This window comes from Methylobacterium tardum (genome assembly GCF_023546765.1).
Classification (GTDB): domain Bacteria; phylum Pseudomonadota; class Alphaproteobacteria; order Rhizobiales; family Beijerinckiaceae; genus Methylobacterium; species Methylobacterium tardum.
Genome location: NZ_CP097484.1, coordinates 2,219,411 through 2,275,174, shown reverse-complemented (window position 1 = coordinate 2,275,174; position 55,764 = coordinate 2,219,411). Strand labels below are relative to the sequence as shown.

Below are 55,764 nucleotides of genomic sequence, written 5' to 3'. Positions count from 1 at the left end.
GCATGAGCGACGAGGAGGCCATGAAGGGCATGGGCGACATGCGCATGAAGTTCGCCGACACCCAGCCCGGCAAGCCCGTCGAGGCGACGCTGATGATCCGTCACCCGAACTTTTCCGGGATGCAGATGAACCAGGTCACCCGCGACTACACGCCGGCGCGCTACATCGACAAGCTCACCGTCTCGGCCGGCGACCAGAAGGTCTTCACCATGACGGGCGACATCTCGATCGCCTCAAACCCGGTGATCAACTTCGCGTTCAAGCCGGACGGCAAGCCGATCCAGGTGGCGGCTTCCGACAACCAGGGCGGCCACTGGCAGCACAGCTTCAACCCGCCCGGCGCGACGAACTGAGCATGCGTCTCCTCGTCCTGACAGGCCGGATCGCGGCGGCCTGCACCGCGCTCCTCTGCCTCGCCGCCGCACCGGCCGATTCACCGGTGAACGTGCCCGAGCCGGACGGGCTCTACGCGGGCCCGCCGAAGGGCTACACGCCGCCGACCCTCAAGGGCGCGCAGGTGGTCGACGCCGACGCGCTGGCCGCCCTGATGGCGGAGCCGGTCAAGCCGGTGCTGATCGACGTCGCGGCGCCGGATCGCAAACCGTCGAACTTCCCCGAAGGCCGCCTCTGGCTGCCGGTGCACCCCTCGATCCCCGGCGCCGTCTGGATGCCGGAGGCCGGGGCCGAGCCCCTGGCACCGGCACGCGAGGCGCAGTTCTACGCCCGGGTCGCGGAGCTGACCGGCGGCGACAGGACCGTGCCCGTGGTGGTGTTCTGCCACGTGGAGTGCTGGGGCAGCTGGAACGCCGCCAAGCGCCTCGTGCTGACGGGCTATACCGGGGTGCGCTGGTTCCCGGAGGGCGTCGAGGGCTGGCAGGAGAAGCACGAGACCACCAATCTGCGCGTCGATCCGGCCTGGAAGGCGGGAAGCGAGCCGCAGGCGGGGCGCTGACCTGGGGCGCCGGGCGGTGTAAGAGGGGCGGGCCCTCTCGCGTGCAGGGCTCGAAGATATGCAGTAACCGGACCGGGATCTCTCCTGCCCCTTGTGAGAGGAGTTGGAGGTGGGGGTGGTGCAGGAGGCGCCGGAACGCTTGATCCTGCACCACCTCCACCCCTAGCCCCTCCCCGCAAGGAGGAGGGGAAACGCCCGGGCCAGAAGAGGTCTGAACCATGTCGCAGGTCGTGCAGTCTCGCCGGCTCCGGGCGATCGATATCGGCAAGCGCAAGGCCGAGGGGCGCAAGATCACCGCGCTCACCGCCTACCACGCGCACACGGCCGGCATCGCCGACGCCTATTGCGACTTCATCCTGGTGGGCGATTCTCTCGGCATGGTCATGCACGGGATGGAATCGGCGATTCCCGTGACCCTGGAGATGATGATCCTCCAGGCGCAGGCGGTGATCCGCGGCACGTCGAAGGCGCTGGTCGTGGTCGACATGCCGTTCGGCTCCTACGAGGCGAGCCGCGAGCAGGCCTTCCTCAACGCCTCCCGGGTGCTGAAGGAGACCGGGGCCGGCGCGATCAAGATGGAGGGCGGCGCCCATTTCGCTGAGACGGTGGCGTTCCTGGTCCAGCGCGGCGTGCCGGTGATGGGCCATATCGGCCTCACCCCGCAGGCGGTGAACACGATGGGCGGCTTCAAGGTGCAGGGCCGGGCACCCGACGACGAGCGGCGCCTCATGGAGGATGCCAGGGCGATCTCCGAGGCCGGCGCCTTCGCGATCGTGCTGGAGGGGATCGTCGAGCCGGTGGCGCGGGCGATCGCCACCTCGCCCCGGGTCACGGCCGCCACGATCGGCATCGGCGCCTCTGCGGTCTGCGACGGGCAGATCCTCGTTCTGGAGGACATGCTCGGCCTGTCCGAGCGCACGCCGAAATTCGTCCGCCAGTTCGGGAGCCTGCGGAGCCACATCGAGGAGGCCGTAAGGGCCTACGCCGAGGAGGTCCGGGCCGGGCGGTTCCCGGCCGACGACCACACCTACGGATAGGGCAGGGGCCGGGAGGCCGACGGGGCCGAGCGGCCCTCGGCCCGGCCGCCAGGCGCCCGCGGATTCTTGAACGGGCCGCGCCGGCCCAGTTCAGCCAGAGCGGCATACGTCTGCCGGTCGTGCCATCGGGAGTGTGCGCCGTGAGGCTTGTCATCGCGTTCGCGCTCTGTGCCGCCCTCGCCGGACCGGGCCGGGCCTTCGCGCTCGGGAACCCGGCCTCGGCCTTCTGCGCGACCCTGGACGGTCAATCGATCCTAGCGAAGCTGCCCGATGGCGGCACGATCGGGCTGTGCTCCCTTCCGGGCCGGAAGATCGCCGAGGAATGGACGCTGTACCGGATGCTCCACGGCGTGAAGCCGACACCCGACGCCAACCCGTTCCGATAGCCCGGCCCGTGCAGTTCCTGGACAGTCTTCGTACGCCGCCCGTCGGGCCGGCGCGGACATTCGAGGCGCGGCCCAGGCCGGCGTAATTGATTTCGCCGCCCCGACGATGCCACTCTCGTCATCCGAGCTCTCTCAGGCGGAATCGACGACTCATGCAGCGGGCTCGATCGCGCCGGCACCTCGTCCGCGCGTGCCTCGCCCTCGGCCTGATCGCGGCCGGGCCCGGAGCCGGATCCGCGGGGACGGTCACGCGGGCGCAGGTCGAGGCGCAGCTGCCGGCGCTCGAGGCGATGGCGCAGCGGGCCATCGACGCGGGCGCGGTGCCGGGCCTCGCGGTCGCGGTCGTCCTCGGCGACGAGACGCTCCTCCTGAAGGGGTTCGGCCTCAGGCAGGCCGGGAAGCCCGAGCCGGTCGACCCCGACACGGTCTTCCAGATCGCCTCCCTGTCCAAGCCTGTGACCGCGACGATCGTGGCGGCCCTGGTGGGCGACGGGGCGGTCGACTGGGATTCGCGCGTCGCGGATCTCGATCCCGCCTTCCAGCTGCACGAGCCCTATCCGACCGCGCAGGTCACGGTGCGCGACTTCCTCGCCCATCGCAGCGGGCTGCCGGGGACCGCCGGCGACGATCTGGAGGCAATCGGGTTCGGCCAAGACGCGATCCTGCACCGGCTCCGCCTCGTGCCGCCCGCCTCCAGCTTCCGCGCCGGCTACGCCTACAGCAATTTCGGCTTCACCGAGGGCGCGGTCGCCGCCGCGAGGCCGACCGGCCAGCCCTGGGAGGCCGTCGCCCGGGACCAGCTGTTCCGGCCCCTCGGGATGACCGCGACCAGCACGACCCACGCGGAGTTCCTGACCCAGACCAACCGCGCGGCGCTCCATATCCGAACCGACGGGGTCTGGACCGCCAAGGTCGAGCGGAACCCCGATGCCCAGGCCCCGGCCGGCGGCGTCAGCGGCCCTGTCCGCGACCTCGCGCGGTGGCTGCGGCTCGTGCTCGGCAACGGCCGCTTCGAGGGCGCGCAACGCGTCGCGGCTTCTGCCCTGGCGCAGACGCACGTCCCGCTCATGGCCCGCGGCCGCAATCCCGTGACCGGCGCCGCATCCTTCTACGGCCTCGGCTGGAACGTTGAGTATGGCCGCCACGGCCTCGTCTGGGGCCATGCGGGCGCCTTCAGCGTCGGGGCGCAGACGCTTGTCGCGATCCATCCCGAGGCCGGTCTCGGGATCCTCGTCCTGACCAACGCCTTCCCGTCCGGCGTGCCGGAAGGGCTGGCCGACAGCTTCGCCGATCTCGTCTTCGACGGCCGCGTCGGCCGGGACTGGGTGCAGGCCTGGGGCGCGGCCTACGAGGGCCTGTTCGCGCCGGGCATCGCCGCCGACAAGGCGGCCTACGGGACGCCGCCAGCGCAGACCTCCGCGCCCCTGACGCTCTCGGCTTACGCGGGGCGTTACGCCAACGCCTATGTCGGCGAGGCCGTGGTGGCGGAGGCGAATGGCGCCCTGACGTTGACGGTCGGACCCGGGGGCGTGCGCCGCTACCCCCTCCGGCACTTCGACCGCGATCTCTTCCTGAGCTTCCCGGACGCGGAGGCGCCCGACCGGCCCTCCGCCATCCGCTTCGCCATCGGGAGCGACGGCCGGGCCGCCGCCCTGACGGTGGACTCGCTCAACGCGAACGGGCTCGGCACCCTCGCGCGGCGGGACTGAGCCCGGCCGTCACCCCACCCGCCGCGACGGCAGCCGCAGGCCCGGGGCGGGGCGCTCCAGCAGCACCTCCCGGCGGAAACGCACCAGCCGCGCCGGCCGGCCGGCAGCGCCGCTGGTGACGCTCTCGGTCTCCTCGACCAGCCCCTGCTGCGCCACGAGCCGACGGAAATTCTGCTTGTGCAGCTGCGTTCCCGAGAGCGCCTCGACGGTGCGCTGGAGCTGGAGCAGGGTGAATTCCGGCGGCATCAGCTCGAACACCACCGGGCGATACTTGATCTTGCCGCGCAGGCGCCCGATCGCAGTGGCCAGCACCCGGCGGTGGTCGAAGGCCATGGGCACGCCGGTCGGATCGTTCGGCAGGGCCGGGCCGGGATTGCCCCGCGCCTCCGGGATCAGCCCGGCCTCGAACAGCAGTTCGTAGCGCTCCAGCACCCGCTCCTCGTTCCAGGTGCCGCCGTTCATGCCGAAGGTCAGGCCGAGCCGGTCGAGGCGGCGGGTCCGGGTGGCGCAATCCTCGGGCTCGGCCGCCCAGGCGGCGAGCCGCGCCTCGATGGCGTCGAGCTGGCGCGGGCGGCCCTGCCGGAAATCCTCGTAGGGCAGGTACCGGTACCAGTTCTGCCACGCCGCCTCGGCGAGGCCGGCCGGCCGCTCCTCGCGGACGAGGGCCAGATAGGCCACCGACAGGGAATGCACCTCCGACATGTCGGCGGTCCCGGAGCGGTCGCGGTCGCCGAAGGTGTAGAGCTGCTCGACGTAGCCGAGGCGCTGGTGCGTCTGCCGCTCCACCCAGGCGCGCAGGCCGCGCTCCAGGGTGGCGTGCTCGGGGACGAGGGGGCCGGCCGGCAGGCCGTCGCCGCGGCCCGACGCCTGATCGGGCACCCGGATCGTCAGGGCGCGCGGTTCCCCCTTGGTCGCGGCGACGATCACCGCGACGAGGCCTACGGAGGAGCGCTCCGGCGGGGCCTGCGCCCCGCGCGCACCCGTCTGCGCCGCCGCAACATCCATCGTCCCTCGACCGCCTCTCCCCCGGATGCGCCGCGCTCGGCGGCGGATCACACCTATAGGGGTACAGGATCGCGCCACGTCAACGCCACCGTATGACGGTGCCGCGCCGGGGCGCTGACCAAGTCCGCTTGCCAAGGCGGCGGGGCCTGCCCAAACAGGGGCGCCCGAGAGGGCCGGCACGGGGCCGGCGCAGGGCCGGTCCGGCGGGGGCGAGCGACGACGATGCCAGCGAGCACGAATGCGCCAGCGGGCGGGAGCCGTCCGGTCGACCTGCGCCTGTACGGGCTGCTCGACGTCGGGGTGTGCGGCACGGACGGCGCGCGGCTGGCGCAGCTCGGCGCCGAAGCCGTGGCGGGGGGCTGCACCCTGCTGCAGTACCGCGAGAAGGACATCCCGGATGCCCGCGCCGCCCTGGCGCGGATCCGGGCGATCCAGGAAGCGGTGGGCGGCCGGGTGCCGGTGCTCGTCAACGACCGGATCGACCTCGCCCTGGCGGCCGGCGCGGATGGCGTGCATCTCGGCCAGAGCGATCTTCACCCGGCCGATGCGCGCCGCCTCCTCGGGGAGGGCGCGATCATCGGCCTCACCGTGAAGAAGGCAGCGCAGGCCGACGAGCTGTACCGGCTGCCCGTCGACTACGCCTGCATCGGCGGCGTGTTCGCCACCACCAGCAAGGACAATCCCGACCCGCCGGTCGGCCTGGAGGGCTTTTCCAGCATCGCCTTCCGGGCCCGGCTCGCCCGGGGCGCGGGCCTGCCGCTCGGTGCCATCGCGGGGATCGGCCTGGAGAACGCCGCCGACGTGATCGCCGCGGGCGCGGACGGCGTTGCGGTGATCACCGCGCTGTTCGGTGCGGAGCCGGTCCGGCAGCACGCCCGGGCGTTGCGCGCCCGGATCGACGCCGCCCTGGCTAACCGGGCGCAGGCACGATGAGCGGACCTGTCCCGATCGCCGTCACCGTCGCGGGCTCGGATTCCGGCGGTGGCGCCGGAATCCAGGCGGATCTCAAGACCTTCTCGGCGCTCGGGGTCTACGGCGCCAGCGTCGTCACGGCGCTGACCGCGCAGAACACCCTCGGCGTCCAGGGCATCCACGACGTGCCGGCGGAGTTCGTGACCCGGCAGATCGACAGCGTGTTCTCCGATCTCGCCGTGAAGGCCGTGAAGATCGGCATGCTGTCCAGGATTGCGGTGATCGCCGCGGTCGCCGATGGCCTCGCCCGTCACGCCGGGACGATCCCGGTGGTGCTCGACCCTGTGATGGTGGCCACCAGCGGCGACCGGCTGATCGCCGACGAGGCCGTGGCGGTTCTCCGCGACCGGCTGCTGACGCGGGCCGACCTGATCACCCCCAACCTGCCGGAGGCGGCGGTGCTGCTCGGCGAGTCGGTGGCCGAGGATGCGGCGACCGCGGTGGCTCAAGGCAGGCGCCTCGTGGCCCTCGGCGCCCGGGCGGTTCTGATCAAGGGCGGCCACGGGCACGGCCGCGAGAGCATCGACCACCTGGTCACGGCCGACGGGACCCTGCGCACCCTGGCGGCGCCGCGGATCGCGACGGCGAACACCCACGGTACCGGCTGCACCCTCTCGGCCGCGATCGCGGCCGGGCTCGCCCAGGGCCTGACGCTGCCGGCGGCGGTGGCGGCGGCCAAGGACTACCTCACGGCCGCCCTCGCCGCGGCGGACCGGCTGGCGATCGGAGCGGGACACGGGCCGGTCCACCACTTCCACAATCTCTGGCCGTAGGTCGACCGAGACCACGGCTTTCCGCCTGTCGCGGCCATATCCGCCTTGCAACCGCGCGATGATTGCGTTTGAAGAAGCGTACGATCGTTCGGATAACGGAACGGTGCAGACGGACCGGTGACGATGCAGGACCAAGCGGAACGGCCCGAACGGGGGCGCGGGCGCGACCTGCTGACCGGGGCGCAAGCGCTCTCAGGGCAGCTCGGCAAGACCATCCAGCGGCTGCGGAAGGCCTACAATCTCTCGCTCTCGGAACTGGCCGAGCAGTCGGGCGTGGCCAAGTCGATCATCAGCCAGATCGAGCGCAACGAGACCAACCCGACGCTGGCGACGATCTGGCGCCTGTCCCAGGCCCTCGACGTGTCCATCGAGCGGGTTCTGGCAGCCGGCGACGAGGAGCCGTTCATCGAGAAGACCTCGCGGGCGGACACGCCGATCCTGGTCTCCGAGGACGGCAAGGTGCGGCTGGCGATCATCGGCTGGCTCAAGACGATCGAGTGGCTGCAATGGTACGAGGTCACGGCCGATCCCGGCGGCGTCCTCGACTCGGACCCGCACCAGCGCGGCTCGGTGGAATCGCTGTCGGTTTCGGAGGGGGCGTTCGAGGTCGAGATCGGCGGCGTCGTGCAGCGCGCGCGGACCGGCGAGACCCTGCGCTACCGCTGCGACCGGCCCCACCTCGTGCGCTGCACCGAGGGGCCGGCCCGCGCCACCATGGTGGTGATCATGAAGGCTGCCGTGATGGAGTGAGGCGCCCTCAGCGCCCCGTATTTACCCAGCGCACCACATCGGCCAGCACGGTCACCAGCGCCTGATCGAGGGCGCGGGCGCCGTTGCCGGCATCGATCTTGGCCACCGGCACCCGGGCCGTGAAGATCCGCGCGGCCGTCACCTTGCCGGTGCCGTCGGCCACGAGCTTGAACGACAGGTCGACCACCGCCTCGCCGGTCCCGGCCTGGACGTCGAAGGCGCGGATCTCGCTGATCAGCTGATAATCGGCCACGACCTTGTCGCCCGGCCGGCTCACCGAGCGCAGCCGCCCGGAATTCTCCAGGCTCTGGATGATCCGCGTCTGGATCAGGCGCGGCAGCCGGTCGGCCCACTGGCCGCCACCCAGGAAGGAGAGCGCGCCGCCGTTCTCGCGCACGATGATCCGGTCGGCCTCGAAGGGCTGGATCCCCACGGGTTCAGAGACCGCGATCGAGCGGCCCGCCATGACGGGCCGCCCTGTCGGCGGCAGCGCCTCCAGGTCGAAGGTGAGGGGCACCGCGCCGCCGCCGCAGCCGCCCAGAAGGGCGGCGAGCAGCGCAGCGGCGGCAATGTGGGACGAGCGGACCATACACATAACCTGAGAAGCCCCACCGGCGTGCGGCGGAGCTGTATAAGCTGTGCGGTTAAAACTAATCCGCTTTGGCATCTGTGCCGTGCGCCCGGACACATCCGTCCGGATCCGCACGTTTTCAGCGGCTGCCGTTGTATTCCGGCAACGATGGCTTGCCGCCGAAGATCACTTGGCTCGGGTCGCGCTCCAGGCTGCGCACCGTGCGGTTGAGGGTGCTCAGCGTCCGCTGGCCGTCGCCCGAGAGGGCCTCGACCTCCCGACGGCCGGTGCCGCTCAGGCGGCCGAAATTCGTCGAGATGCTGGCGGTGCGCTTGTCCAGGTTCTCCGACATGGTCCGGAACGCCTTGCCGGCGTCGCGCACCGAGATCGCGGCGGCGCGGATCTCCGCGAAGGTGCTGGAGCCCTCCTGGCCGGAGGCGGAACCCAGGAAGCCCTGCGCGCCGTTGAGCACCGCGTCGATCTTGTCGGCCGAGGCGTTGAGCTTGGCGGCGAGCGAGCGGGCATCGTGCAGGCCCGCCTCGATGTCGGGGCTGGCCTTGGACAGGGCCGCCGAGAAGCGGTCGGCGTTGTCGATCACGTGGCCGAGCTTCACCCCGTCCACCGCCTTGACCAGGGCCGAGATGTTCGGGCCGGCATCGGCCAGCGTCTTCGAGAAGGTCTCGACGTTGGTGAGCGAGCGGTTGATCGCGCCCTCGTTGGCGGAGACGAGCCGGTCGAGGCGGGCCAGCATGTCGTCGGCCCGCTGCGCGACACGGCGGGCCAGCGCCATCATGTCCTGCATGTCGGAGGAATCGGCGAAGATCGTCGGCGGCTCGCCGTTGGCCATCGGCGTCAGCACCGGCGCGTCGGCGTTGCCGCCGGAGAGCGAGATCACCGAGACGCCGGTCAGCATCGCCGAGTCCAGGCGGGCGCGCGTGTCGGCCCGGAGCGGGGTCGCGGGCTCGACCTTGATCTGGGCGAGTACCCGGCGCGGGTCCTGCGGCGCGAGGCGGATGTCGGTCACCTCGCCGACCTTGATGCCGTTGAAGTTCACGCTTGAGCCGCGGGACAGGCCGCCGACCGAGCCCGAGAAGACGATGCGGACGGTCTGGCTGACCTGCCGCGACGAGCCGCCGGAGAGCCACAGCACGGTGCCGAAGCCCGCCAGGATGACGGCGATGGTGAAGGCCCCGATCAGGGCGTAGTTCGCGCGGGTTTCCATGCGGTCAGCCTGCGGTTCTGCCCGGCGGAGGGAGTCCGGCCGGGCCTCTGGCCCCGGCTCCCGGACGGGAGCGGGGCGGGATTGGGGTGGGGCGGCGCTCAGGCATGCAAGGCCGTGCCGCCCGTGGCGATGGTCCGGGCGCGCTTGCCGTGGAAGTACGAGCGCAGCCAGGGATGGTCGCTCGCCAGCATCTCGTCGATCGTGCCGGCCGCGATGATCTGGCCGTCGCCGAGCGCCGCGATGCGGTCGCAGGCGGTGTAGAGGCTGTCGAGGTCGTGAGTGACCATGAAGACGGTCAGTCCCAGCGTCTCCTTGAGGGTTGAGACGAGGTCGTCGAACTCGCCGGCACCGATCGGATCGAGGCCCGAAGTCGGCTCGTCGAGGAACAGGATCTCGGGATCGAGGGCCAGGGAGCGGGCGAGCGCCGCGCGCTTGATCATGCCGCCGGAGAGCTCCGAGGGCAGCTTGTCGGCGGCGTCGGGCTTCAGGCCGACCATCTCGATCTTGAGCCGGGCGAACTCGTCGAGCAGGCGCTCGGACAGGTTGAGGTGCTCGCGCATCGGCACCTGGATGTTCTGCTTGACGGTCAGCGCCGAGAACAGCGCCCCCTGCTGGAACAGCACGCCCCAGCGCTGCTCCATCCGCCGCCGCTCGGCGTAGGTCAGCTCATCGACGTTGCGGCCGAACACCTCGATCGTGCCCGCCCGCTTCGGGTTGAGGCCCAGGATCGTCCGGGTGAGGACCGACTTGCCCTGCCCCGAAGGCCCGACGAAGCCCAGGATCTCGCCGGCCCGGATGTCGAGGCTCAGACCCTTCAGGATGTTGCGGTCGCGGAAGCCGACCACGAGGTCGCGCACGCGGATGATCGGGCGAGGGGCGTCCATCGGGGCGGTCTCAAAATCGATCGCGGCGAAGAAGACCGCGAACAGGCCATCGAGGACGATGACCATGAAGATGGACTTCACGACCGAGGCGGTGACGTGGCGGCCGAGGGATTCCGCCGAGCCCTCCACGGCGAATCCCTCGATCGTGGCGATCACCCCGATGGTCAGCGCCATGAACGGCGCCTTGATCAGGCCGACCATCACGTGGTGGACGCCGACCGCCGCCTGGAGCCGGGCGAGGAACTGGTCGAGCGTCAGCCCGCCGTAGAGCATCGCGGTGAGGCCGCCGCCCGCGAGCGCCGACAGGTCGCCGATCAGCGTCAGCATCGGCAGGCCGATCATCAGGGCGAGGACCCGCGGCACGATCAGGATCTCGACCGGGTCGAGGCCCATGACCCGGAGCGCATCGACCTCCTCGCGCATGCGCATGGAGCCGATCTCGGCGGTGATCGCCGAGCCGGAGCGGCCCGCGACCATGATCGAGGTCAGGAGCACGCCCATCTCGCGCAGGATTAGCAGGCCGATCAGGTTGACCACGAAGGTCTGGGCGCCGAAGCGCTGGAGCTGGAAGATGCCCTGCTGGGCGACGATGCCGCCGACCAGGAACGAGATCAGCACGATGATCGGCGTCCCGTTGAGCGCCACCTGCTGGATCTGATTGATCAGGGCGTTGCCGCGGAACGTGCCGGGCCGCAGGGCGACGCGCCCGCAGGCGGCGATCAGCTCGCCCAGGAAGGCGAGGGCGGTGACGAATTCCTGCCCGCCGCGCACGGTCTGGCGCCCTGTGGCGTCGAGCAGGCCGACGACCGGGCCGTGCCGCCGCGGCGGCAGAGCGTCGGGCTCGCGAAGCCGGACCTCGCCGAGCAGGGTGCGGTGCTCCGGCCGGGCGCCGAGATAGGTCAGGGTGCTGCCCGCCTGCTCGATCTCGACGCGGGTCCGCTCCAGCACCCAGGCACCGAGCGTGTCGAGCCGTTCGATCGCCGACAGGTCGACCGCCACCGGACCGGCGCGGCCGGCCGCCGCGATGCGCGCGGCCGTTGCCTCGACGGTCGGTGCCTGGTCGGCGGTCCAGCGGCCATCGAGCGCCAGCCGGCCGTCGGCCGGCCGGTCCCGCAGCCCGGCGCCGGCAACAGTGCCCTCGCTCAGCAAGACCCTCACTCCTCGATCGAGGCACCACCCTGCCGTGTGGTTATGTCGACATTACGGTTGATGAAGCGTGTCCAACGTCACCCCGCGCGACGGGCCGCCCGTCCGGATGCGACGGCGAGCCCGAGGCCGGTCGCGGCCAGCGGCGCCATCAGCAGGAAGGCGAGGGGGCCGCCGGCCCGGTAGGCGAGGCCGCTGACCAGGGTCGCGCCCACGGAGATGCCGGCATTGACCGCGCTGAGCGTGCCCTGTGCCCGCCCGCGGGCGCCGTCCGGGGCGTAGGCCGAGACCGCCGCCATGGCCCCGAGCTGGGTCGCCCCGAAGGTCAGGCCGTGCAGGCACTGGAGCGGCACCAGGGTGGCGAGGTGGTCGCCGAAGAGGAACATGCCGACCGCCCGCAGGATCGCGGCGGTCCCGCCGAGGGCGAGGAGCCGCACCGGGCTGCGCCAGGGCGCAGGCAGGGTCGGCATGGCGGCGAACAGCACGATCTCGGCGAGCACGCCGGTCGCCCAGAGCGATCCGACCCAGGCCGCCGGGATGCCCTGGCTCGTCCAGTAGATGCTGCCGAACCCGTAGATCGCGCCGTGGCTCGCCTGGATGGCGGCGGCGGCGCCAATGCACAGCCACAGCGCGCGCGGCAGACGCGGCCGTCCGTCCCCCTCCGGCGCCTGCGGCAGGCCCGCCACCGAGCGGCTGCGCCAGGCCACCAGGGAGGCCGACAGGGCCAGGCCGGTCAGCAGCAGCGGCACCGCGAGCCGGCCGCCCAGCGCCGTCAGCAGGAGGCCGCCCGCGAGGTTCGCCAGCAGGAAGGCGACCGAGCCCGCCATCCGGATCCGCGAATAGGCGAGGCGGGCATCGCGGCGCACGGCTGCCAGCGTCAGGTAGTCGATGCAGGGCACGAGCGGCGCGCCGGCCACGGCGTTGAGCACCACCAGCCCGGCGAGGCAGGGCCAGCCGATCCCGGCGGCGGTGGGCATCAGCGCGTAGGTCAGGCCGACCGCGAGGCTGCCCCGCATGATCAGCCGGCGCGGCCCGAGGCCGCGGTCGAGCAGGCTCATGAGCGGGGCCGTGGCGACGATCCGCGTGCCGATCGGCAGGGCGAGCAGCACACCGATCACCGCGGCGTCGAGGCCGAGCGCGTCGAGCCAGACCGGCATGAACGGCATCGCGATGCCGATCTCGGTGAAGACGACGGCGTAGAGCAGCGACAGGCGCGCCGGGCCGGACGGGCGGAGCAAGGCGGGTCTCGGGAGAGGGCTGGGACGGGCGGTGCGTCGGGGCGCCCGACCGGTAAGCGCCCGTTATCGTGGAGCCCGTCAAGGGGCTGAAAGCATCGGCATCCGTTTTCGCAGCCGGAGGCACGGCGTATGCCGGCGAGCGCACAGCGCGCGCAAGCGGACAGACCCGCCGCCGGTCCCGCCGCAGCGCTGCGCCCGGACCAGCCTGTCAGCGGCTTCCGCGGGATCTCCGAAGCGATCGGCGACCGTCAGCGGCCGACCCGCGCATCCCACCCCAACATCGTGAGCTGGGCGACGGCCTCAAGCTCCGCGCGGCTCGCACCATCGCGGGCCTGGAGCGACATGCCGTTCTGCACCGTGAGCACGAAGCGGGCGAGCGCGGGAACGTCGACTGCGGCGCCGAACTCGTTCTCCGCGACCGCGCGATGAAGCCGCGCCTCGACCCTCTTGAGGCCTTCGGCACGGGCCGTCCGCACCAATTCGCCGAGTTCCGCGTGTCCTTCGCTGCCGGCCGCCGACAGCGTCACCATGCATCCGAGCGGCTCCTCGCGCCCGCAGAAACCTGTGAGCGCAGCCGCCGAATCCATCAGGAGCGCCTCGACGGCCGCGCGGGCGGTCGGTGCCGCAGCGAAGTTGGCCCAGGCCATCGCCTCGTATTGCTCACCGTAGTGGCGCAACGCCTCGGCGTAGAGTGCCTCCTTCGATCCGAACGCCGCGTAGAGGCTCGGCGAGCCGATCCCCATCGCCGCCGTGAGATCCGAGATGGATGTCGCGGCAAAGCCCCGGTACCAGAACAACCGCATCGCCTGCCCCAGAGCAGCCTCACGGTCGAAAGCCCGGGGCCGGCCGCGCCCACGAGCGGGCGCGGCCTCGGCTGACGGCGACGACGATTTCTGCATCGATCGCTATATAAAGCGCTTGACCCAGCTCGGCAACGCATCTAGCCGTTTATGTGTCGTTCACTACAGAAAGATTGAGGCATGAGCGAACTGGCTGGCAAGCGCGCCCTGGTGACGGGCGCATCACGCGGCATCGGTGCCGCCATTGCTCTGGCGCTTGCCGACCAAGGCGCGGATGTCGCCATCACCTACGAGCGCTCCGCCGACCGGGCGGCCGACATCGTGCGCGCCATTGAGGCGAAGGGCCGCCGCGCCATCGCCATCCAGGCCGACAGCGCCGACGCATCGGCGGTGAAGCGATCGGTCGATGACGCGGCCGAGCGCCTCGGGGGGCTCGATATTCTCGTCAACAATGCCGGCATCGCCCGGGGCGGACCGGTTGCGGAGATGAGCCTCGCCGACATCGACGCCATCCTCGACGTCAACGTCCGCTCCGTCGTGCTGGCATCGCAGGCGGCCATCCCGCGCCTCTCGGAAGGCGGCCGGATCATCTCCATCGGCTCATGCCTCGGGGAGCGGGTCCCGTTCCCTGGCGTGACGGTCTACTCCATGTCGAAATCGGCCTTGCTCTCGTTCACGCGCGGGCTGGCGCGTGAACTGGGTCCGCGCGGCGTCACCGTGAACCTGGTGCAGCCGGGATCGACCGACACCGACATGAACCCGGCGGATGGCGAGCAATCCGAGATGCAGCGGGCGATGACCGCGCTCGGCCATTACGGGAAGCCCGAAGATATCGCGGCCGCGGTGGCGTTCCTGGCGAGCCCGGCCGCGCGCCAGATCACCGGCACCACCATTACGGTCGACGGTGGGGCGAACGCGTGAGCCTCTTCAGCGGATGCGGCCCCTCTCGGGCTCCCTCGGGTAGGTTCGGACTCTGCCGCTCCGCGTCCACATGGAGCGGCCCGCTCGGTCGCGTCGTGAGCCGGCGCGTTCAGACCACCGGGTCGAGAGCGGCCAGACCGAGCGTCGCCCCGTCGCGCGGCGGCGCCGCCCGCGCGTGGCTGCTCGGAAGGGACCGATCGCGAAATCCGATTTCGGCAACGGGTCCCGTGGAATGACCTCGGATCAGCGTCGCGGCGGACGAAGGCCGCGCGCTGCGGACAATCCGGAACGGCCCTCCCGGGACCGCGCGCGAAGAGACGAACGGTAAACACATCAAGAATTTAGTGTTAGGCGCCCGTTAAAGGCGCCCTGGCAGAGTGCGGGCTTCCGGACCGTGCCCTGCGCGGGCCGTGCCTGCATTGCGCGTTCAGGGAAGCTCATGTCCGGTTCCACCAGCCTGAGCGCGAGCCCCTCGGCCGAGTACGAGACCATCGAGGCGGCGATCTCCGCCACCGAGCGCGGGCGGTGGTTCCTGGCCGAGCACGCCCGCCGCAACCGGGGCGCCGAGACCGAGGTGCTGCTCGGGGCAATCGCCCGCCTCGAGCGGACCGTCACCGAGGATCGCGGCCACGAGGCCTTCGGGAACCTGCGCGGCAACCTCGTCGACATGGCCGACGCGATCAGCCGCACCAAGGCCGAGATCGCGGCGATCAGCGCCACAAACACTGAACAGACCCGCCTGACGCAGGCGTCCCTGGCCCTCGACGCGATCGTGCGCGAGACCGAGCAGGCGACCTCGGACATCCTCGGCTCGGCCGAGGCGATCCAGGAGGCGGCCTGGACCTTCCGCGAGCGCGGCGCCGACGCGTCGGCCTGCGACGCCCTCGACCGGCACGCCACCGCGATCTACACCGCCTGCTCGTTCCAGGACCTCACCGCTCAGCGGACCGCCCGCATCGTCTACACGCTGCGCTACCTTGAGGACCGGCTCTCGGCGATGATCGCCATCTGGGGCAACGACGCGGAACGCATCCCGCCCCTGCCCGGCGTCAAGCCGACCGGCGCGGAGGCCGAGCCGTCCGATCTCAACCAGAGCGACATCGACCGCTACATCAGCATGGATGTCCCGGCCGTCACGGCCGCCGCCCTCGTGGCCCGGCCCGGGAGCCCGGCGCTCCACGAGGATCTGGTGTTCCTGCCGGTGGCCAGCGCGGCGGACGCCGAGCCGGTCGCCGGGGCCGAGCCCGCGACTGAGGACGCGGTCGGCGAGCCCGGACCGGTCCCGGTCACCGAGGCGGTCGCGCCGGCCGAGGACGACGCCGTCCTCGACTGGGCCGCCCTCGTCGCGGCGGCCCCGGAGCCGGGCCCGGCATCGGACGAGCCGGCGCTGAGCCTCGCCGAGATCGAGGCCCTGTCGCCGGAGCAGCGGCTCGCCCTGTTCGCCTGACAGGCGCGCCGGGGCGCGGACCCTGCTATCAGGGCCGCCCTGCCGAGAGACCTGAGAACGCGCGTCCGTGGCCCTGCACCTGATCAAGCTCTGCGTCGGACCTGCCTCCATCGCCGACCTCGAGGCGCGGCAGGCCCGGTTCCTGGCGGAGGCCCTCCGGGACGGCCGGACGGCCGCGCCGTTCCACGTCACCCGGACCCTGCCCAAGCGCCACCGCGAGATCACCGGACAGGGCTCGATCTACTGGGTGATCCGCGGGACCCTGTCGTGCCGGCAGGCGATCACCGCGATCGAGCCGCTGACCGGCGAGGACGGGATCCCGCGCTGCCGGCTGGTCTTCGATCCGCGCCTCGTCCCGGTGGCGCCCCGGCCCTACCGGCCGTTCCAGGGCTGGCGCTACCTGACGGCGGGCGACGCGCCGGCCGATCTCGGGGCGGAGGCGTCGGGCGATCTCGCCGAGATGCCGGAAGCCCTCCGGCGCGAGCTGGTCGGCCTCGGCCTGCTGTGACCAAGATACGCCCGTCCGCCCCTCAGGATGGGTGGAGGGTGGGATAAGTCTCTCCCGTTGGCGTGCCTCCCGCCGGCGCCGCGAACGGCCCCGGCGGGATCGGTCCTACGCCCCGTCGAAGCGCCCGCTGGCATGGGCCAGCATGGTGTAGACCTTGCCAGTCTCCGAGGTGAGATAGGCGTCGGTCCGCTTGGCGTCGCTGTCGTTCTTGACCACGTCGCCGAGCAGGCGCTCGAACTCGCTGACGTAGCGGTCGACGCTGCGGCGGAACTCCGCATCCGAACGGTAGCGGCGCTGGATCTCCGCGAAGGTCGCCCGGCCCTGCGGCGTGTAGATCCGCGGGTCGAACAGGTTCGGCTCGCCGCGCCGGTAGCGTTCCCACAGATCGACCGCGGTCCGATGCTCGATCATCTTGGCGATGTCGGTGGAGATCGTGTCGAGGGCGATCCGTCCGGTCTCCGCGGCGGCCGGGGGCGAGGCCCGACGACCCGCCTGCGCGGTCACCGGCGCCTCGGCGGCGGGGGCTGCCTCCTCGTCGTCGTCCAGCGAGGCGCGGGTTAGCAGGTCGGACAGCCAGCCGCGCTTGTCCCCGGCCTGGGCCGGGCCGGCGGTGCGGGCCGGGGCGGCCGGGCGCGCCGCCTCGTTCCGGGCCGGGGCCGCCGCGGACGCGCGCGGTGCGGCCGCGGGGGCGGGCAGAGCCGGCGCGGCGGAGGCCGCAGGCGCGAGGGGCGCCGCGGCGACCGGGCCGGCCGGCGCGGCCACCGCGGCGCGGCTGCCGCCCTCGGCGGCCCGGCGCTGGGCCTGCGGCTGGGCGACGTCCACGCTGCGGCCGGAGCGCGAGACCAGGGACGAGAGCTCGTTGAGCGCCTTGATCTGGTCGGCTACGACCCGGCGCATCTCGCCGGTCGCGTCCTGCGTCTCGCGCGGCAGTTCGAGCACGCCCTTGGCCAGCTCGGCGCGGGTCGCGTCGAGCTCGCCGCGGATCGAGCCCGCCATCTCGCGCAGGGCCGAGAAGGAGTCGCCGAAGCTGGCCTGGGCCTCCTGGAAGCCGCTGCGCATCTCGCGGGACGCCTCCTCGATCGCCTGCCGGACGCCCTGAGCGGCCTTCTCGCCCTCGGCGCTGGCGCTGTCCTTGAGGTCGGCGAAGGCGCTCGTCACCGAGGCGCCGGCGCCCTGGGCCGACTGGGCCAGGGACTCGCCCACGCTGCGGGCGCGCTCCTCGGCCGCGCGCAGCGTCTGCTCGATCGTCTGCGCGAGAGCGCTGCCGTTCTGCTCCAGGGCGGCGGCACGCGCCTCGAGGGCGCTCATGGCCTGGGTCAGCGCGGATTCGCGGCTCGACAGGGCCGTTCCCAGACGCTCCTCGATCGCGGCCAGCGAGGCCGCGGCCCGGTCGAGCGCCGCCACATGGGCGGCGGTCTGCTCGCCGAGCGAGCGGCCGCGACCGTCGAGGGTCTCGGCCAAGCGGGCGGCCTCGCGCAGCGCGCCGTCGGCGGCACCGCGCAGGGACTCGACCTGAGACGAGACGCCCGCGCTCGCCCGGCCGGTCTCGGCGGCGATGCGCTCCAGAGCGCCCTGGATCTGCTCGATCCGGCCCGCAAGGCCCTGCTCGATCGCGCCGAGATTGGTGTCGGCGCCGGCCACGAGCTCGGTGAGGGCGGTGTTGGCGGCCTCGATCCGCTGGAGCAGGGCGCCCAGCTCCCGGCCCATCCGGTCGTTGGTCTCGAACAGCTCCGAGAGGGTGCGGCCCGCCCCGTCCTCGACGGCGGCGCGCAGCAGCTCGGCCGAAGCCCTGGACTGCACGGCCAGCTCCTCGGTCCGCTCCCGCAGGCTCTCGGCCAGGGGCATGCCGGTCTCGGCGAGCGTCCGCTCGATCGCCTCGGCCCGGTCCGCGAGGGCGCGGGACAGGTCCATCATCGGCCCGTCGATCGCGGTGCGCAGGCGCTCGACATGGCCGTCCAGGCTGTCGCCGACCGCGCGGCCGCTGCCCTCGACACTGGCGAGCAGCGCCCCGCCGCGCTCCTCGATGGCGCGGACCAGGGTCTCGGCACTCTCCGCAAGGCGGCGCGACAGGGCCTCGCCGCGGGAATCCACCAGGGCGCCCAGGGCCGTGGCACGGCGCTCGAACCCGGCCCCGAGGGCCTCGGTGCGGGCATCGATCAGGCCCGCCAGGGCAGCCTCGCGGCGGCTGAGCGTCTCGGCCAGCGCCGCGTTGTGGGCGTCGACCTGTTCGGCATGGGCGCGCGCCCGCTCGTCGAGGGCGGCGACCAGGGCTGCCGTGCGCTCGTCCATGAGGCCCGCGAAGGCGTCGTGGCGATCGTCGAAGGCAGTGGCCAGCGTGTCGGCACGCTGCGCCACCAGGGTCGCGAACAGCCGCATGCGGCTGTCGATGCGCTGGGTGAAGGCGTCGGCGCGGGCATCGACGCCGCGGGCCAGGGCCTCGCTCTGCGCCTCCACGGCCTGCGCCAGGGCCGCCGTGCGACCCTCCACGACGCCGTCGAGGTCGCGCAGCCGGGCGTCGAAGGCCTCGACCAGCGCGCCGGTCCGGCCCTCGACGATGCCGTCGAGATCGCGCAGCCGGGTATCGAAGACCTCGACCAGCGCGCCGGTGCGGCCCTCGGCAGCCGCCACCAGGGCCTGGCTGCGGTCCTCCAGAAGCCCCTCAATCGCCGTGCGCGCCTGCTCGAACGTCGACCGCAGGGCCTCGATGCGCGCGTCGACCCGCTCGGACACGTCGCGGCCGGTGCCCTCGACGATCGTGCCGAGGCGGTTCTGCACCCGCTCGAACAGGGCCTGCAGTTCGCCCGAACGCTCCTTGAGCGTCTCGGCGAGGCGGGTCTCGCGCTCCTCGAGCAGGCCCGCAATAGCCGGGTTCACCTTCTCGATCGTCGCCTGGAGGGCCTGGGTCCGGTGCTCGATCGTCCCGGCGATCTGACGGCCGCGGCCGTCCACGAGCCGGTCGATCTCGCCCTGCGCCCGCTCGAACAGGCCCTGCAGGTCCGCCAGACGGGTGTCCAGCATGTCGGCCATCTGGGCAGGCGCTGCGTCGAGGGTCGTGCGCAGGCCCTCGGTCCGGGCCGCGATGGCGTCGGCGACCTCCTGGCCGCGCCCGTCCACGAGTTCGCGCAGGCCGGTCTGGGCCTCCTCGAACAGGGTCTGGAGGCGCTGGGTCCGGGCGTCGAGGGTCGCGGCGAGCTGGCGCTCACGGGTCTCGACCAGTGCGGAGACAGCGGCAGGCGCCTCCTCCAGCACCGCGCGCAGGGACTGGATGCGGGCATCGACCGTGGCGGCGAAGCGGCCGCCGCCGCCCTCCACCACCGCGTCGAGGGCGGATTGCGCCTCCTCGAACAGGGTGCGCAGGGATTGGGCCCGGGCGCTGAGCGTCTCGGCGAGGCGGTTGCCACGCCCCTCGACCAGGCCTTCCAGGGTGCCCAGCCGCTCGTCGAACAGGCTGCCGAGCTGCCGTGTCCGGTCCTCGAGGGCTCCGTTCGCGGTGCCGAACGCGCCCTCCAGGGCGGCGACCAGCGCCGGCCGCGGCCGTCCAGCGCCTCGTTGATCGGGCCCATGCGGCCGTCGAGAGTCGCTGCCAGGGTGCCGGCGTGGTCGTCCAGCATCACGCGGATCTGGTTGGTGCGGTCGTCGAGCAGGGTATGGACCGTGCGTACGCCGTCATCGAGCAGGCCGCTGATATCGGCGGTACGGCTCGAGAGGGTGTGCCCCAGGCGGCCCTCGCCGGCATCGAGCATGCGCTCGGCATCCGCGATGGTCTGCTGGAGCTTGGACAAGACACTCTCACCGCGCTGATCGATCAGCTCGGCGAGCGACGTGCCGCCGCGGTCGAACAGGCGGGCGAGTTCGGTGATCCGGCTGCCGATCGCCCCGAACACGGCCCGACCCTTCTCGTCGAGCTCGCCCGACATGGCGGCGATGCGCTCGTCGATGAGGCGGCCGAGGAGTTCCGCGCGCTCCGAGAAGGCGGCGCGGACGGCGTCGGTGTGGGCCGTGAGGGCCGCGTTGGCGCTCTCCGTGCGCTCGTCGACCTCCCGGACGAGGGCCTCCGTGCGGGCCGCCAGCGACGCCTCCAGGTCGCGGGTGGAGTCCGCGATGGTCGTCGTGAGCGCGCGGACGCGCTCGGCCATGGCGCCGTCGAGGCCGCCGGTCCGGTCGGAGATCATCGCCACGAGATCGCGGGTCCGGCCAGCCAGCTCCTCGTCGACCGCACGGGTGCGGGCTTCGATGAGGCGGATCGCCTCGAAGGCCTGGACGCCAAAGCTCTCGTCGACGAGGCGCGCGCGCTCGTCCAGGGTCTCGGCGATCGCCTGAAGGCGGCCGATGACGCCGGCATCGAAATGGCCGGCGCTCTCCTCGATCCGGCGGGCAATCTCGCCGGTGTGCCGTGCGATGTCCTGGCCGAGCCCGCTGGTGCGGCCCTCCAGCATCTCGATCAGGCTGCGGTGCCCCTCGGCCATGATCCGCGCCATCTCGTCGGTGCGGGCGCGCAGCGCCTCGTCGACGGCGCCGACGCGGCTGCCCAGATGCCCGTCGATGTGGCTGACGAGGTCGGCCACGGCCGCACCGATCTCGGCGGTCCGCCGGGCAGAGCGCGCCTCGAGGCCTCCGAGATGGGTCTCGATCAGGCTGCCGGCCTCGCGGGCCTGGGCCGAGATCGTCTCGGCGACGGCCGGCCCTTGCCGGTGATCAGCCGGTCCATCTCTTCCAGTCGGGCGCCGACGGTCTCGCCCAGGGCCGCCGTATCGCGGCCGATCCGGTCGGCCAGGATATCGCCGCGGGCGATGGTCTCCTGCAGGGCAGCGAGGCGGTTGCCCAGCGTCTCGTCGATCGCGCGGACCCGGCCGTCGGCGGTCTCGGCGAAGCTCGCGCCGGTCTGGCTGAGCGTGTCGGCGATGCGGGCACCCTGGCTCGCCACCGCGAGCACGATGTCGCGGCCGGTGCCGCTGATGCGGGCCTGGGTCTCGTCGGCGTGGCTGGCGAGCAGCTCGGCGACGCCGCGGCCATGCGCGCCGAAGGCCGCCTCCATCTCGCCGATCCGGGCGGCGAGGTCGGCCGAGACCGCGCGGGCGGCCTCGGCGAGGCTGCCGGTGGCGTCGCCCGTGCGGGCGGCAAGCTCGCGGTTGAGGTCGCCGAGGGCCGCACGCACGGCCGAGACGGCGGCCATGCCGCGCTCGCCGAGTTCCGTGCCGGCGCGGTCGGCGGCGTCGCGGAAGCGAGCCGTCAGGATGGCGGTCTCGGCCTCGACGGCGCCGGTGACCTCGGCGGAGGCATTCTGCAGGGTCTCCAGCGCACCGGCGAGCCGGGCAGCGGCGTCCCGGGTCTGCGTCTCGGCGGCATTGCCCGCCTGGTCGGCGGCGGCGCGCAGCGCCTCGGCGGCTTCGGCCGTGCGCGCCGCGAGCGTGGCGGCAGATTCCGCCACCCGGCGCTCAAAGATTTGCACGGCCTCGGCGGCGCGGCCGCCGAGCGCGCCGGACAGCCCTTCGACGGTGCCCTGCAGGGAGCCGACCGCGGCGGCGGCCCCGGCCTCGAAGCCCTGCCCGAGAGCCGCGAAGGCGGCCTCCAGGCGCGCTGTGGCCTCCTGCGTCCGATGCGCGAGGCTGCCGCCCGCACGCTCGGCCGCGTCGGCGACGCGGTTCTCCAGATCCGCAGCCCGCACCGTGACGGTCTCGTCCAGGCGCGAAGCGATGCCGTCCATGCGATCGGTGAGGGCGCCACCGCGGTCCGAGAGCGCCTCGGCAATCCGCTCGGCGGTGTCGATCAACGCGTCGCGCACCGTGCCGGCGCGTGCCGTCAGGGTCTCGCCGGCGCCACTGGCGGCCAATGCCAGGGCGGCCTGCGCGTCGCGCCCGCGGCCCTCGATCGTCTCGGCGACGGACAGGCCTGCGCTCTCGATCTCGGCGCGGAGCGCCAGGCCGCGGCCGGCGATGTCCTCGGTGAGGGCGGAGCCGGTCTCGGCGAAGCGCGCGGTGATCTCGGCGCCCATCGTGCCGAAGCGCTCGGTCAGCTCCGAGCCGCGCGACAGGAACACGGTCTCGAGCCCGGTCACCGAGCGCTCGAAGCTCTCGCGCACCGTGCCGGCCTGACGCTCCAGCGCCTCGCTCACGCGCGTGCCGGTCTCTGCGATGCTCTGGGCGAGGGTCCCGGCATTCTCGGAGAGGCGGCCGGCCAGGGCGGTGCCGGCAGCCTCGAAGGCGCCGGTCGCCTCGCCGGCGCGGCTCTCGAAGGCGCGCGTCAGGGTCTCGCCGACCTCCTGGAGGGTGCCGCGCACGTCCTGGCTGGTGGCCGCGAGATTGTCGATCAGGTCGCTGCCGCGGGCCGTCATCAGGCTGACCACCCGGTCGCCCGCGTCGCCCAGGGAGGCGGTGATCTCGGCGCCGCGGGTTTCCAGGGCACCGGTCACCCGCTCGCCCGCGCCGGTCACGGCGGAGACGATCCGGTCGGAGGCGCCCTCCAGCTCCTGGCTCAGGCTCTGGTGCGAGCCGGTGATGGCGGTGCGCACCCGGTCGGCGTTGGTGACGATCGCCTCGCGCTGCGCCACCAGCTCGTCGACGAGGGAGCGGATCCGGATCTCGTTGTCGGAATAGGCCCGCTCCAGCGTGGCGATCTCGCCGCGGACCAGGGTCTCCAGCTCGCCGGCCCGGGCGAGCGCTCGCTCGACGCCGTCGCCGACCGCCGCCACCTCGCGGCGCACGGTCTGCGACATGGTCAGAACCGCGTCGGTGGAGAAGCTCTCGGGCTCGGCCAGACGCACCGCGACCTCGCCGACCGCGCGGGCGACGAGGCGCATCTCCTGGGCGCGCACCGCCAGCATGGCGGCGATCACGAACAGCACCACCGGGCCAAACAGAGCCGCGGCGCCGACGCTCGCCTGCAGGGCGGTCAGGCCCGAGACGACGGCGCGCAGGTCGCCCTCGGACTTCGACCATGCGATCAGCACGAGGGCGCCGATCCAGACGAGGCCGGCGGCGAGCGCGAACAGGTAGGGCTTGGGCGAGGAGCGCACCCGTAGGGTCTGCTGCAGGATGCCGATGTTGCGCCGGTCGTCGTTGGCCACCAGCGAGCGGTCGGGGGGCAGGAGCCCACCCTCGCGCCGCGGGCGTTCCAGGCCGGGCGGAGGCAGGTCGGAGACGAGCGGCGCGTCGAGGTCGAGGCGCGGCGGCATGGTCCGGCCGGCCGGGTCGAGCGTCCCGTCGAGGAGCGGATCGGCATCACCGACATCGGGCAGGCGCGGCTCGGCGCGGCCATCGGTGCCGTTCGGCGTCAGGGCGTCGAGGTTCAGCGCCTGCTCGATCGCAGAGAGCGCGGCCTCGGCCGGATCCTTCAGCTTCTTCTCGGTCGCCATTCAACGCCTCGTTACACGGGTTCACCGGCGCCTGGAGAGGCTTATGCCGGAGACGCAACGCCCCGTTTACCATTACAAGACTAAACTCGGGCAGCGATTGCCGATACCCGAGCCGACGTGCGGCCCCAGAAAACGTTAACCGAATGGTTACCGGGCCCGCCGCTTGCCGCCTGCCCCATCCTGCCGCAGGGGAGGGGTCGGGCGCGATCCCCGCCCGGCGAATCAGGGGGTGAATTGTGTGGATCAGATCCGCAATCCCCGACGAATCCGGATATCGGGAGCCCGCACATGCCGGCCATTGACCGCGCGGCGCTCGATGCGCAGACCGGCGGCGACGCCGACCTCGCCCGCGAGGTTCTGGACCTGTTCGCCGGCCAGTGCCGGTCGATCCTGCCGCGCCTGACCGATCCGGCCCTGCCGCGGGACCAGCGCGCCGACCTCGCCCACACGCTCAAGGGCTCGGCCGCCGGGGTCGGGGCCGCTCAGGTGCGCGCGCTGGCCGACGTCGCGGAGACGCACCTGCGATCCGGCGCCGGACCGGTCGCCCTCGACGCCCTCGCGGACGCGGTCACGGCGGCGCTGTCCGAGATCGCGGCCGCGCGGACCTGAGAGCCGCCCTCCGGGCGCCGCGACGCGCGCGGTCTTGCAATCCGGCGATCGATCCGGGACCGGCGTCAACCGCCGCGCTTGCATTCCGCGTTTCCAGCCGCCAAGCAGGCACGCCGCCCGTCGGACAGAGTGCGCTCGACGCGAGCCCGGAGCCCCCAGCATGCCCAAGATCACCTACGTCGACCACGCCGGGACGGAGCGGACCGTCGAAGGCAGCGTCGGCGCGACCGTGATGGAGACGGCGCTGCGCAACAACGTCCCGGGGATCGATGCGGAGTGCGGCGGCGCCTGCGCCTGCGCTACCTGCCACGTCTACGTCGCCGACGCCTGGATCGAGACGGTCGGCAAGGCGCAGGACATGGAGCAGGACATGCTGGATTTCGCCAGCGACGTCCGCGAGAATTCCCGCCTGTCCTGCCAGATCAAGATCACGCCGGCGCTGGACGGCCTCGTGGTGACGACGCCGTCCCAGCAGGGCTGACACGGCACCGTTCAGGTCGTTCGATCACATCCCGTCATCGCGAGCGCAGCGAAGCGACCCAGGGTAGCGCGACATCCGTGTATGTGGCGCCGCTGGATTGCTTCGCTGCGCTCGCAAGGTCGGCATCGCCTCCGCCCGCATCGCGCGGTGAGACCTTAAACCCATCTGTTATCGCACGAGCGCCCGCGCCGCCGCGTCGAGACCCTCCAGGGTCAGCGGGAACATCCGGCCCGAGACCAGCCGCTGCATCATGCCGATCGACTGGGTGTAGCCCCAGTGTGTCTCGGGGACGGGGTTGAGCCACGCCGCCTTCGGGAAGTGGTCGAGGAGCCGCTGCATCCAGACGGCGCCGGCCTCCGCGTTCCAGTGCTCCACCGAACCGCCGGCTGTGGCGATCTCGTAGGGGCTCATCGAAGCGTCGCCCACGAAGACGAGCCGGTAGTCGCTGCCGTAGGTGCGGATCACGTCGAGCAGCGGGGTCTTCGCCTCGTGCCGCCGCCGGTTCTCGGTCCAGACCGCCTCGTAGGGGCAATTGTGAAAGTAGTAATGCGCGAGGTGCTTGAACTCCGAGCGCGCCGCCGAGAACAGCGCCTCGGCCTGCTCGATGTGCCAGTCCATCGAGCCGCCGACGTCCAGGAACAGCAGCACCTTCACGGCATTGCGCCGCTCCGGCCGCAGCTTCACATCGATGTAGCCCTGGCGGGCGCTTTCGCGGATCGTGCCGTCGAGGTCGAGCTCCTCGGCCGCGCCGGTCCGGGCGAAGCGGCGCAGGCGCCGCAGCGCGAGGCGCATGGTGCGCGCGCCGATCTCCCGGTCGTCGTCGAGATCCTTGAACTCGCGCTTGTCCCAGACCTTCACCGCCCGGAAGTTGCGGTTGCCGTCCTGTCCGATGCGGATCCCTTCCGGGTTGTAGCCGTAGGCGCCGAAGGGCGAGGTGCCGCCGGTGCCGATCCATTTCGAGCCGCCCTGGTGGCGCCCCTTCTGCTCGGCGAGCCGCTGCTTCAGGGTCTCGAACAATTTGTCCCAGCCGAGCGCCTTCAGCTCCGCCTTCTCGGCCTCGGTCAGGTATTTTTCCGCGAGCTTGCGCAGCCACTCCTCGGGAATGGGTGTGGGCTCCACCGCCTCCCCGAGGCTCTCGAGACCCTTGAACACCGTGCCGAACACCCGGTCGAACCGGTCGAGATGCGCCTCGTCCTTCACCAGCGCCGTGCGCGACAGGAAATAGAACGCCTCGACATCGTGCCCGGCGAGGCCCCGGTCGAGGGCGTCGAGAAGCGTCAGGTACTCCTTCAGGGAGACGGGCACCTTGGCGTCCCGGAGGGCCGTGAAGAACTGCAGCAGCATCCCGGGAGAACGCGCCACCCGGAGGCGCGGGTCAAGCCCGGGCGATCGATGGCGGCAGTGCCGCGCTTGGGAAGAGTTTTACACCGCGATTCTGAATCTTCGCGGATGGTCGACAAGATGCAGCGCTGTGAACAGCGCTGATTCAGACGGCCACGCGAGTCTCTCCGCACAAATGGGACTCATAACCTGGGCATAACTCGCCGAATCTGTTGATATGTGCCCGAGCAAGCCTGGCCCGGTCACTCATTCGGTCATGGGAATCGCTCAACTCGGTACATCGAGTGTGTGCGGACGCGGCAACGCGGCCCGCGCAGGGCAAGCGAGGAGACCCGCGATGGCGGTCATCCTGCGGAATCTGGCGGACTTCAAGCGGTTTCTCGGGAAGCCGGGGGCGACGATTCAGCTGGTGCGCAACACCTTCATGGACCGTCAGCCGGACGCGACCCGGGAGGCCTACCGGGACAAGGGCATGTACGCGCCGCGGGCCGTGCAGGCCCTGTCGCGCAAGGCCGCGGTGTTCACCCTGCGCGGCTATCCCGGCACAGTCTGGCTCTATTGGGACAAGGGCGCACGCGGCTGGCGCTTCTCCGGAGATACCGTGACGGTGCCCCTGGTCACCGGCCTCGGGCCCCCGGACGAGTTGGTCTACCGCTGCAGCTTCGCCGACGGGTTCGAGCCGGCGCCGCGCAGCCGCGTGGCGCGGCGGGCCAAGCACGACGAGGCCCATCGCGCCTCGGTCTAAGAGACCCGTCGCGCCTCACGCCTCCTGGCCGGCCGCCACCTCCTGACGCTCGGGCTCCCGCTTGGCCGACGGCTTGCCCAGAGTCTTGCCCACCGTGCGGCGGGCGCGGAAGATCGGCTTCGCCTCGTTCTCGCGCTTCTTCAGCAGGGTCCGGTACTCGTCCCGGCGCTCATGGATCGACGCGATGACGAGTCCCATCGGCACGCCGACATCGACCAGCACGGCCTCGGAGAGCTGCAGGGAGGCCTCGATCGTCTCCGGCACCGCGTCATCGACGCCGAGTTCGTAGAGGGACGACGCGTGACGGGCGTCGCGGGCACGGGCCACGATGGTCAGGTCCGGCCGCTCCGCGCGGGCCGCCGACACCGCCGCCTCGACGGCGCGCGGATTGTCGAGGGTCACCACCAGGGCCCGGGCCGTGGCGATGTCGCAGCGGCGCAGCATCTCGGTGTTGCCGCTGTCGCCGAAATAGACCGGCGCGCCGGCGCGGCGCTGCTCGGCGACCCGGGCGGCGTCGGAATCGACGGCGAGATACGGGATCTTGTGCCGCTCCAGCATCTCGCCGACCTGTCGGCCGACGCGGCCGAAGCCCGCCACGATCACCCGGTTCTCCACCCGCTCCGGCCACGGCTCCGCCTTGACGGCGGCCTGGGCGCTGGCCGTCGCCCGCATCTTGAGCCGCCGCCCGATCGCCGCCAGGGCCGGGATCATGATCATCGTGACGGTGGTGACCACCAGGGCGGCCGCCCCGACCTCCTCCGGCACCAGCCCGGTCGCCATGGCGCCGCCGATCAGCACGTAGGCGAACTCGCCGCCCGGCCCGAGGAGGAGCGCCGTCTCCAGGGCCACCGGCCGGGGGATCTTCAGGACGGGCGCCGCCATCATCACCACGGCGGCCTTGATCAGGACCAGCGCCAAGGACAGGCCGAGGATCGCCCCCGGCGACGCCATGAGCTGGGCCGGGTCCAGGTTCATGCCCACCGAGACGAAGAACACGCCCAGCAGTAGGCCCTTGAACGGGTCGATCGTCGCCTCGATCGCCCGGCGATACTCGGTCTCGGCGAGCAGCAGGCCGGCCACGAAGGCGCCCAGGGTCATCGACAGGCCGCTCGCCGCTGCGGTCAGCGCCGTTCCGACGATGACCAGCAGGCAGGCCGCCATGAACAGCTCCGTGGAGCGCGTGCGCGCCACCAGCTGGAACAGGGGGCGCAGCGCAAGGCGCCCCGCGACCACGATCAGCACCAGCGCGATCGCCGCCTGGCCGAGCGCCATTGCCAGCGCCCAGCCCTTGTCACCGCCATCGTCGCGGCCGAGCACCGCGATGGCGAACAGGACCGGCGCCACCGCCAGATCCTGGAACAGCAGGACCGCGAAGCTGGTGCGGCCGGTGGGCGCATTGAGCCGCTTCTGCTCGGCCAGAACCGGCAGCACCACGGCGGTCGGCGACAGGGCGAGGCCGATGCCGACGATCACCGCGCCGGTGAGCGGCACGTTGAGCCCGTAGAGGATCGCCCCGAGGATCAGCGCGGAGCAGCCCACCTGCAGGGAGCCGAGGCCGAAGACCAGGCGACGCAGGATCCGCAGGCGCTCCCAGGACAGCTCGATCCCGATCATGAACATCAGGAAGATCACGCCGAACTCGGCGAGATGGGCGATCTCGGCGCGGTTGCCGATGGTGAAGAGATGCACGGAGGGGTAGGTGTCGGCCAGCCGGCCGAGGCCGAAGGGTCCGAGCAGGGCGCCGGCACCGATGAAGCCGAGAACCGGCGAGATCCGCAGGCGGTGGAACAGCGGCACCACGATGCCCGCCGTGACGAGGAATAGGATCGCTTCCTTGTAGGAGCCCGAATGGACTCCCGAGATCTGGACCTCTGGCATCGGCGGCGGATCGAACCTCGTCTCTCGGGGCGGCGGGGATGCCGATCACGGCTTAGCGATCATGGGTCGGCGCTCCTGCGGGAGCAACCGGTTTCCGTCCCGGATCGGTCCCGCCGAGGTGCGTTCTGACACAAGCCGGATACACGGCCAGGGTGAGACATTTCGGTCACCGGCACGCGGGATGCAGACGGCCATCCAGAGGATGCGTGCAGTGAAGACGTGCAACGCGGCGCAAAATCGGCACAATGCGCGCATACACGCCTGAGTTAACCGGGGGTTAAGCTCGGCCGGGCCGTGCCCGAGACTGGACCCGATGGATGCGACGAGGCCGATGATCTCCATCAAATCGATATTTTCCGGTCCTGCTTCGCCACCCAACCGCGACCTGAAGCGCGAGCAGCGCGAGTGGAAGCTGGAATCGGATCGCTGGCGCCACCAGCGTCACGTCGACAAGGGCTACCGCATCAAGTGGGGCTACGTGGGTATCGCGTACCTCGTCGAGTTCATGGTGATCGGCGCCTCGTTGTGGGGCGCGTGGCTGTTCGCGGGCGTCTACAGCGACGGTGACTGGCACGCCTTCTACTTCATGCTGCTGGCGCCGATGGTCTACGCCGCGGTGGAGCTGTGCCGCGTGCCGCTCGGCATCCTGGCCCGGACCCAGCGCTCGTACTTCGTGCGCGCGCTCGCGGTGATCGGCATCATCTTCGCGGCGGGCGTGACCACCAAGTCGGTGTCGCAGCTCGGCGAGATGATGTTCCATCCCCGTCTGATGGAAGCGGCCCGGACGAAGACCGCCCTGAAGGACGCGCAGGCCGACCGCGCCACGATCGGCGACCGCATCAAGGCGGCCGACGAGCGCGTGGCCCAGTACACCGCCGAGCTCGACCAGATCGAGAAGCGCTCCGCCGACAACGCCCAGCAGCTCGCCGGCCTCCCGGCCCAGCGCTGCGAGCGCGTGTTCGGCACCAACAGCAAGGGCCGCAAGTACCAGAACCTGAAATGCGTGGCCGATCCCCGCGTCGCCGCCCTGTCGCAGGGCGTCGCCAAGGCGTCCGCCGACCGCGCCTCCATGATCAAGGACCTGGAGGAGGCCCGCAAGGCGCGCGCCGCCCTCGATCCGGGGGCCGCCGACCGGCGCGTGGCCGATGCCGAGCAGGGCTACCGCAACGCGGTCAACCGCTCGCAGCTCCATTCCTTCACCGCCATGGTCTACGGCGTCGACCCGATCGACGTGACCGAGAGCCAGGTCCACGCGTTCCTGCGGATCTTCGTGTTCCTGCCGGCGATCTGCGCGGCCTTCGCGTCGACGATCCTGGCGCTCTGCGCGGTCTCGACCCGCCGGACCTTCATGGACGAGGACGACCTCGGCGCCGCCGTGAACCCGGAGGCCGCCCCCTACATGCTGGACGCGATCGCCGACGCCCTGCGCTCGCATCCTGAGCCGATCCTGCCGCGCGCCGCCAACGCCTCGGGCGCGGTGATCCCGATGAACCGACCGGCCCAGGGCCAGCAGGCTCTGCCCAACCAGACCCTGCCGGGCCAGACCCTACCTGCTGCGGGAGCGGGCGCATGAACTACGTCGCGGGCGGAACTCCTGAGAACATCGCCCTCGCCCAACAGGTGAATTCCCGTCTGCGGGCGGATTCGAGCTACGTCGCCGCCCGGGCCTTCCTGTTCCGGGCGCTGGGCTTCGGCGCCTTCGCGTGCCTCGCCGGCATCGGCGTCGGGGCGGCGGCCTATGGCTGGGCGACCCTGAACCAGTTCGACACGGCAGCGGAGAAGATCGCCGCCGCCATGCAGGCCGCGCTCTCGGACGTGACCCTGAAGACCAAGGGCGAGGTCACGCTCACCGACAACACCCTCAAGCTCGAGGGCCTGCCCAAGGTCGCCGCCTCGCCGACCCCCACCCGGGCGCAGCTCGGCAGCGACGCGGCCCCGGCCTCGAAGGCGGCGGTGAACACCACCTTCACGGTGTTCAAGCAGGTGCCGTACCTCGACGGGCAGATCGTGACCGGCTGGAACTTCAAGGACAGCGCCGACCAGCCCTACCAGCAATACTGCTACTTCTCCCGCCGCTCGAACGAGGCGAAGGGTCAGGTCGAGATCAAGATCGACCTCGCCATGGACGGCAAGACCCTGCCGCAGCCGCAGAAGTCGGACGTCAACCTCGAGATCCTGGCCCGGAACTGCGTCTGGCACGAGAAGGGCTGACCGGGCCCCAAAGACGAGCCGGAGAATCCAACCCTCTCCCTCATCCTGAGGCGCCGGAGCGCAGCGGAGGCCTCGAAGGAGGCCTCCGCTGCGCGATCCCTGGAGCCCTCCTTCGAGGCCCGCTGACGCGGACACCTCAGGATGAGGGGAATGGGTTGGAAACAGCGTCGCGCTTGCGGCCCTCCGGCGCCCCGCGTTACCCGTGACTTCAGGCCCACCTCTCCGAGACCGCGATGCGCTTTTCCGGCACCGAGACCTACGTCGCGACCCCCGACCTCACCGCGGCGGTCAACGCCGCCGTGGTCCTGGAAAGGCCGCTCCTCGTGAAGGGCGAGCCCGGGACCGGCAAGACCGTGCTCGCCGAGGAGATCGCCAAGGGCCTGAACGCGCCGCTGATCGTCTGGAACATCAAGTCGACCACCAAGGCGCAGCAGGGCCTCTACGAGTACGACGCGGTCTCGCGTCTGCGCGACTCGCAGCTCGGCGACCCGCGGGTCTCGGAGATCGGCAACTACATCCGGCGCGGCAAGCTCTGGGAGGCGTTCACGGCGCCCGAGCGCCCGGTCCTGCTCATCGACGAGATCGACAAGGCCGATATCGAGTTCCCCAACGACCTGCTGACCGAACTCGACCGGATGGAGTTCCACGTCTACGAGACCGGCGAGACCGTCAAAGCCGTGCGCCGGCCGATCGTCATCATCACGTCGAACAACGAGAAGGAGCTGCCGGACGCGTTCCTGCGCCGCTGCTTCTTCCACTACATCAAGTTTCCCGATTCCGAGACGCTGCAGCGCATCGTCGGCGTCCATTATCCGGGCATCAAGCACCGCCTCGCCGAGGAGGCTTTGCGCACCTTCCTGGCGATGCGCGAGGTCCCGGGAATCAAGAAGAAGCCCTCGACCTCGGAACTGCTCGACTGGCTGAAGCTCCTCGTCTCCGAGGACATCGCCCCCGAGACCCTGCGCGAGCAGGACGGCCGCAAGCTGATCCCGCCGCTGCACGGGGCGCTCCTGAAGAACGAGCAGGATGTCAGCCTGTTCGAGAAGCTCGCCTTCATGATGCGCCGGGACCAGCGCGGCGGCTGAGCCGCCGGCGGTCTTCCCGGGGCCGCTTATCGGCCCGCGTAGATGTCGGTGATCTGCCCGAGCAGCTTCAGCGCGTCTTCGCGGGGGCGCTGGAAGGCGTTGCGCCCGACGATCGAGCCGAAGCCGCCCCCCGCCTGGATCGCCCGGATCTCGTCGAGGAACGGGGCCTCCTCGGCGTGGGCGCCGCCGGAGAAGATCACGATCCGCCGGCCGTTGAAGGCGCATTGCACCACGTGGCGGACGCGCTCGGCCGCCGTGCCGATCGGGATGCTTGTCGACTCATAGACATTCCTGGCCGCCGGCTGCTCGATATGGGCGGTGGGCAGCTTGACCTTGATGATGTGCGCGCCGAGCTGCGCGGCGATCTGCGCCGCGTAGCCGATCACGTCGATGGCGGTCTCGCCCTCCTTCGACAGGGCCGAGCCCCGCGCGTAGGACCAGATCACCACCGCGAGCCCGACGCTCTTGGCCTCCTTGGCGATGGCGCGGATCTGGCCGTACATGGCGTTGCGGTGGGTCGAGCCCGGATAGATCGTGAAGCCGATGGCGCAGGCGCCGAGCCGCAGCGCGTCCGCCACCGAGCCGGTGATCGCCTGCTCGGGATCCTCCTCGTCGGCCAGGAGATCGTGGTCGTTGAGCTTGAGGATCAGCGGGATCCGCCCGGCATAGTCCCGCGCGCCCGCCTCCAGGAAGCCCAGCGGCGCCGCGTAGGCGTTGCAGCCCGCCGCCAGGGCGAGCTCGAAATGGTAGTGCGGATCGTAGGCCGGCGGGTTCGGGCCGAAGCTGCGAGCGGGACCGTGCTCGAAACCCTGGTCCACCGGCAGGATCAGCATCTTGCCGGTGCCGCCGAGTCTGCCGTGCTCCAGCATGCGGGCAAGGTTGGTGAGCGTCCCGGGGCTGTCGGCCCCGTACCAGGACAGGATCTCGGTGACGCGGGGCGATCGTTCCATCGGGCAGCCTCCTTCGCCAAAGGCCGACGCGCCGTCTGCTGGGGCGCCGCGGCCCGCGTTCCGAACCGGGCGAGGAAAGCCGAGGTTCCCGCGCGCCGCACTTTCGGCTAACCGATCGAGGGACGTCCACGGGACCGGTCCGGCGAAAGCCGCACGCCCCGCCCCGAGACGACGCCACGAATGGCTCCTTCGAAGGCTCATGGGATGCGCAGGCTGATCCTGTTGCGGCACGCCAAGTCGGACCGCCCGGCGGGCGTCGCCGACCGCGAACGTCCGCTCAACGACCGCGGCCGCCGGACCGCGCCGGCCGTGGGCGCCCATCTGGCGAAGGAGGGATTCCGCCCCGACCTCGCCCTGGTCTCGACGGCGCTGCGGACGCGGGAGACCTGGGACGCGATGGCTGCCGCGCTCGGCAATCCCGAGACGCGCTTGCAGCCGGAGATCTACGAGGCCCCGGCCCGCCGGATCCTCGACGTGATCAAGACCGCACCCGATACGGCGGCCGCCGTGATCGTCGTCGGCCACAACCCGGGCCTCGGCGATCTTGCGGTCGATCTGGCGGGGGAGGGGCCGCGGGCCGCCCGCGACCGCCTCGCCCTGGAGTTCCCGACCGCCGCCTACGCGGTGATCGAGTTCGACGCCGCCCACTGGTCGGAGATCGCCTCGGACCGGGGCCGCCTGGAGCGGTTCGTGCGCCCGCGCGACATCGACCCGGACCTCGCCGGCTGAGATCTCACGCCACCGGCACCGCGGCGGCGTGCGCCTCGACCTCCGCGTGGGAGGGCAGGGGCGAGCCCGGCGCGAAGGCCTCGAAGGCCGCCCAGAAATCCTGCCGGATCGCGTCGCGCTCGGTCAGGATCTCGTGCCGGGAATCCGGCAGGACCAGGATATGGCCGGCCTTCAGCCGGGCCGCGAAGCGCTCGGTGTCGGGGGTGCCGCAGACCGGGTCGGCGCCGGCCGCGAGGATCAGCGTCGGCAGCGCGATGCGCGGCGCCGCGCGCGGGTCGCGCAGGCGCGCCATGGCTCGGAACGCCTCGGCCAGCCACGCGATCGTCGGATCGCCGACGGCGCCGGCGCCGACCTGCCGGGCCGCCGCGGCATTGCGGGCGTAGCGGACGGGATCGCGCGAGAGGCGGTTCCCCGCGAAGGGTTTCGTCGCGATCGAGACCGGCTTGCCGAACGGGATGTAGCGGCTCCCCAGCCCGAGCCGATGCAAGCCCCGCGACAGCAGGGCGGCGCCCGCCGGCCAGCGGATCATCCGGATCGACAGCATCGGCGCCAGCGCCACCAGGCGCCGGAACGGCAGCCAGCCGTCGAGAGCCCCGAGGAGGGCGACGCATCCACCCATCGAGTGCGCGAGGCCGATATGCGGCTCCGGCATCAGCGGGACCAGCACCGTCTCGGCGACGGCCTTCAGGTCGAGGCGGTACTCGTCGAAATGGGCGACGTGGCCCTTGTGCGGGTCGTCCACCCGCCGGTCCGACTCGCCCTGACCGCGCCAGTCGAAGGCGACGACCGCGAAGCCCCGGCTCCGCAGCTCCCGGATCGTCTCGTAGTACTTCTCGATGAACTCGGCCCGGCCCTGGAGCAGGCAGATCGTGCCGCGGCAGCTGCGCGCCGTAGTCTGCCAGTACGCCGCCCGCAGGGTGCAATCGTCGCGCGTGCCGACCGCGATCAGAGTGCCGCCGGGCGGCACCGGGTTGTCCGGCGTGCTGCGCAGGGTCAGGAGCGGCGGCTCCCGCCCGATCTCACCGTCGAACCGTCTCACAGGGCTCACCTCAAGCGTGTCCGTACGCGGTCCGACCGTAGCGAAAAAATCTCGATTCTTGCTATCGGCCGGGGTCTTGAACCCGGTTTTTCCGCCTCCGATATCTCTCGTGTGCCGGCCATCAGGCGGCACGAAAGACGGGTCCGGCCCTCTGGGCGGACCGGAATTGCATGTTGCTCACACGAGGATATGTCATGCGTCAGTTCGATCTCGCGCCCCTCTACCGTTCCACGGTCGGCTTCGACCGGCTGTTCTCCGCTCTCGACCAGTTCGCGAGCGCCGAGGCTGCGCCCACCTACCCGCCCTACAACATCGAGCGGACCGGCGAGAACGCCTACCGCATCACCGTCGCGGTCGCCGGCTTCACCGAGTCCGACCTGTCGATCGAGGTGCGGGAGAACGCGCTCACGCTGAAGGGCGAGCGCAAGCCCGAGGGCAAGGCGGAGTTCCTGCATCAGGGCATTGCGGCCCGCGCCTTCGAGCGCCGCTTCCAGCTCGCCGACCATGTTCAGGTGACCGGCGCCGCGCTTGAGAACGGCCTCCTCCACATCGACCTCGTCCGCGAGGTTCCGGAGGCGAAGAAGCCGCGCCGCATCCAGATCGCCACGGCGGGCCGCGCCAGCGCCCCGGTGATCGAGGGTGACGTCCGCACGGACGCCGTCCAGCAGGCCGCCTGATCCGGCCGGACTTCCAGTCCGCCTGACCGGGACCTGAGAGTGACGGAGCGCCCCAGCCGAACGCTGGGGCGCTTTTCTTGTGGCGGCTGTCATAATGGCGTGTGCGTTCGTGCTCTTAAGTCCCCTGGACGGTGCAGGACGCGCACCCGGAGTGATCCCCGACCATGGTCGCCAATCTCGCCCGCGGAGCCTACAGCGCACTGGGAGCCGGCTGGCACAAGGGCGTGCAATGGGGCGTCGGCGCGCCGATCGCCAAGCTGCGCCGTCGGCAGATGCAACCACGCCTGGACGAGGTCGGTCCGGCCGGCATCGCCGATGTCCTCTCGGCCGATCGCGCCATCCGCCTGCCGGATCCGTTCGAGGGACGTAGCCTCGGCCGCATCGGCAGCCTGGAGGTGCGGCTGGCGACGCGGAAATCCGAGATCCGCCGGGCGCAGCGCCTGCGCTTCAAGGTGTTCTACGAGGAGATGTCGGCGGTCCCGACCGGGCTCGCCGCCCTGTCCCGGCGCGACGTCGACAGCTACGACGCGCTCTGCGACCACCTCCTCGTCCTCGACCATGCCGCTCCGAAGCGGACGAAGCCGTTCGTCGAGCCCCGTCCCAAGGTGGTCGGGACCTACCGGCTGCTGCGCAGCGAGGTGGCCGCGCGCCATGCCGGCTTCTATTCCGAGGGCGAATACGACCTCGGGCCGCTGCTCGCCGCGCAGGGGCACCGGCGGCTGCTGGAGCTCGGCCGGTCCTGCGTGCTGAAGCCCTACCGGAGCAAGCGCACCGTCGAGCTGCTGTGGCAGGGGATCTACGCCTACGTCCTGCACCACCGGATCGACGCGCTGATCGGCTGCGCCAGCCTGGAGGGCACCGATCCGGACCGGCTGGCGCTGCCGCTCGCCTTCCTGCACCACCATGCCCGTGCTCCAGAGGGGTGGCGCGCCTCGGCACTGCCTGAGCGCGCGGTGGCGATGGACCGGCTGCCGAGGGAGGCAGTCGATCCCAAGGCGGCCCTGCAGGCCCTGCCGCCGCTGATCAAGGGCTACCTGCGCCTCGGCGCCACCTTCGGCGATGGCGCGGTGATCGACCGCCAGTTCGGCACCACCGACGTGTTCGTGACGCTGCCGGTCGAGGCGATCGGGGCGCGCTACCGGGGGCATTTCGCGCCGGCCGGGTGAGGGGGTTGGATCGGACAACCGCAAGTGGGCGTCCGCGCCGTCCCTGCGAGAGGCCTCTAAAGATCTCCCAGGGCCAGCTGCCCCTGATTGCGCGCCTTCGGAGGCGGGGCCTTGCGCTCCTTGGTCCGGCCGGAGGCAGAGCGGGCGGCGGCCGGCTTCTTGGGCTTGGGATCGCCGCGCATCCGGGCGACGGCCTTGTCGCGGGCCACGGCCTCGGGGGCGCCCGGATCGTCCGTGAGCCACTTGCCGCGCTTGATCACCTCGTTGACCCGGCCCTGGTTCACCCCGACCTTGAAGGCGATCTCCTGCTGGGTCATGCCGGTCGTGGCGTGCAGATCCAGGATCGCCCGGGCGAGTTCCGGGGTCATCTTCTGCCCGGTCAGGCGCCGGGCCGGCTTGACCGTGCGGGTCGCGCGGTCGCGCTCGCGCAGGCGCTCCAGCAGCGCCAGCGCCATGTTCATGCCGTGCTCGCGCAGGGCTTCCTCGAATTCCTTCAGGGTCGCCATCGGCGCCATCCTCCGCCGCGCTCTCGGGCCGGTACTGGCCGGGGAACGTGCCGGGAACGAAGCGGTTGCGCAAGCGCTGCGGCCGGATGCGCGATCCGGTGTCGGTGGACGCGCGATGTCATCCACCGGAAATGCCGCCCCTGGCCTGCCCGAGGCGCCTCGGCTACAGGGGCGCACCCGACATGGCAGGGCCAGCCCGCGCACGATGATCAGCCCGATCCGCAGAGTCGCTCCCGGCGAGACGCCCGGCTCCCTGGCCCGGGAGCTGGAGGCCGGGGCGGTCCTGCTGTTCCCCGATCTGCCCTTCCCGTTCAGCGAGTTCGAGCGCCGGTTCACCGAGCAGCCCTTCGCGGACGGCAAGGCCAAGAACGTCAACATCCGGGGCGAGGCCGCCGAGCTGCGCGGCGCGGCCGGCACGCCGGAGGAGCAGGAGGCCCTGCGCCAGCTCCTGATCCGGTACCGCGGCTTCGCCCGCGACCTGATCGGCACCTACCTGCCCGCGTATCGCGACCGCGTGAGCCTCGCCGGCACCTCCTATCGGCCCTTCGACGTCGACCGGCGCAAGCTGAGCTGGCGGCGCGACGACACGCGGCTGCACGTCGACGCGTTCCCGTCGAACCCGATCGGCGAGAAGCGGATCCTGCGGGTGTTCCGCAACATCAACCCGGCGGGCGAGCCGCGGCGCTGGCGGGTCGGCGAGGATTTCGGGTCCATGGCGGATAAGTTCCTGCCGCGGCTGCCGGGCTACTCCCCGCTTTCGGCGCGCCTGCTCGCGGCTTTGCGCATCACCAAGGCGAAGCGCTCAGAATACGACCACCTGATGCTGCACCTGCACGACGCCCTCAAGCAGGACGAGACCTACCAGGCGTCGGCGCCGCAGGCCGACGTGGAGTTCCGCCCCGGCGAGACCTGGGTGACCTTCTCCGACCTCGTGATGCACGGCGCCATGGGCGGCCGCTACATGCTGGAGCAGACCGCCTACCTGCCGGTCGCCGCCCAGGCCGACCCGGCCCTGAGCCCGCAGCGCATCCTCGCGGCCAAGCTCGGCCGCGCCCTTCGCACCTGAGACAGGGACGTCACCGATGATCCTCGAAATCGCGCAGATCGAGATCAAGCCCGGCCTGGAGGCCGAGTTCGAGAAGGGCATCACCGAGGCCTCGGCGATCTTCAAGCAGGCCAAGGGTTGCCGGCATTTCGAGGTGCGGCGCTCCATCGAGCACCCGCAGCGCTACCGGCTGCTGATCCACTGGGACACGCTGGAGGCCCACACCAAGGACTTCACCGGCTCGCAGCCCTGGCAGGATTACCGCGCCCTGGTCTCCCACTGCTTCGCCGGTCCGGTGGCCGTCGAGCACGCCGAACAGGTGCTGAAGGCGTTCTGAGCCCCGGCGCGAGGCCGGGCAGGGCCTCCAGCGATCCGAAGCGTTGCGAGCCCGATCGCCGATGCTAGGCTCCCGCGCGATCAAGCCCGAAGCGAATCATCGGGGTTGCGGCGGGTGAGGAACAGGCTGATGGCGCGGCTCGGACGGCTCGCGGGTGCCCTGGCGCTCCTCGGAGGGATCGCGGGCGTTCCGGCTCTCGCCCAGACCCCGCTCGCCCAGTCCCCACCTGCGGCCCGCACCGCGCCTCGGCCGGTCACGGCCGTCGCCGCGACGTTCGCCCGCACCTTCGTCCGGCCCGACCTCGCCAGCGCGGCGGTCCGCCTGGAGACCGCGCTGAAGGCGGAGGCCGGGGGCTCGCTCCGGCCCCCCAGCCAGTCCCGCGCCGCCGGTTTGGCCCTGCTCGCCGCCGACAAGCCCGACGAGGCGCTGGCGCCGCTCGCCGCCGCGGTGGCGGCCGACCCGGCCGACGGGCGCAACTGGCTGGCCTACGCCCGCGGGGCCGCGGCGGCCCTGGGCGCGCTCGAGGACAACGACTACCAGGGCCGGTCGCGGCTACGCGGGCGGGTGACGGCCGCCGCCTACCGCGCCTACGAGCGCGCCGGCACGGCCGCCGACGCGGCGGCCTCGCTGGCCGCGCTCGGCGCCGCGGAGGCCGAGCAGGAATCCTGGCGGCCGGCGCTTGACGCCTATGCGGCGAGCCTCGCTTTGGCCGAGAGCGGTCCGGTCCGGGAGACCTACGAGACCCTGCGGGCGGAGCACGGCTTCCGCATCCTCGACTACAAGGTCGATTCCGACGCGGCCGCCCCGCGGGCCTGCTTCACCTTCTCGGAGGCGATCCGGCCCAAGACCGACTACGCGCCGTTCGTCGCCGTCTCGGGCAGCAGCGCGGCCGCCGTGACCGGGGAGGGCGCCCAGGTCTGCGTCGACGGGCTCAAGCACGGCGGCCGCTACGCCATCGTGGTGCGCCAGGGCCTGCCCTCGGCGGTCGGCGAGAGCCTGCTCAAGGCCGCCGACTACGAGATCTACGTCCGCGACCGCGCCCCGCAGGTGCGCTTCACCGGGCGCAACTACGTCCTGCCGCGGACTGGGCAGGCGGGCGTGCCCCTGGTCTCGGTGAACGCGCCGAAGCTCGACGTCGAGGTTCTGCGCATCGGCGACCGCGGCCTGCTGCCGACCCTGCGGTCCGAGGACTTCCTCGGCCAGCTCAGCGGCGCCACCGCCCGGACGATCGCGTCCGAGAAAGGCCAGCGCGTCTGGAAGGGCACCCTCGACACCGCCAAGGCCGAGATCAATCAGGAGGCCGTCACCGCCTTCCCGGTGCTGCAGGCCGTGGGCAAGCTGGAGCCCGGCCTCTACGTGATGCTGGCCCGTCCCTCGGGCACGGCCGCCTCCGACGAGGAGTACGACACCCAGGCGACCCAGTGGTTCGTGGTCTCCGACCTGGGGCTGACCGCCACCAAGGGCCGGGACGGGGTCACCGTGGTCCTGCGCTCGCTCGCCTCCGCGCAGGTGATGCCGGGCGCCGAGATCCGGCTGGTCGCCCGCAACAACGAGGTGCTGGGCACCCGGACCACGGATTCGCAGGGGCACGCCGCCTTCGATCCGGGGCTCGCCCGCGGGGAGGGCGGCCTGGCGCCGAGCCTCGTGGTCGCCCAGGCGGGCGGCGATTACGGCTTCCTCGACCTCAACCTCGGCGCCTTCGACCTCACCGACCGCGGCGTGAAGGGACGGCCCGAGACCGGCGGCCTCGACGCCTACCTGTTCCCGGAGCGCGGGGTCTACCGCACGGGCGAGACCGTCCAGCTCACCGCCCTGCTGCGCGACCCCCGCGGCGCCGCCGTGCCGGACCTGCCGCTGACCCTGGTGGCCAAGCGGCCGGATGGCGTCGAGTACCGGCGCGTCTCGGTGCCCGACCAGGGGCTCGGCGGCCGGTCCCTGCCGCTGCCGCTCCTGTCGGGGGCGATGCACGGCACGTGGCGGGTCTCCGCCTACACGGACCCGAAGGCGCCCGCGATCGGCGAGACCAGCTTCCTCGTGGAGGATTACGTCCCCGAGCGGCTGGAGGTGACCCTCAAGGCGCGTCAGGCGGCCCTGAACCGGGGCGAGGCCGCCCAGGTCGACGTCGCCGCCCGCTACCTCTACGGCGCCCCGGGCGCCGATCTCGACGTGTCGGGCAGCGTCACCGTGCAGGCGGCGGCCACCAGCGGCATCAAGGGGCTGGAGACTTACTCAATCGGTCTCGGCGACGAGGCGGTCGAGCCGGCGACCCAGGAACTGCAGGACCACGCCACCACGAGCGCGCAGGGCGCGGCCACCGTCACGGTGCCGGTGCCGCAGGTGGCGGCGCCGCGGGCGCTGGAGGCGAAGATCACGCTGCCGGTCGGCGAGCCTGGGGGCCGGGCGCTGTCGCGCAGCCTGACCCTGCCGATCCTCCCGGCCAACCCGGTCCTCGCCCTGCGCAAGGGCTTCACCGACCTGAAGGAGGGCGGGATCGCGGGTTTCGACGCGGTGTTCGCGCGCCCCGACGGGGCGCTCCTCGCCCGGCCGGGCGTGAGCTGGACCCTGTCGCGGATCGACTCCTCCTACCAGTGGTACCGGGCGGACGGGCGCTGGTCGTTCGAGGCGGTCAAGTCCGCCCGGCGCGTCGCCAGCGGCACGGTCGACCTCACGGCCGCCGGCCCGAGCCGGATCGAGGCGCCGGTCGGCCTCGGCCGCTACCGGCTGGAGGTCTCGACCGCGGGCGCCCCGGAGGCGACCGCGAGCCTCGGCTTCGAGGTCGGCTGGGGCGGCTCCGATACCGCGGAGGCGCCCGACCTGCTCGACCTGACCCTCGACAGGGCCGCCTACGCGGCCGGCGACACCCTGCGGGCCAAGCTCAGCCCGAAGTTCAAGGGGCAGGCCAGCCTGATGGTCGTCAGCGACCGCGTGCACCAGACCCTGGAGGTCAGCGTGCCGGAGGGCGGCACCACGGTCAGCATCCCGGTGAAGGCCGAGTGGGGCGCCGGCGCCTACCTGGTGGCCACCGCCTACCGGCCCCTCGACCAGGCGGCCAAGCGCCTGCCGGGCCGGGCCCTCGGGCTCGCGTGGTTCTCGGTCGACCGGGAGCGGCGCAGCCTCGGGGTCGCCCTGAAGGCGCCGGAGCGGGCGCGTCCGCGCCAGGACCTGACCGTGCCGCTCCAGCTCACCGGGCTGAAGGCCGGCGAGCCGGCGCGGATCACCGTGGCGCTGGTCGATGTCGGCATCCTCAACCTGACCCGCTACGCGGCGCCGGACCCGACCCAGTACTTCCTCGGCCAGCGGGCGCTCGGGCCGGAGGTCCGCGACCTCTACGGCTACCTGATCGACGGCATGCAGGGCTCGGCCGGGGCGATCCGCTCCGGCGGCGACGCGGGCGGCGGCGAACTCGCCGATTCCCCGCCGACCCAGGCGCCGCTGGCGCTCTATTCCGGAATCGTCACCGTGGGGCCGGACGGCGCGGCCAGCGTGACCTTCCCGATTCCGGCCTTCAACGGCACCGGCCGCGTCATGGTCACCGCCTGGAGCGGTGACCGGGTCGGGCAGGCGCAGGCCGACGTGATCATCCGCGACCCGGTTGTGCTGAGCGCCACACTGCCGCGCTTCCTCGACACCGGCGACCGCTCGCGCCTGTTCGTGGCCCTCGACAACGTCGAGGGGCAGGCGGGCGACTACACGGTCGACCTGAGCCCGACCGGCCCGGTCGTGGTCGGCGCCAGCGCCCTGCGGCAGACGCTGCGGCTGGAGGCCGGCGCCAAGGGCCAGTTCGCGATCCCGCTCACCGCCGCCGGACCGGGCACGGCCCGGCTCGACCTCGCTCTGTCGGGGCCCGGCCTTTCGGCCGCCCTGAACCAGAGCTTCGCCCTGGGGATCTCTCCGGGGACCGGCGCCCTGCTGCGCCGCTCGGTGCGCAGCCTCGCCCCGGGGGCCGGCCTGACGCTGACCTCGGACCTCCTCGCCGACCTGCAGCCGGGGACCGGCAGCGTCTCGCTCTCGGCCACGGCACTACCGGGAGTCGACGTGGCGGCGCTGCTCCGGGCCCTCGACCGCTACCCCTACGGCTGCTCCGAGCAGGTGGTGAGCCGGGCGATGCCGCTCCTCTACGTCAACAAGCTCGCGGCCCTGGAGAAGCTCGCCCTCGACGCGGGCGCGGACGAAAGGGTGCGCGAATCGATCGAGCGCCTGCTCGCCCGCCAGGATTCGAGCGGCGATTTCGGCCTGTGGTCGGCCCAGGGGTCGAGCGATCTCTGGCTCGATGCCTACGTGACCGACTTCCTGACCCGCGCCCGCGAGCGCGGCTTCGCGGTGCCGCAGAAGCCCTTTGCCCAGGCCCTCGACTACCTGCGCAACGCGGTGGCCAATGCCACCGAGGTGCGCAACGGCGGCGCCGACCTCGCCTACGCGGCCTACGTGCTCGCCCGGAACGGCCGGCCGGTGATGGGCGACCTGCGCTACCTCGCCGACACCAAGATCGGCGACTTCTCCTCGGCCCTCGGGCGCGCGCAGCTCGCCGCCGCCCTGGCGCTGCTGGGCGACCGCGGCCGGGCCGCGAAGGCGATGGACTCGGCGCTCACCGTGCTGCGGACCGACCGCGACAAGGGCCTGTACCGCGCCGATTACGGCTCCCGCTTGCGCGACGGCGCCGGGCTGATCACGCTGGCCGCCGAGAGCGGGCTGGCGCAGGGGGCCCTCGGCCCCGCCGCTTCCGTGCTCGGCGAGGAGCAGCAGGCCGAGCGGTCGGCGAGCACGCAGGAAAATGCCTGGATGGTGCTCGCCGCCGAGAGCCTGTCGAACGAGGCGGGCGCGCTGTCGTTCACCCTGGACGGCGCTCCGCAGACCGGCCTGCTGGCCCGGGTCTACCGGGAGGCGGCCCTGGCCGACCGGGGCGTTCAGCTCACCAATACCGGGCGCAGCCCCGTGCAGGTGGCCGTGACCGTCAACGGCAGCCCTCTGGTGCCGGAGCCGGCAGCCCAGCAGGGCTACACGATCGAGCGCAGCTTCCGGCGGCTGGACGGCAGCGTCGCCGACCCGGCGAGCGGCCTGCGCCAGAACGACCGGCTCGTGGTCGTGCTCAAGGTCACCGAGGCCAAGGCGGAAGCGGCGCGGCTCCTGCTGGTCGATCCGCTGCCGGCGGGGCTGGAGATCGACAACCCGAAGCTCCTCGACGCCGACGCGCTCCAGGGGCTCGCCTTCGCCAAGTCCGACGTGCAGCCGGTCCACACCGAGTTCCGGGACGACCGCTTCGTGGCGGCCTACGACCGTGACCCGAGCCAGTCGGCCTTCTTCACCGTGGCCTACACGGTGCGGGCGGTCTCGCCGGGGACCTACGTCCACCCGGGCGCCACCGTGGAGGACATGTACCGGCCGGCGCGGTTCGGCCGGACCGCCTCGGGCAGCGTGACGGTCGGGGCGGCCAAGTAGGGCGGGCGGCGTTCGGACGCTCCGCTCGACGTCGCCCTCCCGTCATCGCGAGCGCAGCGAAGCGACCCAGGGCCAGTCCGCCGTCGCTGAGCGTGGCGCTTCCCAGGATTGCTTCGCTCCGCTCGCAAGGACGGTGGTGCTGAGGCCGTCGTCCGAGCTTGGTGTCGAACGCGAGGGCGCAACCCGCCGGGCCGGGCCGCTGCGTTGCGGCGGGCACATGGTGCACTGCGGAACCCCCGCGAGCGCCCACCCATTGCCCCAGGTCCCGTTCGGAACCCGTGGAGCGATGCCCGATGCCGGACCTCGACGCGCTCGCCGGCTCCGCAGCCCGCGCGCTGGCCTACCTGCCGTGGTGGGCCGAGAGCCTGATCCTCATCGTCGCCTGCTGTGCCGTGGTGATGCCCCTGCACGGGATCGTCTACCGGGCGATGAAGCGGGCGATCGCGGGCAAGAGCCTGTTCTGGCGCTCGCTGGTGTCGCGCACCCGCGGGCCGAGCCGCCTCGGCCTGATCGTGGTGGCGATCAGCCTCGCCTCGACAACCGTGCACCTGTCCTGGGAGGTGCGGATCGCCCTCAACCAGATCCTGCTGGTCGCCTTCGTGACGCTGACCGGCTGGTGCTGCGCCACGGCGCTCCACATCGCCACGGTGATCTACCTGCGCCGGTTCAAGCTCGACGCCGAGGACAACCTCCTGGCGCGCAAGCACTTCACCCAGATGCGGATCCTGGAGCGCGCGGGCGTCACCCTGGTGGCGCTGATCACCCTCTCGGTGGCGCTCATGACCTTCGAGCCGGTGCGCCAGTACGGCGTCAGCCTGCTCGCCTCGGCGGGCGCGGCGGGCCTCGTCCTCGGCCTCGCGATGCAGCCGGTCCTGTCGAACCTCGTGGCCGGCATCCAGATCGCCATCACGCAGCCGATCCGGATCGAGGACGCGATCATCGTCGAGAACGAGTGGGGCTGGGTGGAGGAGATCACCGCGACCTACGTGGTGGTCCGCCTCTGGGACTGGCGCCGGCTGGTCCTGCCGCTGACCTACTTCATCCAGAAGCCGTTCCAGAACTGGACCCGCGACGGCGCCTCGCTGATCGGCAGCGTCTTCCTCTACGTCGATCACCGGGCGCCGGTGGCGGCCATGCGCGAGAAGCTCACGGAGATCGCCAGGGCCACGCCCCTGTGGGACGGCAAGGTGGTCAATCTCCAGGTCTCGGACGCGAAGGAATCGACGATCGAGATCCGGATGCTGGTGAGCGCCCGCAACGCGCCCCAGGCCTGGGACCTGCGCTGCGTGGTCCGCGAGGCGATGATCACGTGGCTCCAGGCCGGGCACCCGGAGGCCCTGCCGCGGCACCGCACGGAATGGGTCGGCACCGAGGAGCCGGCCCTGCGCCGGGCGGAGGAGCGACGGTTCGCGGCGTGAGCCGCACCGTCATCGCCCGCGCAGCGAAGCAAAGACGAATGTCAGTCGTCGGCGCCCGCGTAGAAACTCTCCACGCCGATGCCCTCTTCCTGCATCAGCCGGGCGCGGGCGCGCAGCTTCTCGGTCTCGCTCTTGAGCTGGCCGCAGGCCGCCAGGATGTCCCGGCCCCGGGGCGTGCGCACCGGCGAGGCGTAGCCGGCGTTGAACACGATCTCCGAGAAGCGCTCGATTCGGTCCCAGTCGGAGCACTCGTAGCGGCTGCCCGGCCAGGGGTTGAACGGGATCAGGTTGATCTTGGCCGGGATGCCCTTGAGCAGGCGGACCAGCTCCCGCGCGTCCGCGTCCGAGTCGTTGACGCCCTTCAGCATCACGTACTCGAAGGTGATCCGGCGGGCGTTGCTCAGGCCCGGATAGGCGCGGCAGGCCGCGAGCAGCTCGGCGATCGGGTATTTCCGATTGAGCGGCACCAGCTCGTCGCGCAGGTCATCGCGCACGGCGTGGAGCGAGATCGCCAGCATAGCGTTGGCCTGCTCGCCGAGTCTCGGGATCTGCGGCACGACCCCCGAGGTCGAGACCGTGATCCGGCGGCGGGACAGGCCGAGGCCCTCCTGGTCCGACATGACGCCGACCGCATCGACCACGGCGTCGAGGTTGTAGAGGGGCTCGCCCATGCCCATGAACACGATGTTGGTCACGAGCCGGCCGACCTCGCCGGCGCCGCCCGCGTCGCGGCTCGGCATCTGGCCGGGCCAGTCGCCGAGCTCGTCCCGGGCCGTGACGAGCTGCTGAACGATCTCGGCCGCCGACAGGTTGCGCACGAGGCGCTGCGTGCCGGTGTGGCAGAACGAGCAGGTCAGGGTGCAGCCGACCTGGGAGGACACGCAGAGCGTGCCCCGATCCGGGCCGGGAATGTAGACGCACTCGATCTCAGCGCCGCGATTGTGCTCCTGCCGGTTGGTCGGCGCCATGCGCAGCAGCCACTTGCGGGTGCCGTCGCGGGAGACCTGCCGGCTGGCCACCTCGGGCCGCTCCAGTGTGAAGTGCTCGGCGAGCTGCGCCTTCAGCGCCTTGCCGACATTGGTCATCTCGGCGAAGTCGGACGCCCCGCGGAAATTGACCCAGTGCCAGACCTGGCCGGCGCGCATCCGGCTCTCGCGCTCGGGCACGCCCATGCCGACGAGCTGCGCCTTGAGGGCGTCGCGGGTCAGGCCGACCAGCGAGGGGCGGCGGCCGGGCAGCGCCTCGGGGAGGAAATCGGGCGCCTTCTCGATCGCGGCATCGGCCGCGCGGGCGCTGTCGAGCGACGGCGTCGCCATAGCGTTCAAACGATCCATACGATTGGAAAGGCTCTGATATAGGCGATCGCGGCGGCGAATGCGAATGCGCACCGCCCACAGGGGCCCTGACGGAGAGCCATGGCGACCGACACCCGAGCCGGACAGGCGATCTACAACCCGCGGACGCTGCAGATCTACGACCTCGTCGTGCTGCGCCTGTCGAATCCGCTGATCTGGCGCTGTCCCACGGCGCGGATCCTGGATCTCTACGACCGGCACGCCGGCCTCGCGCATCTCGATGTCGGAGTCGGGACCGGCTGGTATCTCGACCGCTGCCGCTTCCCCACGCCCGCACCCCGCGTTGGCCTGATGGACCTCAACGCTGACAGCCTCGCCTTCGCGGCCGACCGGATCGCGCGCTACCGGCCCGAGACCTACCGGGTCGACGTGCTCGGCGCCCCGGCCACCGGCATTGCGCCGTTCGATTCGATCGGGATGACCTATCTGCTGCACTGCCTGCCGGGTGACATCGCCGCGAAGGCGAAGGCTTTCGACACGGTGCGTCCGTGCCTGGCTGACGACGGCGTGGTGTTCGGCGCCACGATCCTGTCGGGCGGCGTCCCGACCACGGGTGCGGCGCGGGCACTGATGCGGGTCTACAACCGCAAGGGGGTGTTCTCGAACGCCGCCGACACCCTGCCGGACCTGCGCGCGGCGCTGGAGCGGCGCTTCCGGTCGGTGGAGATCACGGTCGTCGGCTGCGTCGCCCTGTTCGTGGCACGGGAGCCGCGCTGATACGGCCCCCGTCTTTGCGAGCGCAGCGAAGCAATCCAGGGCGGCGCGAGCTCGGCAGGCGTGGCGCCGCTGGGTTGCTTCGCTCCGCTCGCAAAGACGAGCATGAAAAAGGGCGCCCGCAGGCGCCCTCATCCATGGTGCCAAGTCCCAAAAGAATCAGGCGGCGGCGGTCTTCACCGGCACGCCCTTCTCGGACAGGAAGGTCTGCAGCTCGCCCGACTGGAACATCTCGCGGGTGATGTCGCAGCCACCGACGAACTCGCCCTTCACGTAGATCTGCGGGATGGTCGGCCAGTTGGAGAAGGCCTTGATGCCCTCGCGGATCTCCTGGTCGGCCAGGACGTTCACGCCCTTGAACGGCACGCCGAGGTAGTTGAGGATCTGCACCACCTGCCCCGAGAAGCCGCATTGCGGCATCTGCGGCGTGCCCTTCATGAACACCACCACGTCCTGGGAGGCGATCTCGTTCTGGATGGTCGTGTTGACGTCGGTCATCGCTCTGTCCTTGCTTGTCTGGTGTATGTGAGGCCTGAATCAGCGGCGCGCAACCGATGTGGCGATCGTGCGGAGCGCGCTCTCTATGTCGAAAGTCTCGGTCAGAAGGTCCTCAGGACGAATAGGGCAGGCCTCCGGCAGCCCCGGAAGCAGCGCGTTCCCGTAGGCACCGAGACCAGCCTCGGCAGCCGTGACAGCGGATTTCCAGATCCTGTTCCAGTTCAGCCTTTGCCGCATCGACGCTTCGTAGGCGTTCCAGGCGGTGATCTGGAAGGTCGCGATCTCCTCCCGCCAGTGCAGGCTGGCTGGCGCAAGCGGGGCGGACGCGCGCTTGAGGAGGTGGGCGAGCGTCTGGATCAGCAGCCCTTCGACGGCCCGCAGATGCGAACGCCCCACGCTCTCGATCTCCTCGGCGACGTTCTGCCAGTCGACCGCGTTCGACAGGTCAGGCCGCTCGGCGAGCGCGCGCAGGGCCGCCGCCTGCTCCTCGGCCCAGGTCACGATGTCGTCGTCGTAGAGACTCGGTCGGTCCATCGGGAGAACTCCCGCGCGAAGGCTCAATCCTGCGGGACACCCGTGGTCAGCGCAAGGGCGTGGAGCACGCCGCCCATCCGGCCCTGGAGGGCGCCGTAGACCATCTGGTGCTGCGCCACCCGGGTCTTGCCCTTGAAGGCAGCCGACAGGACGGTGGCGGCGTAGTGGTCGCCGTCGCCCGCGAGGTCGCGGATCTCCACCTGCGCGTCCGGCAGGGCCTCGCGGATCATGCGCTCGATCTCGCCCGCATCCATCGGCATCGGGAAACTCCTTACGGGGAACAGGGCTCAGGCGGCGGGCGCGGCCGGCTGGCTCGCCATGTAGTCGGGCAGCCAGCCCTCGTGCGCCGCTGTCAGGTCGGCGAGCGATATGGTCTCGCCGCCCGGCAGGGTCAAACGGTCTGAGCCGGTGACACCGACCGAGGCTGCCGCCACGCCCTGGGCCGCGGCGGCCGAGAGGAGATCGGTGGCCGCCTCCGGCCGTACCGCCAGCAGGTAGCGGCCCTGGTCCTCGCCGAACAGATAGGCGTGGGGCGGCAGGTCCACCGGCACGTCGGAGAGCGCCGCCCCGAGCCCGCCCGCCATGGCCATCTCGGCGAGCGCGACGGCGAGGCCACCATCCGCGAGGTCATGGACCGTGTCGACGGTGCCCGCCTGGATCAGGCCGCGGACGAAATCGCCGTTGCGGCGCTCCAGCGCGAGGTCGACGGGCGGCGGTGCGCCCTCCTCGCGGCCCTCGATCACCGAGAGATAGGCCGACTGGCCGAGCCAGCCCTCGCTGGCGCCGATCAGCACCAGCACGTCGCCCTCGCGCTTGAGGGCGATGGTCGCGTGGCGCGCCACGTCGCCGAGCACGCCAACGCCGCCGATGGTCGGGGTCGGCAGGATGCCGACGCCGTTGGTCTCGTTGTAGAGCGAGACGTTGCCCGACACGACCGGGAAGTCGAGAGCCCGGCAGGCCTCGCCGATGCCCTGGAGGCAGCCGACGAGCTGGCCCATCACCTCCGGCTTCTCGGGATTGCCGAAGTTCAGGTTGTCGGTGATGGCCAGCGGCTTGGCCCCGACAGCCGTGATGTTGCGCCACGCCTCGGCCACGGCCTGCCGGCCGCCCTCGACCGGGTCGGCCTCGCAGTAGCGCGGGGTCACATCGCAGGTGAGAGCGAGGCCCTTCGGCCCGTCCTCGACCCGCACGATCGCGGCGTCGCCGCCGGGCTTCTGCACGGTGTTGCCCAGAATGAAGTGGTCGTACTGCTCGAAGACCCAGCGCTTCGAGGCAAGGTCGGGGGAGCCGACGAGGCGCTTCAGCACATCGGTCAGCGAGGCCGGGGCCGGCACCGCGGCGGCCGCGATCACCGGCTGGTGGGTGTTGGCCAGATGCGGTCGGTCGTAGAGCGGCGCCTCGTCGCCCAGCTCCTTGATCGGCAGGTCGGCCACGGTCTCGCCGTGCCACTTGATGACGAAGCGGAGCGTGTCGGTGGTCCGGCCGATCACCGCGAAGTCGAGCCCCCACTTCACGAAGATCGCCTCTGCCTCGGCCTCCATGCCGGGCTTGAGCACCATGAGCATGCGCTCCTGGCTCTCCGAGAGCATCATCTCGTAGGGAGTCATGCCCTCTTCGCGGGCCGGCACCTTATCGATGTCGAGCTCGACGCCGAGGTCGCCCTTGGCGCCCATCTCCACCGCCGAGCAGGTGAGCCCCGCCGCGCCCATGTCCTGAATGGCGATGACCGCGCCCGAGGCCATCAGCTCCAGGCAGGCCTCCAGCAGCAGCTTCTCGGCGAAGGGATCGCCGACCTGCACGGTCGGGCGCTTCGACTCGGAGGCCTCGTCGAACTCGGCCGACGCCATGGTGGCGCCGTGGATGCCGTCGCGTCCGGTCTTGGAGCCGAGATAGACGATCGGGTTCCCGACGCCGGCCGCGGCCGCGTAGAAGATGCCGTCGGTGCGGGCGAGTCCCACCGCCATGGCGTTGACCAGGATGTTGCCGTCGTAGCGCCTGTGGAAGCCGGTCAGGCCGCCGACGGTCGGCACGCCGAAGGAATTGCCGTAGCCGCCGACGCCCGCGACCACGCCGGAGACGAGGCTGCGGGTGCGCGGGTGGTCCGGAGAGCCGAAGCGCAGGGCGTTCAGCGCCGCGATCGGCCGCGCGCCCATCGTGAAGACGTCGCGCAGGATGCCGCCCACGCCGGTCGCCGCGCCCTGGTAGGGCTCGATGTAGCTCGGGTGGTTGTGGCTCTCCATCTTGAAGACGCAGGCGTGGCCGTCGCCGATGTCGATGACGCCCGCGTTCTCGCCCGGCCCCTGGATCACCCACGGCGCCGAGGTCGGCAGCCCGCGCAGGTGCTTGCGGGAGGACTTGTAGGAACAGTGCTCGTTCCACATGGCCGAGACGATGCCGAGCTCGGTCAGCGTCGGGTCGCGCCCGATCAGGCCGCGGAAACGCGCGTACTCGTCCGGCGTCAGGCCGTGCTGGGCCACGAGCTCGGGGGTGATCGGAACGTCGTTGCGGAACATGCGGCGGTCTCGGCGAAGGCGGTCCGGGAGCCCGACAGGACCCACGACCCGATACGCGACCCGGACCGGGCGGCGTGCGGCGGCTGCGACGGATTAGTGCGTTCCACCACTGCGTTGCAATACGCCGGCAATCCCGGGCGTGTACGGATGCCGGTCACGCCGCCGGCGGATGGGCCAGAAAATCGGCGATCGCCGCCACGAACTTGTCGCCGTAGGCCTCGCGCTTGCGCTCGCCGACCCCATGCACGGTGCGCAAGGCCCAGAGATCGACGGGCTTCTGGCGGGCCATCTCGATCAGGGTCCGGTCGGGGAAGACCATGAAGGCCGCGATGCCTTCGCCCCGGGCTATTGTGGCGCGCAGGCCGCGCAGGTGCTGGAACAGCGCCTCGTCGGTCTCCGACAGCGCGATCTCGCCGTCCTCGCGGGGCGCGGCACGGCGGCGCTCGCGGGATTCGGCCTTCGGCTCAGGATCGGGGCGAAGCTGGACCGGCTCACGCCCGAACAGGATCGCCTCGCCCTTCTCGGTCATGGACAGGCCGCCGTAGCCGTCGGCATTCTCCGCGATCGCTCCGGCGGCGAAGAGCTGGCGCAGGATCGCCCGCCACGCCGCCACCGGCTTGTCGGCCCCGACCCCGAAGGTCTTGAGGCTCGCGTGGCCGTTGCGGCGGATCTGCTCGCTCTCCTTCCCGTGGACCACGTCGCAAATGTAGGCTGCGCCGAAGCGCTGGCCGGTGCGCACGATCGCCGAGAGGATCTTCTGGGCCGCGACCGTGCCGTCCACCAGGGTGACGCCGCCGCGGCACAGGTCGCAGCGGCCGCAAGCGCCGCTCGCCTCGCCGAAATAGGCGAGCAGCGACTGGCGCCGGCAATTGGCCCCCTCGCATAGGGTGATCATCGCCTCGAGCTTGCGCCGCTCGACCCGGCGGCGCTCGTCGGAGATCTCCTTCTCGTCGATCTGCCGGCGGCGGAGCGCCATGTCGCCGAGGCCGTAGAGGGTCAGCGTGTCGGCCGGCAGCCCGTCGCGGCCGGCGCGGCCGATCTCCTGATAGTAGCCCTCGACGTTGTTGGGCATGTCGGCGTGGCAGACGAAGCGCACGTCCGGCTTGTTGATGCCCATGCCGAACGCGACGGTGGCGGTCATCACCACCCCGTCCTCCTGCAGGAACCGGTCCTGGTTCCGCATCCGCGTCGCCTGGTCGAGGCCGGCATGGTAGGGCAGGGCGTCGAAGCCGTCCTTCCGGAGGGTCTCGGCGAGCTGCTCGGTGCGCTTACGCGACGAGCAGTAGATGATCCCGCTCTCCGCCCTTCGGTGCTTCAGGAACCGCTCGATCTGCCGGGCCGGGTTGTCCTTGGGCTGGAAGGTCAGCCGGATGTTCGGCCGGTCGAAGGAATGGACGAAGATCTTCGGCGGGCGCCCTTGTGGGAACAGCCGCTCGGCGATCTCGGCGCGGGTCGCGGCGTCGGCGGTGGCGGTGAGCGCCAGGGTCTGGACGTTGCCCAGCGTCGTCCGGGCACGGGCGATCTCCCGGTACTCGGGCCGGAAATCGTGGCCCCATTGCGAGACGCAGTGCGCCTCGTCCACGGCGAGCCGCCGGACGCCGGCCCCGCGTAGGGCCTCAATGCAGCCGTCCATCAGCAGGCGCTCGGGGGAGACGAACAGCAGCCGCAGGTCGCCCGAGCGCAGGCTGCGCCAGGTCTCGCGGGACTCGGCTTCCGCCACCGTCGAGTTGAGGGTCGCGGCCTGGATGCCGACGCTCCTCATCTGCTGCACCTGATCGTGCATCAGCGCGATCAGCGGCGAGACCACCACGGTCAGCCCCGGGTCGACCAGAGCCGGAAGCTGGTAGGTCATCGACTTGCCCGAGCCCGTAGGCATCACGGCGAACACGTCGGCGCCGTCGAGCACCGCGCCGATCACCTCGTCCTGGCCGGGCCGGAAATCCTCGTAGCCGAACGTCTTCTTCAGAGCGGCGCGGGCCTCATCGAGGCGGGTCATCGGGATCCTTGGTCGGAGTTCTGGCCGCCCTTGCGGCAGGGGTGTGTAGACACTAGCCTCCCCGTGTCTACACGGGGGCCGCCATGCCGCTCAACATCCGCAGCGAAGAGGTGAATCAGCTGGCCGAGAAGCTGGCATCGCGGGCCGGCGTGAGCAAGACCGAGGCGGTGCGACTCGCGCTCACGAACGAGCTGGCGCGGCAAAACGCGGAGCGTGAGACTTTCCTGGAGCGGGTCAAGCAGATCCAGGACAGGTTGGCATCCTACCCGTCGGCGAGCCTCAAGGCGGATAAGGCCTTCTACGACAGCCTGAACGGCGAGTGATGTTCGCCGACGCGTCTGCCATCGTGGCGATCGTCGCCGGCGAGCCGGGACATCGTGCGCTCTTAGATCGGTTGTGCGACGGTTCCGTGCGGCTCACGAGCGGCGTCGCCGTCTACGAGGCGGTGCTCGCCATCGGCCGGCTCCAAACCGTCCCACCCGAAGTCGCGGAACAGATCGTGGACGATTTCCTGGACGCCGCCGGCGTCACGCGGGTCCCGATCGCCGAAGCGGAGACGCGCCTCGCCCTCGCGGCCCACACCCGCTATGGCAAGGGGCGCCACGCGGCGCGCCTGACCCTCGGTGACTGCTTCGCTTATGCCTGCGCGCAGGTTCACGGCGTGCCGCTGCTCTCCGTCGGCGACGATTTCCCGCAGACCGACATCCGCTCGGCCCTCAGCTGACCGCCCCATCCGCATCGGATGTCGAATCGCGGCACCCTCGTCTTTGCGAACGAATCGAAGCAATCCAGTAGCGCCCCAGCCAGTCAGGTCGCGCCGCCCTGGATCACTTCGCTGCGCTCGTGATAACGGCGAGCGGGGCCTCAGCCGCCGTGGAACTCGGCCACGTGCTGGGCCACGATCGCGTCGAACGACGCGTCCGCCCGGAAGCCCAGGGCTAGCGCCGCCTCCGGCTCGAACGCCTCCGGCCAGGAGCCGACGATCCGCGCGATGGTGGCATCGGGCGCGCGCCGGATCAGCGCCACGGCCTTGTCGCCCGCCGCGCGCCGCAGGGCCTCGATCTCCTCCGCCACCGTTGCCGAGACACCCGGCATAGTCAGGCTGATCCGCGGGCCGATCGCCGCGAGGTCGAGCCCGGCGGCGTGGATGAGAAAGCCCACCGCCGCCGCGGGACTGGCGAACCAGTGCCGCACCGTGTCGGGCACCGGCAGGATCGCCTCCTGGCCGGCCAGCGGCTCGCGGATGATACCCGAGAAGAAGCCCGAGGCCGCCTTGTTGGGCTTGCCCGGCCGCACGCAGATCGTCGGCAGGCGCAGGCCGATCCCGTCGAGGAAGCCGCGGCGCGCGTAGTCGGCGAGCATCAGCTCGCCCATGGCCTTCTGGACCCCATACGAGGAGGCCGGGCGCAGGATGTGATCGTCGGGGATCACCTTGGGGAAGGGCGGCCCGAACACCGCGAGGGAGGAGGTGAAGACCAGCTTCGGCCGGTAGCCGTCCGCCGCGTTGGCCGCGCGGATCGCGTCGAGGAGCAGGCGGGTGCCGTCGAGGTTGACCCGGTAGCCGAGCTCGAGGTTGGCCTCGGCCTCGCCGGAGACCACGGCGGCGAGGTGGAAGATCACCCCCGGTCGCTCGGCGATGGCGGCCTCAGCGGCGCCGGGCGCCGTGAGGTCGGCGGCCTCGGCCCGCACCGTGCCGGAGAAACCCTCCGGCGCCGCGGGCGGTACCACGTCGAGCAGGGTGAGGGCGGTGAGCGTCTGCCCGCCGACCCGGCCGTCCTTCACCAGAGCGTCCACGAGGCGGCGGCCGATCATGCCGGCGGCGCCGAGAATCAGGGCGTGCATGGAAATCCTCCCGTCGGGTTGTGCGGTTTCAGCGCATCACCCCGGAACCGGAACCGGGGCGATGCGCTCATTCTCTGGTTCCGCATCATCTTCTTCCGAAAGCCGGAAGCCACCTTTCTGGATGATGCTTAGGCCATCATGTCGAGGGCGCGGCCGAAGAAGTCAGGGCCGCCGAAATTGCCGGATTTCAGGGCGAGCAGCATCGGCTCGGGCCGGCCGGCGGTGCGCAGCACGGGCACGCCCGCCGCGATCTCCGGCCCGAGCAGGAAGGCGGTGAGCCCGAGCCGGTCGACCACTGCGCCGGAGGTTTCGCCGCCCGCGACCACGAGCCGGCGTACGCCGCGGGCGACGAGGCCCTCTGCGATGGCGGCCAGGGCGGCCTCGATGGCGTGACCGGCGGCATCGACGCCGTGGGCGGCCTGGAGCGCGCGCACCGACTCGGGCGGGGCCGAGGTGGCGATCAGCACCGGACCGGAGGAAAGGCGCTCCTCCGCGAAGGCCAGGGCCTCCGCCACCACGTCGTCGCCCGCGAGCAGCCGCGCCGGGTCGAGGCGCAGCACCGGCATGATCGCCTCGGCGGCGGCGACCTGCTGGAGCGTCGCCTGCGAGCAGCTTCCGGCGAGGCATGCGGAGGCTCCACCCACCGGCTCGCCGACTGCCGCTCCGGCAGCGTCCGTCGTGCCGCGCCCGTCGGCGACCAGGGCCCGTGCGAGGCCGAGGCCGAGGCCGGAGGCCCCGACCGAGAATTGCCGGTCGATGATCGCCCGGCCGAGCACTTCGAGGTCGCTGTCGAAGATCGCGTCCGCGATGGCGGCGCCCTTGCCCTCGGCGGCCAATGCGTCGAGGCGGGCAGCCACGGCCTCCGCGCCCCGGGCGACCGTGGCGGTGTCGATCAGGCCGACCGGGCTGCCGCTCTGGCGCCCGAGCACGCGCACGAGGTTGGCGTCGCGCATGGGGTTGAGCGGGTGGTCCTTCAGCGGGCTCTCG

The 55,764-nt window shown here is 71.7% G+C and carries 48 protein-coding genes and 1 pseudogene (2 of these 49 only partly in view); 27 read left to right on the top strand and 22 right to left on the bottom strand.

What is annotated here, in order from left to right; all coding sequences use genetic code 11:
- From M6G65_RS10700 to M6G65_RS10680, 5 genes are all read left to right on the top strand, one after another.
- On the top strand, positions 1-353 hold the 3' end of the coding sequence (locus M6G65_RS10700; protein WP_250103916.1) for a quinoprotein dehydrogenase-associated SoxYZ-like carrier. 487 nt of this gene lie to the left of the window's left edge; 353 of the gene's 840 nt are visible here — the last part of the coding sequence; its start codon lies off the left edge, out of view; it ends in the stop codon at positions 351-353.
- A gap of 2 nt (positions 354-355) precedes the next feature.
- Positions 356-952, top strand: coding sequence for a rhodanese-like domain-containing protein (locus M6G65_RS10695; protein WP_250103915.1), 597 nt, complete (start codon positions 356-358; stop codon positions 950-952).
- A gap of 218 nt (positions 953-1,170) precedes the next feature.
- Positions 1,171-1,989: a 3-methyl-2-oxobutanoate hydroxymethyltransferase gene (gene panB, locus M6G65_RS10690; protein WP_250103914.1), complete on the top strand. Its 819-nt coding sequence runs from the start codon at positions 1,171-1,173 to the stop codon at positions 1,987-1,989.
- A 140-nt stretch (positions 1,990-2,129) separates the two neighbouring features.
- Positions 2,130-2,375 carry a DUF333 domain-containing protein gene (locus tag M6G65_RS10685; protein ID WP_250103913.1) on the top strand — a complete coding sequence of 82 codons (246 nt, stop codon included), beginning with the start codon at positions 2,130-2,132 and terminating at the stop codon, positions 2,373-2,375.
- Between the two features lie 152 nt (positions 2,376-2,527).
- Positions 2,528-4,084: a serine hydrolase gene (locus M6G65_RS10680; protein WP_238196651.1), complete on the top strand. Its 1,557-nt coding sequence runs from the start codon at positions 2,528-2,530 to the stop codon at positions 4,082-4,084.
- 9 nt (positions 4,085-4,093) lie between these two features.
- Here the strand turns inward: M6G65_RS10680 and M6G65_RS10675 are convergent, their stop codons facing one another.
- A complete protein-coding gene (locus M6G65_RS10675) occupies positions 4,094-5,089 on the bottom strand; it encodes an NUDIX hydrolase (RefSeq protein ID WP_238196650.1) in 996 nt (331 codons plus the stop codon).
- A 222-nt stretch (positions 5,090-5,311) separates the two neighbouring features.
- Here M6G65_RS10675 and thiE point away from each other — a divergent pair, with 222 nt between their 5' ends.
- The 3 genes from thiE (at position 5,312) to M6G65_RS10660 (ending at position 7,584) form a co-directional block, all read left to right on the top strand.
- Positions 5,312-6,022: a thiamine phosphate synthase gene (gene thiE, locus M6G65_RS10670; RefSeq protein WP_238196649.1), complete on the top strand. Its 711-nt coding sequence runs from the start codon at positions 5,312-5,314 to the stop codon at positions 6,020-6,022.
- Complete coding sequence (gene thiD / locus M6G65_RS10665) at positions 6,019-6,834, top strand: bifunctional hydroxymethylpyrimidine kinase/phosphomethylpyrimidine kinase (RefSeq protein ID WP_238196648.1); 816 nt, start codon at positions 6,019-6,021, stop codon at positions 6,832-6,834. Before thiE ends, thiD begins: the two co-directional genes overlap by 4 nt.
- Before the next feature lie 123 nt (positions 6,835-6,957).
- On the top strand, positions 6,958-7,584 hold the full coding sequence (locus tag M6G65_RS10660; protein ID WP_192708382.1) for a helix-turn-helix domain-containing protein: 627 nt from the start codon (positions 6,958-6,960) through the stop codon (positions 7,582-7,584).
- 7 nt (positions 7,585-7,591) lie between these two features.
- Here the strand turns inward: M6G65_RS10660 and M6G65_RS10655 are convergent, their stop codons facing one another.
- The 6 genes and pseudogenes from M6G65_RS10655 to M6G65_RS10630 form a co-directional block, all read right to left on the bottom strand.
- The gene (locus M6G65_RS10655; protein ID WP_238196647.1) at positions 7,592-8,173 is read right to left on the bottom strand and encodes an ABC-type transport auxiliary lipoprotein family protein; all 582 of its coding nucleotides are present in this window, start codon (positions 8,171-8,173) and stop codon (positions 7,592-7,594) included.
- Between the two features lie 121 nt (positions 8,174-8,294).
- On the bottom strand, positions 8,295-9,377 hold the full coding sequence (locus tag M6G65_RS10650) for an MlaD family protein (protein ID WP_250103912.1): 1,083 nt from the start codon (positions 9,375-9,377) through the stop codon (positions 8,295-8,297).
- 98 nt (positions 9,378-9,475) lie between these two features.
- Positions 9,476-10,261 carry an ABC transporter ATP-binding protein gene (locus M6G65_RS10645; protein ID WP_238196645.1) on the bottom strand — a complete coding sequence of 262 codons (786 nt, stop codon included), beginning with the start codon at positions 10,259-10,261 and terminating at the stop codon, positions 9,476-9,478.
- Between the two features lie 12 nt (positions 10,262-10,273).
- Positions 10,274-11,419: pseudogene (locus M6G65_RS10640) on the bottom strand (ABC transporter permease); the annotation flags it as partial.
- A 68-nt stretch (positions 11,420-11,487) separates the two neighbouring features.
- A complete protein-coding gene (locus M6G65_RS10635; protein ID WP_238196644.1) occupies positions 11,488-12,645 on the bottom strand; it encodes an MFS transporter in 1,158 nt (385 codons plus the stop codon).
- A gap of 248 nt (positions 12,646-12,893) precedes the next feature.
- Complete coding sequence (locus M6G65_RS10630) at positions 12,894-13,544, bottom strand: TetR/AcrR family transcriptional regulator (protein ID WP_238196643.1); 651 nt, start codon at positions 13,542-13,544, stop codon at positions 12,894-12,896.
- A gap of 81 nt (positions 13,545-13,625) precedes the next feature.
- Between M6G65_RS10630 and M6G65_RS10625 the strand changes: the two genes are divergently transcribed.
- From M6G65_RS10625 to M6G65_RS10615, 3 genes are all read left to right on the top strand, one after another.
- Positions 13,626-14,366: a 3-oxoacyl-ACP reductase family protein gene (locus M6G65_RS10625; protein WP_238196642.1), complete on the top strand. Its 741-nt coding sequence runs from the start codon at positions 13,626-13,628 to the stop codon at positions 14,364-14,366.
- 439 nt (positions 14,367-14,805) lie between these two features.
- Positions 14,806-15,813, top strand: a complete 1,008-nt coding sequence (locus tag M6G65_RS10620; protein ID WP_238196641.1) for a hypothetical protein — start codon at positions 14,806-14,808, stop codon at positions 15,811-15,813.
- A 67-nt stretch (positions 15,814-15,880) separates the two neighbouring features.
- Complete coding sequence (locus tag M6G65_RS10615; protein ID WP_238196639.1) at positions 15,881-16,321, top strand: DUF1489 family protein; 441 nt, start codon at positions 15,881-15,883, stop codon at positions 16,319-16,321.
- 105 nt (positions 16,322-16,426) lie between these two features.
- Here M6G65_RS10615 and M6G65_RS10610 read toward each other — a convergent pair whose 3' ends face one another.
- Both M6G65_RS10610 and M6G65_RS10605 read right to left on the bottom strand, forming a co-directional pair.
- Positions 16,427-19,735, bottom strand: a complete 3,309-nt coding sequence (locus tag M6G65_RS10610; RefSeq protein WP_430929570.1) for an apolipoprotein A1/A4/E domain-containing protein — start codon at positions 19,733-19,735, stop codon at positions 16,427-16,429.
- A 1,216-nt stretch (positions 19,736-20,951) separates the two neighbouring features.
- On the bottom strand, positions 20,952-23,672 hold the full coding sequence (locus tag M6G65_RS10605) for an apolipoprotein A1/A4/E family protein (RefSeq protein ID WP_250103910.1): 2,721 nt from the start codon (positions 23,670-23,672) through the stop codon (positions 20,952-20,954).
- A gap of 288 nt (positions 23,673-23,960) precedes the next feature.
- On the opposite strand from M6G65_RS10605, the gene M6G65_RS10600 reads away from it, so the two are divergent.
- Together M6G65_RS10600 and M6G65_RS10595 are read left to right on the top strand one after the other, a co-directional pair.
- Positions 23,961-24,281 (top strand): Hpt domain-containing protein, encoded by a 321-nt coding sequence (locus tag M6G65_RS10600; RefSeq protein WP_238196636.1) that lies wholly within the window; start codon positions 23,961-23,963, stop codon positions 24,279-24,281.
- A gap of 160 nt (positions 24,282-24,441) precedes the next feature.
- On the top strand, positions 24,442-24,762 hold the full coding sequence (locus tag M6G65_RS10595) for a 2Fe-2S iron-sulfur cluster-binding protein (RefSeq protein ID WP_192708394.1): 321 nt from the start codon (positions 24,442-24,444) through the stop codon (positions 24,760-24,762).
- A 168-nt stretch (positions 24,763-24,930) separates the two neighbouring features.
- Here the strand turns inward: M6G65_RS10595 and M6G65_RS10590 are convergent, their stop codons facing one another.
- Positions 24,931-26,106 carry a vWA domain-containing protein gene (locus M6G65_RS10590; RefSeq protein WP_238196727.1) on the bottom strand — a complete coding sequence of 392 codons (1,176 nt, stop codon included), beginning with the start codon at positions 26,104-26,106 and terminating at the stop codon, positions 24,931-24,933.
- A 334-nt stretch (positions 26,107-26,440) separates the two neighbouring features.
- On the opposite strand from M6G65_RS10590, the gene M6G65_RS10585 reads away from it, so the two are divergent.
- Entirely contained in the window at positions 26,441-26,848 is a 408-nt protein-coding gene (locus tag M6G65_RS10585; RefSeq protein ID WP_238196635.1) for a hypothetical protein, read from the top strand.
- 15 nt (positions 26,849-26,863) lie between these two features.
- Here M6G65_RS10585 and M6G65_RS10580 read toward each other — a convergent pair whose 3' ends face one another.
- Positions 26,864-28,726, bottom strand: a complete 1,863-nt coding sequence (locus M6G65_RS10580; RefSeq protein WP_250103909.1) for a cation:proton antiporter domain-containing protein — start codon at positions 28,724-28,726, stop codon at positions 26,864-26,866.
- A gap of 313 nt (positions 28,727-29,039) precedes the next feature.
- Here M6G65_RS10580 and M6G65_RS10575 point away from each other — a divergent pair, with 313 nt between their 5' ends.
- From M6G65_RS10575 to M6G65_RS10565, 3 genes are all read left to right on the top strand, one after another.
- The gene (locus M6G65_RS10575) at positions 29,040-30,299 is read left to right on the top strand and encodes an ATPase (protein WP_238196633.1); all 1,260 of its coding nucleotides are present in this window, start codon (positions 29,040-29,042) and stop codon (positions 30,297-30,299) included.
- Positions 30,296-30,937 (top strand): hypothetical protein, encoded by a 642-nt coding sequence (locus M6G65_RS10570; RefSeq protein ID WP_192708398.1) that lies wholly within the window; start codon positions 30,296-30,298, stop codon positions 30,935-30,937. The genes M6G65_RS10575 and M6G65_RS10570 overlap by 4 nt, the downstream gene beginning before the upstream one ends.
- A gap of 233 nt (positions 30,938-31,170) precedes the next feature.
- Complete coding sequence (locus M6G65_RS10565) at positions 31,171-32,022, top strand: AAA family ATPase (RefSeq protein ID WP_250103908.1); 852 nt, start codon at positions 31,171-31,173, stop codon at positions 32,020-32,022.
- Between the two features lie 26 nt (positions 32,023-32,048).
- On the opposite strand, the gene M6G65_RS10560 is transcribed toward M6G65_RS10565, so the two are convergent.
- Positions 32,049-32,972 (bottom strand): class I fructose-bisphosphate aldolase, encoded by a 924-nt coding sequence (locus M6G65_RS10560; RefSeq protein ID WP_238196630.1) that lies wholly within the window; start codon positions 32,970-32,972, stop codon positions 32,049-32,051.
- Positions 32,973-33,176: 204 nt separating this feature from the next.
- Between M6G65_RS10560 and M6G65_RS10555 the strand changes: the two genes are divergently transcribed.
- Positions 33,177-33,701 (top strand): SixA phosphatase family protein, encoded by a 525-nt coding sequence (locus tag M6G65_RS10555; RefSeq protein WP_238196629.1) that lies wholly within the window; start codon positions 33,177-33,179, stop codon positions 33,699-33,701.
- Between the two features lie 4 nt (positions 33,702-33,705).
- On the opposite strand, the gene M6G65_RS10550 is transcribed toward M6G65_RS10555, so the two are convergent.
- A complete protein-coding gene (locus tag M6G65_RS10550) occupies positions 33,706-34,740 on the bottom strand; it encodes an alpha/beta fold hydrolase (protein WP_238196628.1) in 1,035 nt (344 codons plus the stop codon).
- Between the two features lie 194 nt (positions 34,741-34,934).
- Between M6G65_RS10550 and M6G65_RS10545 the strand changes: the two genes are divergently transcribed.
- On the top strand, positions 34,935-35,417 hold the full coding sequence (locus M6G65_RS10545) for an Hsp20 family protein (protein ID WP_192708402.1): 483 nt from the start codon (positions 34,935-34,937) through the stop codon (positions 35,415-35,417).
- Positions 35,418-35,581: 164 nt separating this feature from the next.
- Complete coding sequence (gene olsB, locus M6G65_RS10540; protein WP_238196627.1) at positions 35,582-36,583, top strand: l-ornithine N(alpha)-acyltransferase; 1,002 nt, start codon at positions 35,582-35,584, stop codon at positions 36,581-36,583.
- A 56-nt stretch (positions 36,584-36,639) separates the two neighbouring features.
- Here the strand turns inward: olsB and M6G65_RS10535 are convergent, their stop codons facing one another.
- Positions 36,640-37,089 carry an RNA polymerase subunit sigma-70 gene (locus M6G65_RS10535; RefSeq protein ID WP_238196626.1) on the bottom strand — a complete coding sequence of 150 codons (450 nt, stop codon included), beginning with the start codon at positions 37,087-37,089 and terminating at the stop codon, positions 36,640-36,642.
- A 205-nt stretch (positions 37,090-37,294) separates the two neighbouring features.
- Here M6G65_RS10535 and kdoO point away from each other — a divergent pair, with 205 nt between their 5' ends.
- The 4 genes from kdoO (at position 37,295) to M6G65_RS10515 (ending at position 45,325) form a co-directional block, all read left to right on the top strand.
- The gene (kdoO, locus tag M6G65_RS10530) at positions 37,295-38,155 is read left to right on the top strand and encodes a Kdo hydroxylase KdoO (RefSeq protein ID WP_238196625.1); all 861 of its coding nucleotides are present in this window, start codon (positions 37,295-37,297) and stop codon (positions 38,153-38,155) included.
- Between the two features lie 16 nt (positions 38,156-38,171).
- Positions 38,172-38,471 (top strand): antibiotic biosynthesis monooxygenase family protein, encoded by a 300-nt coding sequence (locus tag M6G65_RS10525; RefSeq protein ID WP_010685588.1) that lies wholly within the window; start codon positions 38,172-38,174, stop codon positions 38,469-38,471.
- Positions 38,472-38,600: 129 nt separating this feature from the next.
- A complete protein-coding gene (locus tag M6G65_RS10520) occupies positions 38,601-43,907 on the top strand; it encodes an alpha-2-macroglobulin family protein (RefSeq protein WP_250103907.1) in 5,307 nt (1,768 codons plus the stop codon).
- A gap of 293 nt (positions 43,908-44,200) precedes the next feature.
- Positions 44,201-45,325, top strand: coding sequence for a mechanosensitive ion channel family protein (locus M6G65_RS10515; protein ID WP_238196623.1), 1,125 nt, complete (start codon positions 44,201-44,203; stop codon positions 45,323-45,325).
- A 41-nt stretch (positions 45,326-45,366) separates the two neighbouring features.
- Here M6G65_RS10515 and rlmN read toward each other — a convergent pair whose 3' ends face one another.
- Entirely contained in the window at positions 45,367-46,641 is a 1,275-nt protein-coding gene (rlmN, locus tag M6G65_RS10510; protein ID WP_238196622.1) for a dual-specificity RNA methyltransferase RlmN, read from the bottom strand.
- A gap of 99 nt (positions 46,642-46,740) precedes the next feature.
- On the opposite strand from rlmN, the gene M6G65_RS10505 reads away from it, so the two are divergent.
- The gene (locus M6G65_RS10505) at positions 46,741-47,397 is read left to right on the top strand and encodes a class I SAM-dependent methyltransferase (RefSeq protein ID WP_238196621.1); all 657 of its coding nucleotides are present in this window, start codon (positions 46,741-46,743) and stop codon (positions 47,395-47,397) included.
- A 156-nt stretch (positions 47,398-47,553) separates the two neighbouring features.
- On the opposite strand, the gene grxD is transcribed toward M6G65_RS10505, so the two are convergent.
- The 5 genes from grxD to recQ all read right to left on the bottom strand — a co-directional run bounded on the left by grxD (position 47,554) and on the right by recQ (position 52,935).
- Entirely contained in the window at positions 47,554-47,892 is a 339-nt protein-coding gene (gene grxD, locus M6G65_RS10500; protein ID WP_012318124.1) for a Grx4 family monothiol glutaredoxin, read from the bottom strand.
- A gap of 39 nt (positions 47,893-47,931) precedes the next feature.
- Positions 47,932-48,393 carry a DUF29 domain-containing protein gene (locus M6G65_RS10495; protein ID WP_238196620.1) on the bottom strand — a complete coding sequence of 154 codons (462 nt, stop codon included), beginning with the start codon at positions 48,391-48,393 and terminating at the stop codon, positions 47,932-47,934.
- Between the two features lie 56 nt (positions 48,394-48,449).
- Entirely contained in the window at positions 48,450-48,686 is a 237-nt protein-coding gene (locus M6G65_RS10490) for a BolA family protein (RefSeq protein WP_007568343.1), read from the bottom strand.
- Positions 48,687-48,713: 27 nt separating this feature from the next.
- Positions 48,714-50,939 (bottom strand): phosphoribosylformylglycinamidine synthase subunit PurL, encoded by a 2,226-nt coding sequence (gene purL / locus M6G65_RS10485; RefSeq protein WP_250103906.1) that lies wholly within the window; start codon positions 50,937-50,939, stop codon positions 48,714-48,716.
- 154 nt (positions 50,940-51,093) lie between these two features.
- Entirely contained in the window at positions 51,094-52,935 is a 1,842-nt protein-coding gene (gene recQ, locus M6G65_RS10480) for a DNA helicase RecQ (protein WP_250103905.1), read from the bottom strand.
- Positions 52,936-53,018: 83 nt separating this feature from the next.
- On the opposite strand from recQ, the gene M6G65_RS10475 reads away from it, so the two are divergent.
- Both M6G65_RS10475 and M6G65_RS10470 read left to right on the top strand, forming a co-directional pair.
- The gene (locus M6G65_RS10475; protein WP_250103904.1) at positions 53,019-53,258 is read left to right on the top strand and encodes a type II toxin-antitoxin system VapB family antitoxin; all 240 of its coding nucleotides are present in this window, start codon (positions 53,019-53,021) and stop codon (positions 53,256-53,258) included.
- On the top strand, positions 53,258-53,659 hold the full coding sequence (locus M6G65_RS10470; RefSeq protein WP_250103903.1) for a type II toxin-antitoxin system VapC family toxin: 402 nt from the start codon (positions 53,258-53,260) through the stop codon (positions 53,657-53,659). The genes M6G65_RS10475 and M6G65_RS10470 overlap by 1 nt, the downstream gene beginning before the upstream one ends.
- A gap of 140 nt (positions 53,660-53,799) precedes the next feature.
- Here the strand turns inward: M6G65_RS10470 and denD are convergent, their stop codons facing one another.
- The gene (gene denD / locus M6G65_RS10465) at positions 53,800-54,777 is read right to left on the bottom strand and encodes a D-erythronate dehydrogenase (RefSeq protein ID WP_238196615.1); all 978 of its coding nucleotides are present in this window, start codon (positions 54,775-54,777) and stop codon (positions 53,800-53,802) included.
- A gap of 128 nt (positions 54,778-54,905) precedes the next feature.
- A protein-coding gene (gene otnK, locus M6G65_RS10460) for a 3-oxo-tetronate kinase (RefSeq protein ID WP_238196614.1) crosses the window boundary here: on the bottom strand, positions 54,906-55,764 show its 3' portion. It continues 416 nt past the right edge of the window; 859 of the gene's 1,275 nt are visible here — the last part of the coding sequence; the start codon falls outside the window, past its right edge; its stop codon occupies positions 54,906-54,908.

Excerpts from the sequence above, each read along its gene's own strand:
- M6G65_RS10590 (WP_238196727.1), bottom strand. The coding sequence starts at position 26,106 with ATGCTGCTGCAGTTCTTCACGGCCCTCCGGGACGCCAAGGTGCCCGTC.
- M6G65_RS10680 (WP_238196651.1), top strand. The coding sequence starts at position 2,528 with ATGCAGCGGGCTCGATCGCGCCGGCACCTCGTCCGCGCGTGCCTCGCC.
- M6G65_RS10505 (WP_238196621.1), top strand. The coding sequence starts at position 46,741 with ATGGCGACCGACACCCGAGCCGGACAGGCGATCTACAACCCGCGGACG.
- purL (WP_250103906.1), bottom strand. The coding sequence starts at position 50,939 with ATGTTCCGCAACGACGTTCCGATCACCCCCGAGCTCGTGGCCCAGCAC.
- M6G65_RS10650 (WP_250103912.1), bottom strand. The coding sequence starts at position 9,377 with ATGGAAACCCGCGCGAACTACGCCCTGATCGGGGCCTTCACCATCGCC.
- M6G65_RS10655 (WP_238196647.1), bottom strand. The coding sequence starts at position 8,173 with ATGGTCCGCTCGTCCCACATTGCCGCCGCTGCGCTGCTCGCCGCCCTT.
- kdoO (WP_238196625.1), top strand. The coding sequence starts at position 37,295 with ATGATCAGCCCGATCCGCAGAGTCGCTCCCGGCGAGACGCCCGGCTCC.
- recQ (WP_250103905.1), bottom strand. The coding sequence starts at position 52,935 with ATGACCCGCCTCGATGAGGCCCGCGCCGCTCTGAAGAAGACGTTCGGC.
- grxD (WP_012318124.1), bottom strand. The coding sequence starts at position 47,892 with ATGACCGACGTCAACACGACCATCCAGAACGAGATCGCCTCCCAGGAC.
- M6G65_RS10575 (WP_238196633.1), top strand. The coding sequence starts at position 29,040 with ATGGATGCGACGAGGCCGATGATCTCCATCAAATCGATATTTTCCGGT.
- M6G65_RS10630 (WP_238196643.1), bottom strand. The coding sequence starts at position 13,544 with ATGCAGAAATCGTCGTCGCCGTCAGCCGAGGCCGCGCCCGCTCGTGGG.
- M6G65_RS10600 (WP_238196636.1), top strand. The coding sequence starts at position 23,961 with ATGCCGGCCATTGACCGCGCGGCGCTCGATGCGCAGACCGGCGGCGAC.
- M6G65_RS10535 (WP_238196626.1), bottom strand. The coding sequence starts at position 37,089 with ATGGCGACCCTGAAGGAATTCGAGGAAGCCCTGCGCGAGCACGGCATG.
- panB (WP_250103914.1), top strand. The coding sequence starts at position 1,171 with ATGTCGCAGGTCGTGCAGTCTCGCCGGCTCCGGGCGATCGATATCGGC.
- M6G65_RS10675 (WP_238196650.1), bottom strand. The coding sequence starts at position 5,089 with ATGGATGTTGCGGCGGCGCAGACGGGTGCGCGCGGGGCGCAGGCCCCG.
- M6G65_RS10645 (WP_238196645.1), bottom strand. The coding sequence starts at position 10,261 with ATGGACGCCCCTCGCCCGATCATCCGCGTGCGCGACCTCGTGGTCGGC.
- M6G65_RS10525 (WP_010685588.1), top strand. The coding sequence starts at position 38,172 with ATGATCCTCGAAATCGCGCAGATCGAGATCAAGCCCGGCCTGGAGGCC.
- M6G65_RS10570 (WP_192708398.1), top strand. The coding sequence starts at position 30,296 with ATGAACTACGTCGCGGGCGGAACTCCTGAGAACATCGCCCTCGCCCAA.
- M6G65_RS10520 (WP_250103907.1), top strand. The coding sequence starts at position 38,601 with ATGGCGCGGCTCGGACGGCTCGCGGGTGCCCTGGCGCTCCTCGGAGGG.
- M6G65_RS10695 (WP_250103915.1), top strand. The coding sequence starts at position 356 with ATGCGTCTCCTCGTCCTGACAGGCCGGATCGCGGCGGCCTGCACCGCG.
- M6G65_RS10580 (WP_250103909.1), bottom strand. The coding sequence starts at position 28,726 with ATGCCAGAGGTCCAGATCTCGGGAGTCCATTCGGGCTCCTACAAGGAA.
- thiE (WP_238196649.1), top strand. The coding sequence starts at position 5,312 with ATGCCAGCGAGCACGAATGCGCCAGCGGGCGGGAGCCGTCCGGTCGAC.
- denD (WP_238196615.1), bottom strand. The coding sequence starts at position 54,777 with ATGCACGCCCTGATTCTCGGCGCCGCCGGCATGATCGGCCGCCGCCTC.
- M6G65_RS10620 (WP_238196641.1), top strand. The coding sequence starts at position 14,806 with ATGTCCGGTTCCACCAGCCTGAGCGCGAGCCCCTCGGCCGAGTACGAG.
- M6G65_RS10470 (WP_250103903.1), top strand. The coding sequence starts at position 53,258 with ATGTTCGCCGACGCGTCTGCCATCGTGGCGATCGTCGCCGGCGAGCCG.
- rlmN (WP_238196622.1), bottom strand. The coding sequence starts at position 46,641 with ATGGCGACGCCGTCGCTCGACAGCGCCCGCGCGGCCGATGCCGCGATC.
- M6G65_RS10625 (WP_238196642.1), top strand. The coding sequence starts at position 13,626 with ATGAGCGAACTGGCTGGCAAGCGCGCCCTGGTGACGGGCGCATCACGC.
- M6G65_RS10595 (WP_192708394.1), top strand. The coding sequence starts at position 24,442 with ATGCCCAAGATCACCTACGTCGACCACGCCGGGACGGAGCGGACCGTC.
- M6G65_RS10515 (WP_238196623.1), top strand. The coding sequence starts at position 44,201 with ATGCCGGACCTCGACGCGCTCGCCGGCTCCGCAGCCCGCGCGCTGGCC.
- thiD (WP_238196648.1), top strand. The coding sequence starts at position 6,019 with ATGAGCGGACCTGTCCCGATCGCCGTCACCGTCGCGGGCTCGGATTCC.
- M6G65_RS10475 (WP_250103904.1), top strand. The coding sequence starts at position 53,019 with ATGCCGCTCAACATCCGCAGCGAAGAGGTGAATCAGCTGGCCGAGAAG.
- M6G65_RS10605 (WP_250103910.1), bottom strand. The coding sequence starts at position 23,672 with ATGGCGACCGAGAAGAAGCTGAAGGATCCGGCCGAGGCCGCGCTCTCT.
- M6G65_RS10585 (WP_238196635.1), top strand. The coding sequence starts at position 26,441 with ATGGCGGTCATCCTGCGGAATCTGGCGGACTTCAAGCGGTTTCTCGGG.
- M6G65_RS10545 (WP_192708402.1), top strand. The coding sequence starts at position 34,935 with ATGCGTCAGTTCGATCTCGCGCCCCTCTACCGTTCCACGGTCGGCTTC.
- M6G65_RS10490 (WP_007568343.1), bottom strand. The coding sequence starts at position 48,686 with ATGCCGATGGATGCGGGCGAGATCGAGCGCATGATCCGCGAGGCCCTG.
- M6G65_RS10555 (WP_238196629.1), top strand. The coding sequence starts at position 33,177 with ATGCGCAGGCTGATCCTGTTGCGGCACGCCAAGTCGGACCGCCCGGCG.
- olsB (WP_238196627.1), top strand. The coding sequence starts at position 35,582 with ATGGTCGCCAATCTCGCCCGCGGAGCCTACAGCGCACTGGGAGCCGGC.
- M6G65_RS10560 (WP_238196630.1), bottom strand. The coding sequence starts at position 32,972 with ATGGAACGATCGCCCCGCGTCACCGAGATCCTGTCCTGGTACGGGGCC.
- M6G65_RS10565 (WP_250103908.1), top strand. The coding sequence starts at position 31,171 with ATGCGCTTTTCCGGCACCGAGACCTACGTCGCGACCCCCGACCTCACC.
- M6G65_RS10660 (WP_192708382.1), top strand. The coding sequence starts at position 6,958 with ATGCAGGACCAAGCGGAACGGCCCGAACGGGGGCGCGGGCGCGACCTG.